General features: G+C 42.6%; 53 protein-coding genes and 1 pseudogene (2 of these 54 running past the window's edge). 30 read left to right on the plus strand and 24 right to left on the minus strand.

Annotated features, from left to right (window positions below; genetic code table 11):
- The 6 genes from ACF8FD_RS00825 to ACF8FD_RS00850 all read left to right on the plus strand — a co-directional run.
- On the plus strand, positions 1–442 hold the final stretch of the coding sequence (locus ACF8FD_RS00825) for a PLP-dependent transferase (RefSeq protein ID WP_392452955.1). The gene continues 779 nt to the left of window position 1, outside the view; only the last 442 of its 1,221 coding nucleotides appear in the window; its start codon lies off the left edge, out of view; its stop codon occupies positions 440–442.
- Between the two features lie 8 nt (positions 443–450).
- Complete coding sequence (locus tag ACF8FD_RS00830; protein ID WP_279678743.1) at positions 451–2,034, plus strand: helicase HerA-like domain-containing protein; 1,584 nt, start codon at positions 451–453, stop codon at positions 2,032–2,034.
- Between the two features lie 150 nt (positions 2,035–2,184).
- Positions 2,185–3,393, plus strand: coding sequence for an NO-inducible flavohemoprotein (hmpA, locus tag ACF8FD_RS00835; RefSeq protein ID WP_234304460.1), 1,209 nt, complete (start codon positions 2,185–2,187; stop codon positions 3,391–3,393).
- An 89-nt stretch (positions 3,394–3,482) separates the two neighbouring features.
- Positions 3,483–3,932, plus strand: a complete 450-nt coding sequence (locus tag ACF8FD_RS00840) for an Rrf2 family transcriptional regulator (RefSeq protein WP_151836017.1) — start codon at positions 3,483–3,485, stop codon at positions 3,930–3,932.
- Between the two features lie 103 nt (positions 3,933–4,035).
- Complete coding sequence (gene yihA, locus ACF8FD_RS00845) at positions 4,036–4,896, plus strand: ribosome biogenesis GTP-binding protein YihA/YsxC (protein WP_234304459.1); 861 nt, start codon at positions 4,036–4,038, stop codon at positions 4,894–4,896.
- 140 nt (positions 4,897–5,036) lie between these two features.
- Positions 5,037–5,981: a metal-dependent hydrolase gene (locus ACF8FD_RS00850; protein WP_279678741.1), complete on the plus strand. Its 945-nt coding sequence runs from the start codon at positions 5,037–5,039 to the stop codon at positions 5,979–5,981.
- 54 nt (positions 5,982–6,035) lie between these two features.
- Here the strand turns inward: ACF8FD_RS00850 and ACF8FD_RS00855 are convergent, their stop codons facing one another.
- Both ACF8FD_RS00855 and ACF8FD_RS00860 read right to left on the minus strand, forming a co-directional pair.
- A complete protein-coding gene (locus ACF8FD_RS00855) occupies positions 6,036–7,295 on the minus strand; it encodes a dicarboxylate/amino acid:cation symporter (protein WP_234304457.1) in 1,260 nt (419 codons plus the stop codon).
- 230 nt (positions 7,296–7,525) lie between these two features.
- A complete protein-coding gene (locus ACF8FD_RS00860) occupies positions 7,526–8,398 on the minus strand; it encodes an acyl-CoA thioesterase II (RefSeq protein ID WP_126035184.1) in 873 nt (290 codons plus the stop codon).
- A 291-nt stretch (positions 8,399–8,689) separates the two neighbouring features.
- Here ACF8FD_RS00860 and plsB point away from each other — a divergent pair, with 291 nt between their 5' ends.
- From plsB to ACF8FD_RS00875, 3 genes are all read left to right on the plus strand, one after another.
- The gene (plsB, locus tag ACF8FD_RS00865; protein WP_234304456.1) at positions 8,690–11,263 is read left to right on the plus strand and encodes a glycerol-3-phosphate 1-O-acyltransferase PlsB; all 2,574 of its coding nucleotides are present in this window, start codon (positions 8,690–8,692) and stop codon (positions 11,261–11,263) included.
- 188 nt (positions 11,264–11,451) lie between these two features.
- A complete protein-coding gene (locus ACF8FD_RS00870; RefSeq protein WP_234304455.1) occupies positions 11,452–12,780 on the plus strand; it encodes an AAA family ATPase in 1,329 nt (442 codons plus the stop codon).
- Positions 12,764–13,471, plus strand: a complete 708-nt coding sequence (locus ACF8FD_RS00875) for a hypothetical protein (protein ID WP_234304454.1) — start codon at positions 12,764–12,766, stop codon at positions 13,469–13,471. The genes ACF8FD_RS00870 and ACF8FD_RS00875 overlap by 17 nt, the downstream gene beginning before the upstream one ends.
- 180 nt (positions 13,472–13,651) lie before the next feature.
- Here ACF8FD_RS00875 and ACF8FD_RS00880 read toward each other — a convergent pair whose 3' ends face one another.
- Positions 13,652–14,467, minus strand: coding sequence for an NAD-dependent epimerase/dehydratase family protein (locus ACF8FD_RS00880; RefSeq protein ID WP_392452861.1), 816 nt, complete (start codon positions 14,465–14,467; stop codon positions 13,652–13,654).
- 33 nt (positions 14,468–14,500) lie between these two features.
- Between ACF8FD_RS00880 and recG the strand changes: the two genes are divergently transcribed.
- Entirely contained in the window at positions 14,501–16,546 is a 2,046-nt protein-coding gene (gene recG, locus ACF8FD_RS00885; RefSeq protein ID WP_317454956.1) for an ATP-dependent DNA helicase RecG, read from the plus strand.
- The gene (locus ACF8FD_RS00890) at positions 16,533–17,180 is read left to right on the plus strand and encodes a phosphoribosyltransferase family protein (protein WP_317454957.1); all 648 of its coding nucleotides are present in this window, start codon (positions 16,533–16,535) and stop codon (positions 17,178–17,180) included. Before recG ends, ACF8FD_RS00890 begins: the two co-directional genes overlap by 14 nt.
- On the opposite strand, the gene ACF8FD_RS00895 is transcribed toward ACF8FD_RS00890, so the two are convergent.
- Together ACF8FD_RS00895 and ACF8FD_RS00900 are read right to left on the minus strand one after the other, a co-directional pair.
- Positions 17,181–17,585, minus strand: a complete 405-nt coding sequence (locus ACF8FD_RS00895; protein ID WP_178895964.1) for an NUDIX domain-containing protein — start codon at positions 17,583–17,585, stop codon at positions 17,181–17,183.
- Entirely contained in the window at positions 17,582–18,181 is a 600-nt protein-coding gene (locus ACF8FD_RS00900) for a TIGR00730 family Rossman fold protein (RefSeq protein WP_004691359.1), read from the minus strand. Before ACF8FD_RS00900 ends, ACF8FD_RS00895 begins: the two co-directional genes overlap by 4 nt.
- Positions 18,182–18,333: 152 nt before the next feature.
- Here ACF8FD_RS00900 and ACF8FD_RS00905 point away from each other — a divergent pair, with 152 nt between their 5' ends.
- Entirely contained in the window at positions 18,334–19,347 is a 1,014-nt protein-coding gene (locus tag ACF8FD_RS00905) for a CorA family divalent cation transporter (RefSeq protein ID WP_004691361.1), read from the plus strand.
- 81 nt (positions 19,348–19,428) lie between these two features.
- Here the strand turns inward: ACF8FD_RS00905 and ACF8FD_RS00910 are convergent, their stop codons facing one another.
- From ACF8FD_RS00910 to dxs, 8 genes are all read right to left on the minus strand, one after another.
- Positions 19,429–19,716, minus strand: coding sequence for a lipid asymmetry maintenance protein MlaB (locus ACF8FD_RS00910; RefSeq protein WP_004691363.1), 288 nt, complete (start codon positions 19,714–19,716; stop codon positions 19,429–19,431).
- Positions 19,717–19,727: 11 nt separating this feature from the next.
- Positions 19,728–20,363, minus strand: a complete 636-nt coding sequence (locus ACF8FD_RS00915; RefSeq protein WP_004691364.1) for a phospholipid-binding protein MlaC — start codon at positions 20,361–20,363, stop codon at positions 19,728–19,730.
- A gap of 20 nt (positions 20,364–20,383) precedes the next feature.
- Positions 20,384–21,058 carry an outer membrane lipid asymmetry maintenance protein MlaD gene (locus tag ACF8FD_RS00920; RefSeq protein WP_234304448.1) on the minus strand — a complete coding sequence of 225 codons (675 nt, stop codon included), beginning with the start codon at positions 21,056–21,058 and terminating at the stop codon, positions 20,384–20,386.
- The gene (gene mlaE / locus ACF8FD_RS00925; RefSeq protein WP_004691368.1) at positions 21,058–21,837 is read right to left on the minus strand and encodes a lipid asymmetry maintenance ABC transporter permease subunit MlaE; all 780 of its coding nucleotides are present in this window, start codon (positions 21,835–21,837) and stop codon (positions 21,058–21,060) included. The genes ACF8FD_RS00920 and mlaE overlap by 1 nt, the downstream gene beginning before the upstream one ends.
- Complete coding sequence (locus tag ACF8FD_RS00930; RefSeq protein ID WP_234304447.1) at positions 21,834–22,652, minus strand: ABC transporter ATP-binding protein; 819 nt, start codon at positions 22,650–22,652, stop codon at positions 21,834–21,836. Before ACF8FD_RS00930 ends, mlaE begins: the two co-directional genes overlap by 4 nt.
- A gap of 402 nt (positions 22,653–23,054) precedes the next feature.
- Positions 23,055–24,977, minus strand: coding sequence for a DEAD/DEAH box helicase (locus ACF8FD_RS00935; protein WP_234304446.1), 1,923 nt, complete (start codon positions 24,975–24,977; stop codon positions 23,055–23,057).
- Positions 24,978–25,723: 746 nt separating this feature from the next.
- Positions 25,724–26,554, minus strand: a complete 831-nt coding sequence (locus tag ACF8FD_RS00940; RefSeq protein ID WP_004691373.1) for an inositol monophosphatase family protein — start codon at positions 26,552–26,554, stop codon at positions 25,724–25,726.
- 116 nt (positions 26,555–26,670) lie between these two features.
- A complete protein-coding gene (gene dxs / locus ACF8FD_RS00945; protein WP_234304445.1) occupies positions 26,671–28,572 on the minus strand; it encodes a 1-deoxy-D-xylulose-5-phosphate synthase in 1,902 nt (633 codons plus the stop codon).
- Positions 28,573–28,877: 305 nt separating this feature from the next.
- Between dxs and ribA the strand changes: the two genes are divergently transcribed.
- On the plus strand, positions 28,878–29,480 hold the full coding sequence (gene ribA, locus ACF8FD_RS00950) for a GTP cyclohydrolase II (protein WP_058870370.1): 603 nt from the start codon (positions 28,878–28,880) through the stop codon (positions 29,478–29,480).
- A gap of 60 nt (positions 29,481–29,540) precedes the next feature.
- On the opposite strand, the gene hemN is transcribed toward ribA, so the two are convergent.
- On the minus strand, positions 29,541–30,905 hold the full coding sequence (gene hemN / locus ACF8FD_RS00955; RefSeq protein ID WP_234305132.1) for an oxygen-independent coproporphyrinogen III oxidase: 1,365 nt from the start codon (positions 30,903–30,905) through the stop codon (positions 29,541–29,543).
- A 266-nt stretch (positions 30,906–31,171) separates the two neighbouring features.
- On the opposite strand from hemN, the gene hemF reads away from it, so the two are divergent.
- The 3 genes from hemF (at position 31,172) to aroE (ending at position 33,497) form a co-directional block, all read left to right on the plus strand.
- Entirely contained in the window at positions 31,172–32,113 is a 942-nt protein-coding gene (gene hemF, locus ACF8FD_RS00960; RefSeq protein WP_279678738.1) for an oxygen-dependent coproporphyrinogen oxidase, read from the plus strand.
- A 288-nt stretch (positions 32,114–32,401) separates the two neighbouring features.
- Entirely contained in the window at positions 32,402–32,608 is a 207-nt protein-coding gene (locus tag ACF8FD_RS00965; protein WP_010327619.1) for a hypothetical protein, read from the plus strand.
- A 100-nt stretch (positions 32,609–32,708) separates the two neighbouring features.
- Positions 32,709–33,497 (plus strand): shikimate dehydrogenase, encoded by a 789-nt coding sequence (gene aroE / locus ACF8FD_RS00970; protein ID WP_058870372.1) that lies wholly within the window; start codon positions 32,709–32,711, stop codon positions 33,495–33,497.
- Positions 33,498–33,540: 43 nt separating this feature from the next.
- Here the strand turns inward: aroE and ACF8FD_RS00975 are convergent, their stop codons facing one another.
- Positions 33,541–35,958: a hypothetical protein gene (locus ACF8FD_RS00975; RefSeq protein WP_279678736.1), complete on the minus strand. Its 2,418-nt coding sequence runs from the start codon at positions 35,956–35,958 to the stop codon at positions 33,541–33,543.
- A 231-nt stretch (positions 35,959–36,189) separates the two neighbouring features.
- Here ACF8FD_RS00975 and ACF8FD_RS00980 point away from each other — a divergent pair, with 231 nt between their 5' ends.
- Together ACF8FD_RS00980 and ACF8FD_RS00985 are read left to right on the plus strand one after the other, a co-directional pair.
- Entirely contained in the window at positions 36,190–38,013 is a 1,824-nt protein-coding gene (locus ACF8FD_RS00980; RefSeq protein ID WP_010327622.1) for an acyl-CoA dehydrogenase C-terminal domain-containing protein, read from the plus strand.
- A gap of 165 nt (positions 38,014–38,178) precedes the next feature.
- Positions 38,179–38,381 (plus strand): annotated as a pseudogene (locus ACF8FD_RS00985) (IS3 family transposase); the annotation flags it as partial.
- Positions 38,382–38,584: 203 nt separating this feature from the next.
- Here the strand turns inward: ACF8FD_RS00985 and hemW are convergent.
- Positions 38,585–39,739: a radical SAM family heme chaperone HemW gene (gene hemW, locus ACF8FD_RS00990; RefSeq protein WP_279678735.1), complete on the minus strand. Its 1,155-nt coding sequence runs from the start codon at positions 39,737–39,739 to the stop codon at positions 38,585–38,587.
- Between the two features lie 124 nt (positions 39,740–39,863).
- Between hemW and ACF8FD_RS00995 the strand changes: the two genes are divergently transcribed.
- Together ACF8FD_RS00995 and ACF8FD_RS01000 are read left to right on the plus strand one after the other, a co-directional pair.
- Positions 39,864–40,325 (plus strand): DMT family transporter, encoded by a 462-nt coding sequence (locus ACF8FD_RS00995; protein WP_058870375.1) that lies wholly within the window; start codon positions 39,864–39,866, stop codon positions 40,323–40,325.
- Between the two features lie 101 nt (positions 40,326–40,426).
- Positions 40,427–41,728 carry an MATE family efflux transporter gene (locus ACF8FD_RS01000; protein ID WP_080632284.1) on the plus strand — a complete coding sequence of 434 codons (1,302 nt, stop codon included), beginning with the start codon at positions 40,427–40,429 and terminating at the stop codon, positions 41,726–41,728.
- A 55-nt stretch (positions 41,729–41,783) separates the two neighbouring features.
- Here the strand turns inward: ACF8FD_RS01000 and ACF8FD_RS01005 are convergent, their stop codons facing one another.
- Positions 41,784–41,993 (minus strand): DUF1737 domain-containing protein, encoded by a 210-nt coding sequence (locus ACF8FD_RS01005; RefSeq protein WP_004691402.1) that lies wholly within the window; start codon positions 41,991–41,993, stop codon positions 41,784–41,786.
- A 193-nt stretch (positions 41,994–42,186) separates the two neighbouring features.
- Between ACF8FD_RS01005 and ACF8FD_RS01010 the strand changes: the two genes are divergently transcribed.
- Together ACF8FD_RS01010 and ACF8FD_RS01015 are read left to right on the plus strand one after the other, a co-directional pair.
- Complete coding sequence (locus ACF8FD_RS01010) at positions 42,187–43,485, plus strand: AarF/ABC1/UbiB kinase family protein (RefSeq protein ID WP_279678734.1); 1,299 nt, start codon at positions 42,187–42,189, stop codon at positions 43,483–43,485.
- Positions 43,486–43,614: 129 nt separating this feature from the next.
- Entirely contained in the window at positions 43,615–43,869 is a 255-nt protein-coding gene (locus tag ACF8FD_RS01015; protein WP_279678733.1) for a type B 50S ribosomal protein L31, read from the plus strand.
- A 121-nt stretch (positions 43,870–43,990) separates the two neighbouring features.
- Here ACF8FD_RS01015 and crcB read toward each other — a convergent pair whose 3' ends face one another.
- Positions 43,991–44,368 (minus strand): fluoride efflux transporter CrcB, encoded by a 378-nt coding sequence (gene crcB, locus ACF8FD_RS01020; RefSeq protein ID WP_279678732.1) that lies wholly within the window; start codon positions 44,366–44,368, stop codon positions 43,991–43,993.
- Between the two features lie 386 nt (positions 44,369–44,754).
- Between crcB and ACF8FD_RS01025 the strand changes: the two genes are divergently transcribed.
- Positions 44,755–45,087, plus strand: a complete 333-nt coding sequence (locus tag ACF8FD_RS01025) for a HopJ type III effector protein (protein WP_279678731.1) — start codon at positions 44,755–44,757, stop codon at positions 45,085–45,087.
- Positions 45,088–45,305: 218 nt separating this feature from the next.
- Here the strand turns inward: ACF8FD_RS01025 and ACF8FD_RS01030 are convergent, their stop codons facing one another.
- Entirely contained in the window at positions 45,306–45,866 is a 561-nt protein-coding gene (locus tag ACF8FD_RS01030) for a hypothetical protein (RefSeq protein ID WP_279678730.1), read from the minus strand.
- Between the two features lie 175 nt (positions 45,867–46,041).
- Here ACF8FD_RS01030 and ACF8FD_RS01035 point away from each other — a divergent pair, with 175 nt between their 5' ends.
- Positions 46,042–46,686, plus strand: coding sequence for a class I SAM-dependent methyltransferase (locus ACF8FD_RS01035; protein WP_279678729.1), 645 nt, complete (start codon positions 46,042–46,044; stop codon positions 46,684–46,686).
- A 60-nt stretch (positions 46,687–46,746) separates the two neighbouring features.
- Here ACF8FD_RS01035 and ACF8FD_RS01040 read toward each other — a convergent pair whose 3' ends face one another.
- Positions 46,747–47,220 carry a Holliday junction resolvase-like protein gene (locus tag ACF8FD_RS01040; protein WP_238893333.1) on the minus strand — a complete coding sequence of 158 codons (474 nt, stop codon included), beginning with the start codon at positions 47,218–47,220 and terminating at the stop codon, positions 46,747–46,749.
- A 123-nt stretch (positions 47,221–47,343) separates the two neighbouring features.
- Between ACF8FD_RS01040 and ACF8FD_RS01045 the strand changes: the two genes are divergently transcribed.
- The 5 genes from ACF8FD_RS01045 (at position 47,344) to ACF8FD_RS01065 (ending at position 52,725) form a co-directional block, all read left to right on the plus strand.
- Positions 47,344–47,988, plus strand: coding sequence for a ParA family protein (locus tag ACF8FD_RS01045; protein ID WP_279678728.1), 645 nt, complete (start codon positions 47,344–47,346; stop codon positions 47,986–47,988).
- 137 nt (positions 47,989–48,125) lie between these two features.
- The gene (locus tag ACF8FD_RS01050) at positions 48,126–49,247 is read left to right on the plus strand and encodes an AI-2E family transporter (RefSeq protein WP_279678748.1); all 1,122 of its coding nucleotides are present in this window, start codon (positions 48,126–48,128) and stop codon (positions 49,245–49,247) included.
- 145 nt (positions 49,248–49,392) lie between these two features.
- Positions 49,393–49,944, plus strand: coding sequence for a superoxide dismutase family protein (gene sodC, locus ACF8FD_RS01055; RefSeq protein WP_005401320.1), 552 nt, complete (start codon positions 49,393–49,395; stop codon positions 49,942–49,944).
- Positions 49,945–50,160: 216 nt separating this feature from the next.
- Positions 50,161–52,311, plus strand: a complete 2,151-nt coding sequence (gene yccS / locus ACF8FD_RS01060) for a YccS family putative transporter (RefSeq protein ID WP_279678727.1) — start codon at positions 50,161–50,163, stop codon at positions 52,309–52,311.
- 114 nt (positions 52,312–52,425) lie between these two features.
- Positions 52,426–52,725 (plus strand): DUF3817 domain-containing protein, encoded by a 300-nt coding sequence (locus ACF8FD_RS01065; protein WP_004977999.1) that lies wholly within the window; start codon positions 52,426–52,428, stop codon positions 52,723–52,725.
- A gap of 117 nt (positions 52,726–52,842) precedes the next feature.
- On the opposite strand, the gene ACF8FD_RS01070 is transcribed toward ACF8FD_RS01065, so the two are convergent.
- The 4 genes from ACF8FD_RS01070 to ACF8FD_RS01085 all read right to left on the minus strand — a co-directional run bounded on the left by ACF8FD_RS01070 (position 52,843) and on the right by ACF8FD_RS01085 (position 57,269).
- A complete protein-coding gene (locus ACF8FD_RS01070; RefSeq protein WP_078389983.1) occupies positions 52,843–54,072 on the minus strand; it encodes an MFS transporter in 1,230 nt (409 codons plus the stop codon).
- Positions 54,073–54,320: 248 nt separating this feature from the next.
- The gene (locus tag ACF8FD_RS01075) at positions 54,321–55,160 is read right to left on the minus strand and encodes a pirin family protein (RefSeq protein ID WP_392452872.1); all 840 of its coding nucleotides are present in this window, start codon (positions 55,158–55,160) and stop codon (positions 54,321–54,323) included.
- Between the two features lie 181 nt (positions 55,161–55,341).
- Positions 55,342–55,719, minus strand: coding sequence for a hypothetical protein (locus ACF8FD_RS01080; protein WP_062032320.1), 378 nt, complete (start codon positions 55,717–55,719; stop codon positions 55,342–55,344).
- 140 nt (positions 55,720–55,859) lie between these two features.
- Complete coding sequence (locus tag ACF8FD_RS01085) at positions 55,860–57,269, minus strand: FAD-binding oxidoreductase (RefSeq protein WP_168158642.1); 1,410 nt, start codon at positions 57,267–57,269, stop codon at positions 55,860–55,862.
- A 364-nt stretch (positions 57,270–57,633) separates the two neighbouring features.
- Here ACF8FD_RS01085 and serA point away from each other — a divergent pair, with 364 nt between their 5' ends.
- Positions 57,634–57,671, plus strand: the beginning of a protein-coding gene (gene serA, locus ACF8FD_RS01090; RefSeq protein ID WP_004691438.1) for a phosphoglycerate dehydrogenase. Its footprint extends 1,195 nt past the window's final position; the window shows 38 of its 1,233 coding nt (coding positions 1–38); the start codon lies at positions 57,634–57,636; its stop codon lies beyond the right edge, outside the window.

The following is a 57,671-nucleotide window of genomic DNA, read 5'->3' on the forward strand; positions in this document are numbered from 1 at the left end:
AGCTTCAATGCGCGTTCGATATGCCGCACAGTCTGAAAGTGCACTACAGCTAATGGCATGGCTAGAACAACAATCTGAACTTGTGCAGGTCTTACACCCTGCCAATCCGAATGCTGCGGGTCATTCATATTGGAAAGACATTTGTGTCGATCAACACAGTGCAGGTTTAGTCAGTGTCATTTTCAAACCCGAATTTGATCTGCAGGATATTCGTCAGTTTTGTGATGCCCTGTCGCTCTTCAAACTCGGCTTTAGTTGGGGCGGTCCTGTAAGTTTAGTGATGCTGTATGACCTCAAAGACATGCGTGCACTTGAGCATACACATTTACAACAAGGTTTATTGGTTCGCTTTTGTATAGGACTAGAACATCCTGCCGATTTAATTCAAGATATAGAAAACGCACTAAAACAACTGAATAACCATCACAAAAAAATTGAATAGGAAGAAGTATGAGCACCCCGATCATCATTGCTAAGAAAACCACGAATACCCAACAAGATGTTGTTCTACACTCGAAGTTTGCCAACCGTCATGGCTTAATTGCAGGGGCAACAGGGACAGGTAAAACCGTAACCCTGAAGGTGTTGGCTGAAAGTTTTTCCAGACTCGGGGTGCCCGTATTTTTAGCCGATGCCAAAGGTGATGTTTCCAGCTTAGCGCAGGCCGGTGCATCCAATCCCAAATTTGATGAACGCATTAAAAGTTTAGGCATCGACAGCATTCCCTTTGCTGCATCCCCCGTGGTGTTTTGGGATTTATTTGCTGAACAAGGTCATCCTATTCGTACCACGATTACCGAAATTGGCCCGCTGTTGCTAGCACGTATGCTGAATTTAAATGACACCCAAGAAGGGGTACTTTCTGCGGTATTTCGTATTGCAGATGATCAAGGAATGTTACTGATCGACTTTAAAGACTTAAAAGCCATGATTGGTTATGTCAGTGAACATGCCTCAGAGTTTAAAGCCGAATATGGCAACCTATCTCCTGCCAGCCTTGGCGCAATTCAACGGAATTTATTGGCACTGGCCGATCAAGGCGGTGATCAATTTTTCGGAGAGCCCAGCTTAAATATTCTCGACTTTATTCAGACCGACAGTAATGGTCATGGCTATATCAATATTCTAGCCGCAGACAAGCTCATGAATACCCCAAAGCTCTATGCCACTTTTCTGCTCTGGATGCTTTCAGAGTTATTTGAACAGCTGCCTGAGGTTGGTGATATGGACAAGCCCAAGCTGGTGTTCTTCTTTGATGAAGCACATTTGCTGTTTGATAATGCCAGTGCAGCACTGCAAGAAAAAATTGAACAAGTGGTGCGCCTAATCCGCTCCAAAGGGGTGGGTATTTACTTTGTCACGCAAAACCCACTGGATTTGCCTGAAAGCGTCCTAGGACAGCTCGGCAATCGCGTACAACATGCCTTACGTGCTTTTACCCCGAAAGATCAAAAAGCGGTTAAAACGGCTGCAGACACCTTCCGTGCCAACCCTGAATTTAAAGTTGAGCAAGCCATCACCGAGCTAGCTGTGGGTGAAGCTTTGATTAGTTGCCTCGATGAACAAGGCACACCACAAGTCGTGGAGCGCGCATGGGTAATGCCACCCTACTCGTCTTTCAGTCCCATTAGCCCAGAACAACGTCAAGCCTTGATTTCACAAAGTATCGTGGCAGGTATTTATGAAAAAAGTCTAGACCGTGAAAGTGCTTTTGAACTTCTACAAAATAAAGTGGTTGAACGCCAACAACAAGCCGTACAGATAGAGCAAGAGAAACAACAAGCCAAAGAACAAGAGCTGCTCGCAAAACAGCAAGCCAAAGAAGCTGAAACACTGGCTAAGCAACAAACACGTGAGCAAGAGCGTATCGCAAAAGAACAGCAGAAAGAAGCTGAACGTGAAGCGAAACAGCGTGAGAAGCTAATTCAAGACACGCTCGGAACCTTTGCTAAAAGTGCCGCACGTAGCCTTGGGGGCAGTACAGGACAAAAAATCGTCCGTGGTTTACTCGGCTCTTTGTTTGGGCGTAAGTGATCTACTTTTTAAATCTAAAAATCAAAATTTATGGGATATTATTATATTCCATAAAAAAATTAAGCTTTTCTTTAAAAGATGTATTTACATTGCATCTTTAAAGGTATATTTTAAATACATCTTATAAATGATAGCCAAGAGAGATCAAACATGACTCCGCAGCAAATTGACCTTGTAAAAGCAACTGTTCCTGTCCTTCGTGAAAATGGTGTCGCACTCACGGGTTATTTTTATAACCGCATGTTAGGTAACAATCCTAATTTAAAAGAAACCTTTAATATGGGGCATCAGCGTAGTGGTGCTCAAGCCCAAGCTTTGGCGGGTGCAGTGTTGGCCTATGCAGAAAACATTGAAGATCCTTCTGTATTGCTTCCTGTGGTTGAGCTGATTGCCCACAAACATGTCAGCTTGAATATTCAAGCACCCGACTACAATATTGTTGGGGAAAACCTCCTCCATTCGATTAGTGAAGTTTTAAGTATTCCAATGGAAGACCCGTTGATTGATGCTTGGGCTGCGGCGTATGGTCAATTGGCTGATTTATTCATTAGCACTGAAAAAGCGATTTATGAGCAACATCAACAAACTAAAGGGAGCTGGTTAGGCTGGCGCAACTTTAAAATCGCGAAAAAAGTAGTGGAAAGCGATGAAATCACCTCTTTCTATCTTGCCCCTGTGGACGGTGGTGATTTACCAAAATATGAAGCAGGTCAATACATTTCAGTACGTGTATTTGTTGAGGAACTTGGTCTAAAACAACCTCGCCAATACACCCTTTCAACTAGCCCTCAAGCTGACTATTTACGTATCTCGGTCAAACGCGAAGATGAAAAAGGTGATTTGGCAGGAGGCTGGGTGTCAAATACTCTGCATGGTTTAGCCGAAGGTGCTGAAATTGAAGTGTCTGCACCAACAGGTAACTTCTACCTGATTGACCCAAATAAACGCAATGTCTTTATTAGTGGTGGTGTAGGTCTCACGCCAATGGTGGCGATGCTAAATCAGTTGGTGACTTTAGATATGCCAGAACCTGTGACTTTTGTACACGCCTGCCGCAGCAAACAAGTGCATGCCATGAAACAGCACATTCATGACTTAAAAGCCAAATACCCACGCTTAAGTACCTTTACTGCATATGAGTTCCCACATCAAAGCGATGTTTTGGGTCAAGATTATGATGCGCAGGGTCGCCTTGATTTGAGTACCATTGATAGCGCGATTCTACCTGTTCAAGCAGACTACTACTTATGCGGCCCAATGCCATTTATGGCTGAACAACAAAAAGCCCTGATTGCTCGTGGTGTGCCTGCCGAAAATATTCACAGTGAAGCTTTTGGCACAGGTGGTGTTCATCACTAACTCATGCCATCGGCATAAAATAGAGAGGGTTAGTCAGGTTATGCTAGACTAACCCTTTGTTTTTTTGCTTATCAACGATCAGTACCCTCATGCAGCTCAATAAATTTACCGATTATGCTTTGCGAATTCTGATGTATGTTTCCCAGCCGAAAGCACTGCCGCATACCATCGCAGAACTGGCGCAAGCTCTACAAGTGTCTGAAAACCACTTGATGAAAATCGTACACTTTATGGCGAAACAGCAGTGGATTATTACTGCACGTGGTCGTGGCGGTGGGATTCGACTCAATCCAGAAACCCTCCATTTAAGACTGGGCGAAATTGTACGGGTCTTACAAGCGGATCAGAACATTGTGGAATGTAACACCCCACCTTGTGTACTCCGTTCAAATTGCGGACTGAAAGGGATCTTAGATCAAGCGTTGGATCAGTTCTATCACAGCTTAGACCAATATACATTAGCTGATGTACTGGGCACTGAGGCTCAGAATAAATTCACGACCCACTCACCGATTAACCTGATCAATCTTGCAAATTAAGGTCTTTTATAGACAAGATTACGGACTTTACGCTGCAAAGGTCGATTGCCTGCTCGACTTCCATTATAATGGCTGATTGTAGATCATAAATTGAAGTTGAGTTATGCACCACAGCCGAGGAAAATCCAAAAACAGTAAAATTGCTGCTGCCCCAAAGCAAAAAATTAGCTATGAAAAAAAGGTAGATTCTGCAGTTACTGAATATGCTGTGCGCGCTCTCAACTGGCTGCGTAAAGCAGAGTTTTTAATGAGTGCTCCGAAGCTCAACCTGTGTGTAGAAGATACAGGTTATGAAATTGCCTTTGCCGGTCGTTCAAATGCAGGTAAGTCTAGTGCGATCAACGCCTTAACCAACCAAAAGCAATTGGCTCGTGCCTCGAAAAGACCGGGTCGTACGCAGATGATTAACTTTTTCAGTCTGGGTAATCCTGACCAACGTCTCGTCGACTTACCCGGTTATGGTTATGCAGCCGTGCCTGAAGCGATGAAAATCGTGTGGCAAAAAGAGTTAGAAAATTACCTGATTCAGCGTAAAAGCTTACAAGGTTTAGTGTTGTTGATGGATATTCGTCATCCGCTACAGCACTTTGACGTGATGATGTTGGAATGGGCGTATTCACGTAAATTGTTTGTGCATGTGCTACTGACCAAGTCCGATAAACTCAACCGTGGCCCTGCTTCTAAAGCATTGCAAGAAGTGAAAGCCCAATTGAAAAAGATGAAACTGGATTTCTCAATTCAATTGTTCTCTTCTCTCAATAAACAAGGTCTAGAAGAACTGGCGAGTGTGATGGGCGGACGACTGAATTTTACTTTAGATCAAGCTCAACACTTTGACTTAAACAGCATTCCAGATGCGACAGCCGATGAGCTGGATGCAGACGAATTCGATGAAGATCCTGAAGCCGCTATGGATCTTGACGATGAAGACGATGTGGAAACCAAACCACAGTCTGAGGCTTAAGTTTTAAACGCCAACCTATAAAAGCATCATCTATTGCTGTATCTGTGTCCCCTATTGCTAATCGCAATCGGGGACTTTTTTTTATACTGACTTTATTCAGCTCGTGAAAAAGTTCAACACATATAAAAATAGGTCAGCATATGAAATTATGGTCTCGATTGAAAAAAAACAAAACTCGTTCCTCTATTGCCTACACCATTAAGCCTCGCAAAGTTAAATTTGAGTGGCAAGACAGTCCGATTGATTGGATTCCCAACCACCCTTTTGCCAGCTATTTCATCAATGAAATTAATATGATCCTGCCCGCAGGTGAGTTCTGGTTCTGCCGCCTCTATAACAAAGTCTTACCGCAAATTAGCGATGAAAAGCTGAAGCAAGATGTACAAGCCTTTATCCGCCAAGAAGCCATGCATGCGCAGGCACACAACTCAGCCAATAAAGAGTATCTCAGCCAAAGAAATATTGATGTCTCCCGTAATCTAGCGTTGATGGATTTCTTATTTGGAAAATTACTGGCCGATAAACCACTTGATCTCACTGTGCCCAAAGCACTTGAGCACCAGTGGGATCTGTTTCGACTCGGTATTATTGCCACGGTGGAACACATGACCTGTGTCCTTGGAAAATATGCACTGGACAACACCGAATGGGAGAAAATGGGCGCTGACCCTGCGATGTTAGACTTGATCAAATGGCACGGTGCAGAAGAAATTGAACACCGTACCGTCGCATTTGATTTGTACCGACATTTAGGCGGTGGCTACATTGCGCGCTATTATTTGAGTCTGGTGGTGATTGCTGCCGTGCTGGGTTTATGGGTCGATGGTGCAGCCCATATTATGAAACAAGATGACCGTTTTAAGTCGATTCAACCCAGTCTGTTTAAACCTTGGATTTGGCGTGAGTGGCTGTCTATTTCTAAACGGAATCATCAAGTTTTACCAAGTCCACTCTGGTTAATCTCACAGCAATTTGGCTATTTGGTACCATGGTATGACCCTGTACACGAAGCCAAAACAGAAGATGCGATTGCCTACTTAGACCAATCCCCAGCGGCTAAACGTGCCATGCTCAAAGTCGCTTAAATCCTAAAATAAAAAAAGCAGCTATTAAGCTGCTTTTTTATTTTAGAGCAAAACTTAAGACGGATTCGATAAATTGGGCAAAGGTGCATCCAGATCCTTGGTATGTCGATCCACCACCACACTAATCATCATGTCACCTTGTACATTCACCACAGTACGCACGGTATCCAGTAAGCGATCAATAGGTAATAAAATCGCAATCGCTTCAGCAGGAAGCCCTACAGACTGCAATACCATAATCATGGTGACCATGCCTGCACTCGGAATCCCTGGAGCACCTAAAGAGGCAATCATCGCCGTCAGACACACCACCAACTGCTGACTCAAAGTCAAATCTAACCCCATCAAGTTGGCAATAAACAAAGCTGCCGCCGCCTCATACAGCGCAGTACCATCCATATTGAGCTGCGTCCCCAACGGAATCACAAAGCCCGCTGTTTGCGGACGTACACCAAGATTTTCTTGCGCACACTTGAGAGATAAAGGCATGGTCGCCGAGCTTGAACTGGTGGCAAAAGCCGTAATTAACGCCACACGTGTACCTTTAAAAAAGGTCATCGGATTCATCTTGCCAAAAATCCACAGCAATAGCGGTAAAACCACCAGACCATGAAAAATGGTGGTGCCCGTTACCACAGCCGCAAACTCAGCCAAACGGCTCAATACCGAAATGTCTTCAGTGGCAATCAACTTAGCAAGTAAGGCAAAAATTCCTAGCGGGGCTAGCTTCATCACCCAACCAATCATCAACATCATGATGTCAAAGAACTGTTGACTTAGCTTACGCACGGTACGGAATTTTTCGCCGCCTTTAACCAGTGCCACACCTATGAATAATGCAAAAACCACCACCGCTAAAACATTGCCTTCGGCAAAAGCTTTGAACGGGTTAATCAGCGTATTTTGAATAAAGTTGGTGAAGAACGAAGATGGCGTGAGCGTATCTGGAGTTTGATGAGCGGCCATGGCGTCTTGGAACATGGCGATATCGACACCTTTGCCAACTTCAAATAAATGCGCGCAGCTTAAACCCAATATCAAGGCCAAAGTCGTGGTGGTGACACAACATGCCAGCGTAATTTTCCAAACACAGGAGAGCTGTCCACCCGCTTGCAAGTTTGATACCCCCACCACAATTGAGCTAAAAATGAGGGGAATCAAGAGCATTTTTAACAGACCAATAAAAACACTGCTGACCACCCCGATTCCATACAAACTCATCTCTAAAAAAGCGGTACCCGGGAAAAGATTGAGAATAAATCCGAAGATGACCCCGAAGATCGCGGCAATTAGAATTTGCGTGTTTAAGCTCATAGCTTCATGCTTTTCAAAGATTTCTTTGGGAAACTATGCCATGTGAACAGGTGAGAATCGAGCATTTTTTTGTCACAAGTACTGCACATTTCCCCATATACCTTTCCCAAAAAGATGAGACCATTACAATTGAAGCTCAACGCCTAGCTCAGCTCTGACCACCTTTCAATCATAAAATCAGTCATAAAAAAAGCTGAGTGATATCACTCAGCTTTTTCTGTACTTAGGCTTTATTGGGCTTCGATTTCACGGAGCCGAATCAAACCTTCTTGCGTAGTACTACACACCAACTCACCGTTTTGCCACATTCGTCCAAAGTTTAAACCACGTGAACTGGCACTGACTGTAGCATCCATGTCATACAGCATCCAGTCATCCACGCGAAACGGCTTATGGAAATACATAGCATGGTCGATACTCGCACACTGCAAACTTGGCGAAAGATAACTTAAACCATGCGGGCGCAGTGCCGTGGTCATTAAAGTGAAATCTGAATAGAATGCCGCAATTGCTTGATGCAACGAAATATCATCCACCTCTGCTGCAATGCGGTCATGTGTGCGAATATAGTGCGCATACACAGGTGCTTCAGGCTGCGGTTGATACGGGTTCTGTGGATTGATGGGACGAATTTCCACATGACGATCCCGCATGAAACTTGCACGCACATTTTCAGGCACAAATTCCACCATCATTTTTTTCAGTTCAGCCTCAGACTTTAACGACTCGGGTGTTGGATACTCAGGCTCACCGATTTGATAATTCAGGCCTTCTTCATTGTCAGCAAAAGACACCATGCACATAAAGATGGTTTTACCGTGCTGAATAGCGCGCACTTGGCGACTGACAAAACTACGACCATCACGAATTCGATCAACTTCATAGATAATTGGTGCGTTCACATCGCCACCAAATAAAAAGTATGCATGTAAAGAATGAGCTGGACGATCCGTCGTATATGACGCCGCACGTAGGGCCTGACCTAAGACTTGTCCGCCAAAAACACGCTTCCCAACCAAATTACGGCTTTGTCCACGAAAGATATTTTCCTCAATTTTTTCGAGGCTCAGTAATTCAACCAACTCTTGGGTTAAGGCATTCATAAGCAACCTACTTAATGGTGAGAGACCAGATTTTTCTGTAAAGTGATGAGGTATGATATCGATATTAAAATCTATTTTGCCATAAATTCAGACTAAAACCCTATAGATTGCTTGACTGAGTTGTCATAAGTTTTTTTCGTTATTTCCGACTAAAAATACGATTTTTAACGATAAAATTCACCATATAAAACAAATTTGTCAGGAAATGACATACGGTTTATGTTTACAATTACGCAAAATAAATACCCCTTCAGACAAACTGCGGGATTGGTCATTTAAGCAGGAGTGTATATGTCCAAAAGTGGCTTTGGTCAAATGTATAGAAAGCTTTCAAGTAAGCTTCTTGACCTCATAGTAACCCCACATGTATTGGGTGAGGTTCCAACAGAACCGACAGCAACAGATGCTGACCCAGCAGCTTCAGGCCATCCCAAAAAAATTGTCTGTTATGTGCTTCAAAATCACTCACGCAGTAATGCGCTGTTGGTGGATGGCGAAACACGTCGTTTAAAGCTTGCTCCTGCACTAGATCCCTTGGTCGTGGGGACGCATCAAGAAAAAGCATCGATCGTGTTTTTACAGCATAACGATGAAAATAATTTACTTAACCCTTCACCACACACCTTTCCACCGCGCCTGTTACGCCTAGTTGAAGCTTTAGAACAACAACCCGATTTAGACGTAGAGCTGGTGCCTGTGACGGTACTATGGGGACGTTCACCAGACAAAGAAGACTCTTGGTTTAAATTGTTATTTACCGACACTTGGGCAACGCCAAGTACGGTGAAGCAGCTGATGAATATCGGTTTACATGGTCGTCAGTCATTTTTAGAGTTTCATGAAAGTCAGTCTTTACGTGCTTTGGTCGACTTTGCAAAAACCACCTATCCAAATTTATCGCCTGCAACCTACATTCTAAATACCTTAAATAATCAGCTTGATGCACACCGTGAAGCAGTACTCGGCCCTGACCTTTCAGATCGCCGCAACGTGATGCACTCACTGATTAAATCGAATGACGTACAAGAAGCCATTCGCCGCGAAAGTATTCGCGGCAAAATTAGCATGTTGGACGCAGAACGTCGTGCCATTGGTTATGTCAATGAAATCGTATCGGATTACTCACATTCAACCATCCGTTTTGCGGAAATGGCGCTGGCACGGTTATGGACCCAGCTCTATGACGGGGTTGAAGTCCATAACTTCAATACGGTTCGTGAGTTGGCTAAAGACTACGAAATTGTGTATACCCCATGCCACCGTAGCCATATCGACTACTTACTGCTGTCTTATGTGGTGTATAACCGTGGTTTGATGGTGCCTTATATTGCTGCGGGCGATAACCTGAATATGCCATTTGTTGGGCAAATTTTACGTGGTGGGGGTGCATTTTTTATTCGCCGTACTTTCCGCGGTAACGCGCTCTACACTTCGGTCTTTAAAGAATACCTATACAGCATTTTGTCGCGCAACACGCCTTTAGAATACTTTATCGAAGGTGGTCGTTCACGTACAGGTCGTCTACTACCACCAAAGACAGGTATGTTAGCCATGACCGTGCACAGTCACTTGCGTGGTCGTGCCAAACCGATTGTCTTTGTTCCGACCTATATTGGCTATGAACGCTTGATGGAAGGTGCAACCTACGTCGGTGAGATGAACGGTAAACCCAAAGAAGCCGAGTCTGTCTTTGGGATTCTGCAAACTTTACGCAAAATTGAACGTATTTTCGGGAAAGTCCATCTCAACTTTGGTGAGCCCGTTTTCCTCGATGACATGTTGAAAAAGCATGGCGCTGAGAATGTGCAAATTGCTAAAAATGATGATCCTATTCCGCAAGAAGTCTCTGATGCAGTTAACAGTTCTGCACATGCTATTTTAGAAAATATTAACCGTGCGGCTGTGGTGAATCCTGTTTCATTACTGTCTTTGGTTCTATTGGCCACTGAGAAACATACGCTGGATGAAGAAATTTGTATTAAACAGCTCGATACCTATCGTAAGTTGTTGACGACACTTCCTTATGATGAGCGCCTTTTGGTCACACCATTATCAGGTAAAGAAATCATTGCCTATGGTTTAAAGCTGAAACTAATCAAACGCGTCAATCACGTACTCGGTGACATTATTGCAATTGCGGACAATCAAGCGGTACTGCTGACCTACTTCCGTAATAATATTTTGCATGCCTTTGTCTTGCCATCTCTTGTTGCCGCTTTAGTTGAACACAATGGAACCATTGGCCGTGGTGATTTAATCAATGTAATTCGCACGCTATATCCATTCTTAAAAGCTGAATTGTTCTTAAAATGGGAAGATGCTGAGCTCAAAGATCAAATCTGCGCTTATGTAGATGGTTTGATTCAAGCCAAACTGATTTCTGAAGATGCCGAAGGCCACTTGATTTCTCCTGCTCCAAACAGTGAAGATCATAACCAATTGGTGGTATTGGCAGCGCCAGTAATGCAAAGTCTCGAACGTTACTATATGACGCTTGCGCTGATTACACAGCGTGGTTCTGGGAATATTTCAGCGCGTCAAGTTGAAGAACTCAGTCATTTGGTCGGTCAGCGTCTATCTGTCCTATATGAGTTCAATTCACCTGAATTCTTTGATAAAGCCCTGTTCCAAAGCTTTATTAAAGTGCTGACGCAACAGGGTTATATCAGCACCAACTCGGACAACGCGATTGTGTTTGATGAGAACTTCCAAAACGTTGCGCAATATGCAAACTTGGTACTAGATGATGTCACGCTACAAATGTTGCAACACATCACCACTTTCAGCGATGAAGAACTGAAAGACACGCTAGACAAAGTGGCTGCTGAACAAGCGAAGAAGCGTTTGAAACGTAAGAAGAAATAATTTCTTTTTTAGATGTATAGGTATCTACCAAATGTAGGTGCCTGTGCTGTAAAAAATTAAAATCTATTTCGCATAAGAGATTTTATGTTAAATGGTAGTTTTTAAAACAATTAGAAGTATCTTTTTAGGTTTTTAAATATAAACTAATATCAATGTTATCCATCAGATTCAAAGGTTCTCAAGAATTTATGAAATTTATTATTCGAAATATAGGAACTATTGGTAGTGCTGAAATTGAATTAAACAATTTAACAGTAATTTCTGGTGAAAATAATTCAGGAAAAACAACAATATCCAAGATAGCATATGCTGTTGGGCAGGCTTCGTCATCCTTCCCTATAGATTATAAAAGGCATCAATATAATGAGTTTAGAAAACTATATGATGAAATCGCATTTAATTTAACTAGGCTATTAAGGAATTCTGAAGAAGTTAAACAATACGATTCTTATCAAAAACTTATGTCAGTATTACTAGATATTAGACGTAGTTCTGAAGTTACAGAGTTTGACCTATCAATAACAAAAGAATTAGTTATCGAAATAGAAAGCTATCTTGAAGGAAAAGATGAGGTAAGCCCTAATTATTTTAAAAGAATATATTCGATTTTAGATAAATTGCATAATCTTTATGATGAGTATAATTATAATGACCCAATAGATAAATTTATATTTAGAGCTCTAAAAAATGAGTTTATAAATGAACTTTTAAATAAAAGAAATGGGGCAAAAGAGGCTTATTTATCTCTTGAAATGGATGATTTCAAAGTATTTGAAATTACATTTAATAATAAGGAAATTTTGAGTTTTAATTCAGAACAAAATAAATTACCAATTAAAGATTCAACTTTGATTGAAGGACCATATATATTTCAATTAGCTTCTATTATTCATGATATCTCTATTAGGGATTCTATCTCTAGAAGATCCACAAAAATAAATCCTAAAATTCCATATCATGTTTTGGATTTATGCTCAAAGTTAGATGGAAGTAGAGGAATTGATAATATAAATGATAAATCAGATTGGCGTATAGAGACCAAAGATTTTTATGATGGTTCTATTGATTATAAACTAGAGACAAATAATTTTGAGTTAAATGAAAATGAATTAATTTTTAATGTAAATAACGTTTCATCAGGTATGAAATCTATCGCAATATTAGATTTACTATGCAAAGGATACTTTATTAATAGTGAGTCAATACTGATCGTGGATGAACCTGAAACCAACTTACACCCACAATGGCAAAATCTTTACGCTAAGTTTTTGATAAAACTAGCAAATCAAGGGACTCGCATACTTGTTAACACACATAGCCCATATATGCTTGAATCATTAAAAATTTATAGTGACAAAAGTGACAAATCATTAGGTGCTAAATTTTACTTTTCACATAAATGCGAAAATATCATAAAAATTGAAGATACAAACGGCAATATTGTACCTATTATTGATGCTTTATCAGCTCCACTTTACTCATTAATGGAAGAGTTAGAAGATGTCGATAACTTCTAATGAATTAAATTTGCTTTCTGAATTAGAGAAAAAATATATATCATCTATTTCTGATATCACTGATATTTCTACAAATACTACAGGTAATAAAAAGTTTATTGAAATGAATTTCAATTCACTTCATTTCGATAAGGTTCCAGCTTTTTATTCAGATAGTTATGAAAATAAAGAATGTAGTTCTGCTGATACATTGATATATAGTTATCATAATGATTCTTTATATTTAATTGAATTTAAAGAGGGGTGGCCAAGACATAAAGATAAAACAGATTCAAATAGTGATATCCGTTTGAAATGTTATGATTCGATTTCAAAATTGTGCTTATTTTGGGTAAATATATTAGGAAAATCTAGGAGAGATTTTTTTGATTTAAAAATTAATTATTGTTTGATTACTAGACCTAAAAATGGAAATCTTCATCATAGTGCTGTAAATGCTTTAAATAGTACAAGACAAGCCTTTCAGCTAAAGATGTTAGAAAATACTCTTGTGGATCAAACAAGAATTCTAGTAACACCAAATGCAATATATAAGCTGTTATCGAGAGTAACTGGTGTTAATAATATGGCTTATGTTAAGAGCGATGGTTCAAAGTTAATATCGATTAAACTCCCTTTGAGTAAATATGCATTTAACCCAAGCTTGATGGAAATTAGCAATAAAAAATTATTTTATATGCTTAATAATTAAGTGTAACTTAAATTAACATAATGCAAGTTATACGCAATAAACTTATTTTTGTGTTATAAATCAAATTGATAGATTCTGCATCAGCCCAATATTTCCACATTGGGCTTTTTCATCATTTTCCACATTCAACAGCTATTATCTCAGCTATGTTTCACATTTTTCATTAGTGCAATTAGAAAATTATTTTGACTCACGCTCTGCTAACAACGCCAAATAATCATCAAAACAATGTGGATGCTGTAATTCAAAATTCATCTGCTGCATCCGCGTAGCATGAATTTGTTTGCCTGATGACACAGCACTTTCCAAAATCAAAACTGGCAGTCCTAACTGCTGTTGAAACCATTGAATAATTTCATGTAAAGGCAATGGTTGGCTATTGCTGCAAATGTAAGACTTTTCGGTATGTTCCACGTGAAGCAAGTGCGCTAGAAAAGCAACCAAATCATCAATATGAATTCGGTTCGACCATTGCAGTTTTGGATAAGACTTTGTAGTTTCTGCAAGTTTAATCATCCGACTAACTGAGGTTCCATAAATGCCTGTTGGACGAACAATCACACATTCAGAGGGATAAGCCTGTTGCCACAAAGTTTCCATGTTCAATAGCACCCGCCCTTGCGCATCGCTCGGCTGGGGACAAGTATCATCATCAACTCGCTCCCCTGCACTTTCACCATAAACACGTGTGGAAGAAACCACGATCACTTTTTTTAAAGGATGACTTTCTAAGGCATGTAGCATGGGTGCAATCGAGTCTACAAAAGTTCGCTGATACGCCTCCACCGTACTGCTCTCAGGCGAGAGTAAGACATATACCGCATCAATCGGTGCGACTTGAGACAAATCCAGCTGATGAATATCTTGAATCAAATGCTCAGCCCAATCATCTGATTTCGGACTTCGGCTAATTGTGGTAATTTGGTGGCCTTGCTGAAATAACTGTTTAGCAACACGCTGAGATGTTTTACCATAACCTATAAATAAAATATGCATTTAGCACCAAATCACAGACAAAGTTGAGGGGACATGGCTGCAGTCCATCAGTTGCAGGGGGTCGGAGCTGCCTCTGCTGCACTACTTGAAAAGTTGAATCTCTTCACTACAGATGATCTATTGTTTCATCTGCCACGAGACTATGAAGATCGTAGCACGATCATACCGATGAACCAATTAACGGTTGGGCGTAGCTACCTACTCGAAGGAACGATTCAAGGCGTGGACTTTCCGCCGGGTAAACGTAAATCGATGGCGATTGGACTGCAAGATGACTTTGGCAAAGTGACTTTGCGCTTTTACCATATTTATAAAGGCTTAACGGACCGTGCAAAGATCGGTAATCGTCTACGCATTTTTGGTGAAGTCCGTGTGGGTGCGCGTGGCTTGGAAATGTATCATCCCGAAATTCAACTTATTACAGAACATACGCCGCTTCCACAAACCCAACTGACTGCGATTTACCCCAGCACAGAAGGTCTGACTCAGCCTAAATTTCGTGAATACATCAAACAGGCTTTAGCCAAGCACAGTGATGATTTACCTGAACTGCTACCTGCAAAATTTACCAATAGCTATGCACTTAAACAGGCGTTGGATTACATCCATCATCCTCCTGTAGATGCCAATATGCTGCAACTGAGCCAAGGCTCACACCCTGCCCAGCAACGTTTGATTTTTGAAGAGTTGGTTGCGCATCAGGTCAGTCTATTAAGCCGTCGCGCCTATATCCAACAGATTGAAGCACCACGTATTTCTGCCAGTCGTCAGTTTGCCAAACAACTGCTCAGCAGCCTACCTTTTGAAATGACCAATGCACAAAAGCGTGTCTCCAAAGAAATAGTACAAGACTTAAAACTCAATAAACCAATGTTACGTTTGGTTCAAGGCGATGTCGGCGCAGGCAAAACCTTGGTCGCTGGAGTCGCAGCCTGCCATGCTTTAGAAGAAGGTTGGCAAGTGGCGTTAATGGCACCGACTGAAATATTGGCGGAACAACACTATCTCAATTTTAAAAAATGGTTTGAGCCTTTGGGACTCAGTGTGTCTTGGCTTTCAGGCAAACAAAAAGGCAAAGCCCGTGCCGCAGCCGAACAAGCCATAGTTGATGGCACAGCGCATCTGGTGGTGGGTACACACGCCCTGTTTCAAGACAATGTCCGCTTTGCCAAACTTGGATTAGTAATTATTGATGAGCAGCACCGCTTCGGGGTCGATCAGCGTTTAGCCCTCCGCAATAAAGGCGCGCAGGATATGACCCCACATCAATTGGTGATGACCGCAACCCCTATTCCACGAACTTTAGCCATGTCCGCCTATGGAGACTTGGACACGTCCGTAATCGATGAACTTCCACCCGGACGAACGCCAATTCAAACCGTGACCATTCCACTCGACCGCCGTGAAGAAGTCTTACAGCGTATTGCCAGCAACTGTCTAGAAGGTAAACAAGCTTACTGGGTCTGTACCTTGGTTGAAGAGTCTGAAACCTTAGATGCGCAAGCTGCTGAAGCGACCTATTTAGAAATTAAAGACCGTTTCCCCGAGCTCAACATTGGTCTTGTACATGGCAAAATGAAAGCCGACGAAAAACAAGCAGTGATGCAACAGTTTAAAGCCAATGAATTACAACTCTTGATTGCGACCACAGTGATTGAAGTGGGAGTCGATGTACCAAATGCCTCGATCATGGTGATTGAAAATGCGGAACGTTTAGGACTATCTCAATTACACCAATTACGTGGCCGTGTTGGTAGAGGCGCCAAGGCCAGCTTTTGCGCCCTGCTATATAAAAGCCCGCTGTCTCAAAATGGACAAGAACGCCTACGCATCATGCGTGAAACCAATGATGGCTTTTTAATTGCCGAAAAAGATTTGGAAATCCGCGGTCCCGGTGAATTGCTCGGTACCAAACAAACGGGTGATATGGGCTTTCGCGTAGCCAAACTGGAGCGTGATGATCATTTGCTCAATCAAGCACATTATGTCGCAGCGCAGATTTTAAAAGACTATCCTAGAAATGCTGAAGCCTTACTGAAACGCTGGCTACCTGAAGCACCACGCTATGCCTATGTTTAGTCATCTTCTGCACGCCGCCAAACAGTTGCTACACAAAGCACAGCCTTGTCAGTTGTGTGGCATTGTACGCGCAGATCTGCATTCGGTCTGTCTGGACTGCTGGCAACAACTCCCACTGCATCCACAGACCGTTGAAAAACAAGAGCTGAGTATTCATGTCGCAGGACAGTATCAATATCCTTTAGATCATCTGATTCAGCAGTTCAAATATGAACAGCAACTGCATTGGCAGCCTCTACTGTCAGGCATTCTTCAGCAAATTCGCTTACCTAAAGTACAAGCAATTGTTCCGATGCCGATTTCGACTCAGCGTTTAGCGGAACGTGGCTATAACCAATCAATGATTCTCGCCAAAGACTTAGCCAAGCAGTTCAATGTTCCCATTTGGCAGCCTGTGATACGACTGCATCAACATTCGCAAAAAGGACTCAGTCGACTGGAACGCTTAGATCAAATTCATCAACAGTTTAAAATCGATCCACAGCAACGTCAGTACGCAAAACGCTACCGACGTGTTTTGATTTTGGATGATGTCGTGACCACAGGCAGCTCGATTCAGGCACTGACTTTACAGCTTGAACAATTGGGTTGTCATAAAGTCAGCGCCGCGTGTATTGCCTATGCACTTGAATAATTAGACTACGTCAATCAGCAAATGTTCACGTACCCATGGCATGACCACCTCAGTGGTTAGCGGTGCAAGTGCAGTCTGCTGGTCATTCAAACTGACCCATTTCATTTCTGCGATTTCAGCCGCAATTTGTGGCGCTTGCTGAAGCTGAACATGGTAAACATAGCTCACCAATTTAAAATCAGGTTCATTGGCGGTGGCTGTTTCAAAACGACCAACAAACTGTTCAATCGTCGCATCACTTCCAATTTCCTCCCGAATCTCACGCAGCATGGTTTGCTCAGGTGTTTCATTGGGCTCAAGCTTGCCGCCCACTTGCATAAAACACGCAGTGTTCTGCTTACGCACCAATAAAAGCTGCTGCTGTTCATTCACAATAATAGCCGCAGCGACCGTAATCACCTTCATGCTTTGACATCCAACAACTCAGGATCAACCATGCCCCACTTCGGTTCAGGTGCTTGGAACTGATCCATCTGCTTTAAAATGGCTTTCACCGAATCCGATACAATCAGGCTGTCGGTAAAGCGCGCATGGGTAAAGCCTTTGTCGGTGGTCATCTTTAGGAATTTAAGTAAATCATCATAAAAGCCATTTACATTTAAAAAGGCATTCGGCTTGAGGTGAATGCCGAGCTGCGCCCACGTCCATTGTTCAAAAATTTCTTCTAAAGTCCCTGCGCCGCCAGGCATTGCAATAAATCCATCCGACAAGGCTGACATTTTCAGTTTACGCTCTTGCATGTCTTTGACGACATGTAACTCGGTCAGGCCTTGATGTGCCAACTCACGATCCACCAGCACGTGTGGAATCACGCCAATCACTTGACCACCTGCCTCTAAAGCACTGTCAGCCACAATACCCATTAAGCCCGAACGGCCACCACCATAGACCAAGGTTTTGCCTTGTTCTGCAATGGCATGTCCAACCTGACGTGCTGTTTCGGAAAAAATTTGATCTGAACCTAATGCAGAACCACAAAAGATCGCAATTGAATTTGTCATTTTTTACTCTGATATTTAATTGTCATGCAACTTCACTAAAATGAATGGATATTTTTTAGCAATTTAACCATTCGATCAGTGTTTTTATTGCAATCCTTGTCTAAAATACACCCATCCACTTCAACCATTACTGCGCAAAGGAGAAAGACGGCATGCTTGAAGCCTTTTACGCCACAGAGCGCGGTAGCTTAGAAGACATCACCATTAATGGCGATTTCGATCTTCAGCCCGATTTGGTCTGGCTTGACCTCATTGCTCCCTCCCAAGAAGAACAACAGTGGATTTTAGATGCATATGAACAAAATTTACCTACGCTAAAATCACTCGAAGACATTTCATCTTCAGCTCGATTCTACCGTGATGACGACGGTATTTTGCATATCAGTACGTATTTTTTAACGAAAAATAAAAACTATCAAGTCGATGGTGAGCCTGAAGAAAGCAGCGGTGCCCTTGCCACGGTACAAACTGTCGCTTTCATTTTACATAAAGAACGTCTCTTTACCCTTCGCGGGGAAAAACTGGTAGCGTTCCGTGCCTTTCGTGCGCGTGCGCGCCGCAATGACTATGAAATCGACTATAAAGATCCAACGTGGATCTTACTCGGTTTACTCGAGGCTAAGCTGGACGAGCTTGCGGATATCTTAGAAGATATCCACAAGGACTTGGAAAAGTATTCCACAGAAGTACTGAATAACCGTCACCGCGAGATGATTCTCGACTTAGATGACATGATTACCCGTCTGGCACACTTGGAAGATATGCTTGGAAAAGCACAGCTGTGTTTGATTGACTTACGCCGTGTACTGACCTTTTTATCACGCCCGCGTGCTTTAGGTAGTCATATTTATGATGCGGATATTCGAGAGCTCAGTGAAGACGTTCGCTCACTGGTTGAGCATGATGCCTTCTTGTTCCAAAAAGTGCGATTCTTACTGGACACGACCTCAGGCTTCATTAACACCGAGCAGAATGACACGATTCGTCGCTTCTCTATCTTACCCAGTATGCTCGCGCCGCCAATGCTGATTGCCAGTATTTACGGTATGAACACCGATGTATTGCCTTTTGCCAAAGGTGGCACCAGTTTTATTGTCGTGAGCCTAATCTTAATGGCCTTCCTGATTGGCCCGCTCATTTACTTCCGCTGGAAAAAATGGATTTGAATACACGTTAAAACACTGCTTTTCCTCATAGATTTAAGAAATGCAACATATAAAAAAAGCACCTTAGGGTGCTTTTTTTATTTAAGGGATTAACTTGAGGTCATCCTGTAAATGACAGGCTTGAATCACCTTCATCATTTTTTCAGGTACAGCTTTAAAATGTAAACTATGTGCATCGGGTGTTTGACGTAACCAACGCACCAATACTGCCAGTGCTAATGTACTACCATGCTCAAGCTGGGCCAGATTCACCACCACAGGATAAGACTGTGACTGAATCACCTTCAGACCTTGTTGATAGTAGCTTTCAGCATTGTCATATGTAATCTGACCTGAAAGCTGCATTTCCTGATTGCTAAAGTTAATCACCTTTCACCTACTTATTTTTTCTTTTCAACCGCTGCTTCTGCATCAGGTTGGAAATTTGCAATCGCTTTATCTAGGTCACCGCCATTACGTTTAACCGTTGCCGCGAACTGATTACGGAACTGTAAACCAAGGTCGATACCCGACACATTGATATTACGGATTTTCCATTGGTTGCCTTTATCCGCCAACTGGAAAGACACTGGGATTTTTTCGCCTTTGTTATTAAAGTCGATCGTCACCACAGGGTTTTTGCTATTGGTTTCTTTATACGGACGGATGGTATATGTCTGATTGCTGAACTTGGCAAATGCAGTACCGTAGTTTTCAATCAGTGTTTCACGGAAATTATTTTCAAACTTCGCGCGTTGTGCAGCTGTACTGTACTGATTGGTTGCATAAGTCCCCATCACAATACGAGAAAACGCTTGTGAATCCACATAGGGGTCTAAGTTTTGACGAACAATCGTTTTCACAGCAGCTGGGTTGTTTTGTAGCTTGGCATGATCCGCTTTTAAACGCGCAATCAAACCATCTGCCACTTTTTTAACAAAAGCAGGTGGTGCTTCACTTGGTGCTGCAAAAGCAGTACCTGCAAACATTGTAGTTAAAATGCTAGCTGTCAGTGTTTGTTTCAATAAAGTATTCACTACAATTGGTCCTCTTCAAATCATTCAACAAATGACACGTTGGCATCTGCTGTTTCAGCGGTTTCAGGTTGCTCAGTTGTTGCTGAAGCATCTTTCGATTTACCTGCACCACCGGTAATAAATTTAGTAATTAAGTCTTCTAGGTCCATTGTGCCTTGGGTATTGCCAATGCTTTCACCACGTTTTACGTAGTTCAAACCGCCCCCTGGAACAATTTTCAAGTACTTCTCACCTAGCAGACCATTGGTTGCCACCATAATATAAGCATCTTCATCAATGCTGGTGATGGACTTCATGTTCGCAATAAGTTGCTTTTCCATTTCTTTTTGTTGCGCAGCATCCGCAGCGGTATAGTCGCTACTGTAACGAAGCTCTTCAAGTGCATTCCTTTCAACTTCTTTGAGTTGTGCTGCATTAAAGGTCGTTAATTTACCATCCAAAGAAAAAGAAACCGTCGCTAAACGTGTCACAGGGTCTAAACTAATTTGATCAACTTGACCAATTTTTACCCCACTCATCGTCACTTTCGCACGTGGTTTTAAACCATTTACGTTATCGAAGGTTGCACTCATTTCATAGCGATCACTGAGATTTGATCCCACCAAGCCACTTACTCGCATCGCAATAAAAAACAAAGCGATACCGAATAAAATGACAAATATGCCGACTGCCAGCTCACTTGCACGTGATTTCATTAAACACCTCCAAACATGACCGCAGTCAACACAAAATCAAAACCTAAAACACAGAGCGATGAATACACCACAGTGCGTGTGGTTGATGTCGCAATACCTTCAGATGTCGGTTCACAGGCATAGCCTTGATACACCGCAATCCATGTACAAATTAAAGCAAAAACAAAACTTTTAATGATGGTGCCATTCAGGACATCTTTATAGAACTCTACGCTACTTTGAATGCCACTCCAGTAAGAGCCTTCATCTGCACCTAAGAAGTCCACACCCACCATTTTACCGCCCATAATCCCCACCGCAGCGAAGATGACAGACAACATCGGCAAACTAAAAATACCCGCCCAAAGTCGCGGTGAGATTACTCGTTTAAGTGGATCAACCCCGATCATTTCCATACTGGACAGCTGCTCTGTGGCTTTCATTAAGCCAATCTCAGCCGTCAATGCAGAACCCGCACGACCTGCAAACAGCAATGCTGCAACCACAGGTGCTAACTCACGAAGTAAGGTCAAAGCAACCGCTGTACCCAGCATCGCTTCACTACCAAAGGTCACCAAGATGCTATACATCTGTAAGCCCAGTACAGCACCAATAAATAGCCCTGACACCACAATAATGAGCAGCGATAACACCCCAACACGGTACATTTGGTAAACAAATAACCGAACACCTAAAGCTGTTGGCATCGAAAATAAAATTTGTAATAACATCAGGCTGGCAACACCAATGCCGCGAACCCGTTCAATCACGCGTCGACCTAAGAGTGCTATCGCATTCATGCTTGCACCTCAGTATTTAGATATGCCTTATGGCTAAATTGATAATCGACAGGCCCTTCAACTGCACCTGTTAAAAACTGTTTAACAAACGGAGAGGCATTCGCCTGTAACTGTTCAGGCGTGCCTTCACCTTGCACCTTACCTTCAGCAACAACATATATATAGTCTGCAATCGATAAGGTTTCAGCCACGTCATGTGAGACAATAATTGTTGTTAAATCAAGAGCTTCTCTCAATGATCGAATTAGACGTGTGAGTACACCCTTCACAATTGGATCCTGTCCTGCAAATGGCTCATCGTACATGATCAGCTCAGGATCCAGTGCAATTGCACGTGCCAAAGCCACACGACGGTTCATCCCGCCTGAGAGCTCAGAAGGCATCATCTGTTCTGCACCACGTAAGCCGACAGACTCTAGTTTTAAAGATATGATTTCTGACAGTAAATGCTCAGGCAGCTTGGTATGTGCTCTTATCGGAAAGGCCACATTTTCATATACCGACATATCGGTAAACAATGCGCCACTTTGAAAAAGCATGCCCATACGCGCACGCGCAGCGAATAAATCTTTGCGTGACATTTTCGCAATATTTTGCCTATCAAAAAGCACTTCACCTTGGTCAGGGGTCAATTGACCGCCAATTAAACGCAGTAAAGTGGTTTTACCTGTACCCGATGGTCCCATAATGCCCGTAATTTGACCCTGTCGAATTTTTAAATTGACCTGATCATAAATGACACGTTCCCCTCGCTTAAAACTCAGATCTTTGACCTCAATGAGGGCTTGAGCAGTCAGAGGCGCTTGATTATTCATAGCTGTGCGTTTTCCTGCATTTTTTCAGCATGCATACTATAAAGGATTAAAAAACGATATGTTAGCGTATTCCGTGTCTAATTTTGTGCACGAATTGATTTCAGTTGGTTGTATTTATATTTATTTGAACGGCGAAAACAAGCTACATAAGATGAATTGCTTCATCCATAACGACTATAGACAAAGAAAAGAATGTTGCAAATCAGCAAAAAGAGTCCGAGATAATGTGCCATATTGACCTCTTTCACGTCAGAGAGTGTGGCGATTGATTCAACCTCATTATTGTGCATCATTATTATCAATACAATTAAAATATGACTCAGTATACATTTTAATTTATTTTTTTACAGCCGTAGACAAAAAAAAACCAGTGTTTCCACTGGTTTTTTTATTCATTCAGACTTAGTCGTTAAACTTACGACGTGGGCGGTCAAAACCACCTTCAGTACGTGGACGATCTGAATTAAATTCACGCTTCGGACGGTCTTCGCCACCAAAAGTACGCTTAGGACGGTCTTCACCACCGAAAGTACGTTTTGGACGGTCATCACCAAAAGAACGTTGTGGACGGTCGCCAAAACCACCTTCACGACGTGGCGCTGGACGATCACCAAAATCACGTTTTGGACGGTCACCAAAAGAACCTTCACGACGTGGTTTGTAGTCTACACGGTTACCGCGGTTGTCATCATTCGAGTCAAAACGTGGCTTATCGTTGAAACCGCCTTCGCGACGTGGACGATCAGAGTTGAATTCACGCTTTGGACGATCATCAAAAGAACGTTGCGGACGATCACCGAAACCGCCTTCACGACGTGGCGCTGGACGATCACCAAAATCACGTTTTGGACGGTCATCAAAAGAACGTTGTGGACGATCACCAAAACCGCCTTCACGACGTGGACGATCATTATTAAACTCACGACGTGGACGATCTTCACCACCAAATGATGGACGATCACCACGAGGTTTGTCATCGTAGCTACGACGTGGACGGTCATCACCACCTTCACGACGTTTAAAGTTAGACTCACCTTCGAAACGAGCACGACCGCCGCCATCGCGACCACCGAAACCACCGCGACCACGACCGCCGCCATCACGACCACGACCATCACGACCACGACCGCTGCCATCACGACTACCGCGTGCAGGAGGTGGAGATGGCTCAAGGCCTTCAATTTCAGATACATTCAAACGCGCATCTAAGAAATCTTCTAAAGCACGGATTTTACCGCGTTCACGGTAAGTTGCTAAAGTGATTGCTTTACCAGTACGACCCGCACGACCTGTACGACCAATACGGTGTACATAGTCTTCGTTCTTCATTGGAAGACCGAAGTTGATTACGTGTGAAATGGTTGGTACGTCAAGACCACGTGCAGCAACGTCGGTTGCAACTAAAATTTTTGCACGACCTTCACGGATGCTACGTAAACGACGGTTACGCACAGTTTGTGGCATAGCACCATGAAGTGCTACAACTGATAAACCTGCTTCAGCAAGTTCTTCAGCCAACATATCGGTGTCTTCTTGAGTAGAAGCGAATACAACAGCTTGATCAAGATCTTCAGCACTTAACCAATGCGTTAGTAATTTTTTCTTGTGCTCAAAGCCATCAGTCCAGTGTAAAGTCTGAGTGATGTCAGTATTCGTAGAGTGACCAGTTTCGATTGCAATACGTTGTGGATCATTCATCATGCGTTCAGCAAGTGTAATGATACGACCAGCAAATGTTGCAGAGAACATTAAAGTCTGTTTACGGTTTGCAGCAAGATCACTGATTGCTTCTAAGTCTTCAGAGAAACCTAGATCAAGCATACGGTCTGCTTCGTCAACAATAAGCGCATCAACTTGGTCTAATTTAATTTGACGACGGTTTACAAGGTCAAGTAAACGACCTGGAGTCGCAACAACAACTTGCGCACCTTTTAACTGTTGGATTTGCTTACCAAACGGCATACCACCCATGATCGCTGCAATACGTGCACCTTTCATGTGACGGACAAACCCAATCGCGTCTTGGCTTACTTGCTGCGCCAACTCACGAGTTGGGCAAAGAACCAAAATATTTGGTTGAGTAATTGCTTTCATACGTTCTTTGAACGGAACGAAAGTCTCTTGGGCTGCAAGTGCGTTTAACGTTGGAAGTAAGAACGCTGCAGTTTTACCTGAACCTGTTTGGCTAGATACTAAAAGGTCTTTACCTTCTAAAGCTGCAGGAATCGATTGTTCCTGTACAGGCGTAGGAGAAGTAAAACCTAAGCTTTGTAAAGCTTGTTGTAACGATTCATGTAAAGGAAAATCAGCAAAAGTTTTGCTCATAGAGTATTTCACCCGAAAAATGGGTGCTCCATTAAATATATGGTCTGATGGACATCGGCAAAAAGCGGCACAGCAATAATCGCTGAAAATATAGAATCAGCGGCGATCCGAGAACGACGATGCGTATAACGCACATTTGATTACAGCCGCAACCTGAAGGAATCGCTTAAGCGATTGGGTGGGGCGCGAAATAATGTCCTCTCTTTGGACCGGACGCGCATACACAATGATAGAAGAGAATGTTCAGGTAATGAACGAAATTTAGTGCGTGGGCGGAGTATAGCAGGATATTTTTAAAAGTCACCTCTTTTCGTGAAATTGATACAATATTTTCCTCAAAGATTGAATAAATGCAGGTTTTCACTTTAATTTTTTTGACCATCTAGAAAAATATTGAATAGCGTTCTACGTTCTATCTCTCAACTATCAGCCATAAAACGCAATTAATTGTACTAGCTCTCTAATGTTGCCGTGATTTGATGGTATCTGACCTGTAATAAACATTACACACAGCAAGCTTAAATAGGTGTCTATACGCTGGCTAATTTTAACCCTCTTTATTTCTGAGATAGAGTGATCTTCATTAAGAGGTGATCAGAATCTGGCACAGCCTATGTTTTACAATTGAATAGAAGTCAAAGCCATAAAATAAATCACTACAAAGCTTTTACTTTTTTCATGTCTCATCAAAGAAAAAGCCCTCTTATGAGGGCTTTTTCAATGTCTTAAACACGATCTGCATACTATTACTTAGCAGCTTCACCCCAAGCAGGTACAACTGCTTTCATCAGAGGTTTCAACATTTTCATAGAACATGCCAGTACTTGACCATTTTCCATAGATTCGCTACCACCACGTGCATCAACCACTGTGCCGCCCGCTTCTTTCACGATCAACTCACCAGCTGCGATATCCCAAGGCTTTAAACCGAGTTCGAAGTACGCGTCGAAACGACCTGCTGCAACATACGCCAAATCTAATGCTGCAGAACCTGTACGACGGTATTGCGCGCCAGCTTCAGTCACATTTAACAATGAATCAAAATGATTTTTTGCATAAGAAATCACTTCACCATTACGTTTTGCACGGTAAGCATGACCCACAGACATGAATGTATTTTCAAGGCTGTCTTTCACATTTACACGAATACGGCGTTGGTTCATCATGGCACCACGACCACGACTTGCAGAGAACAACTCATCTTTCACAGGGTCGTAAATTACGCCGTGTTGAGTAATGCCTTTATGTTGAACTGCAATAGAGATACAGAAGTGAGGAACACCGTTAATGAAGTTTAGAGTGCCATCAAGTGGGTCGATGATCCAACACCAATCTGCGTCGTGACCTTTACCTTCTTGAAAACCAAACTCTTCACCAAGGAAGCTGTGATTTTTATAGCTTTTACGTAGGGTATCGATAGCCAATTGTTCCAAATAACGGTCTACACGCGTTACAGGACCATCAATTCCTTTTTCTTCGACTTGTAGATCGAGCTTATGACGATTTTGATGCGCTTTTAAAAGCTCTTGACCGACTAATTGAGCCGCACGCGCAGCCATCACCACCATAGGTTCCATTGAACACCCACTACAATTTGAAGATATTGATAAAGAATAATGCATAAAAGCCCGCGCATCTTATCAAAGATCGGGGCTTTTAGGGAAAAAATGTTTCTAAAATTTAAAAACGACGCTTAAACCATATGTACAAGTTTCGACCATGCCTGGCGCACCGAACTTTCAATGCCTTCTGCATCTAGTCCTGCCTGATTCAACATTTGCGCATGAGTCGCTTGATGCATGAATGTATCCGCTAATCCGAGATTTAACATCGGTTTCACGATTTGAGCTTGTGCCAAATACTCATTGACCGCACTGCCCGCACCCGCCATCACCGCATGTTCTTCAACCGTAACAAATAAAGCCGTTGATGGTGCTAAAGTCGCTATCATCTTTTCATCAAGCGGTTTAACAAAGCGCATATTCACCACACGAACTGCTAAATCTTGCTCAGCCAATTTCTGTGCTGCCTCTACTGCGGCCTGAACACGACTACCAAAGGCAAGAATGCTAATAACGTCGTCTTGGGCATCATTAAAGCTCGCTACAATTTCAGCCTGACCAATTTCCATCAGGATCATCTGTTGTTGAATTTCAACACCCAAACCATTGCCACGCGGGTAACGCACTGCGGCAGGACCATTGTATAAATAAGCCGTATGCAACATTTGACGACATTCATTTTCGTCTTTAGGCGCCATAATCACCAAATTCGGTACGGTGCGCATAAAGGCATAGTCATAGGCCCCAGCATGAGTCGGCCCATCTTCACCCACTAAACCTGCACGGTCGATACCAAAGGTAACATCTAGATTTTGCAGGGCCACATCATGAATCAATTGATCATAGCCGCGCTGCAAGAAGGTCGAGTAAATGGCCACCACAGGTTTTAAGCCTTCACATGCCATACCCGCCGCCAAAGTTACAGCATGCTGTTCTGCAATCGCAACATCAAAAAAGCGCTGTGGATACTGTTTAGCAAAACCTACCATACCTGAGCCTTCGCACATGGCAGGGGTAATCGCCAGTAAGCGCTCATCTTGCGCGGCTTCATCACATAACCATTGACCAAAGACATCTGAATATTTAGGCGCTGTTTGTGGAGCAGACTTTGCATTTATTTTTGTAATCGCGTGATATTTAATTTGGTCAGCTTCAGCAGGTGCAAAGCCTTTGCCTTTTTTGGTATAAACATGAATTAAACGTGGCCCTTTACGTTTTTTCAATGCGGTAAAGACTTGTGTCAACTGCTCAACATCGTGCCCATCAAAAGGCCCAAAGTAATCAAAACCAATCGCTTTAAAAACGTTATCGGCCGCATCTGTCGCTGCGCTATGTAAGCGTGAGTTATAGGTCCATTCAGGATGTGGCTGCACATAAGCTTCACCATCTGCTGAAATATTAATGGACTGACCACTTTCCCAAATCGAAGCCAAATGTTTAGCAAAACCACCTGTGCTGCATGAAATCGACATATCATTGTCATTCAACACCACCATCAGGTCCGCATCATGCGCGACTGCATCGTTCATAGCTTCAAAGGCCATACCTGCTGTCATCGCCCCATCGCCAATAATCGCGACCACTTCACATGGATTGTTTTGATAACGACGTGCCAGCGCCATACCTAGACCTGCTGAAATCGCAGTCGAAGAATGTCCGACTCCAAAGGTATCAAATACCGATTCATCACGCGCAGGAAAGGCAGCTAAACCATCTTTGGCACGAATCGTGGTGAGCTGTTCACGACGCCCAGTCAAAGCTTTATGCGGATAGGCTTGATGACCAACATCCCAAATTAAGCGGTCATTCGGCGTGTTAAAGCAATAATGTAATGCCACGGTGAGCTCGACTACACCGAGGTTTGCACCAAAGTGTCCCCCACTTTGTCCTGCGGCATACAGAATAAATTGACGTAGCTCGTCTGCCACTTGTGCTAATTGACTTTGCTCAAGCGAGCGAAGTTGTTGAGGATGATCAATCGTATCCAACAACGGTGTTACAGGGCGATGAGCTGGTATTTCTGTATACAACATAATATGGCAAAGCCTTCTAAAGCCTGGCAAATCTAGCTAGGTCAAATGGGTAATTCGATCATATCGTCGAATGCTATCACCTTCAATCAGCCATATTTCTAGCGATGCAGTTTTGAGCAGTGCTCTCACTGGGTGTTCGTTTAGTGCAGGTGATTATCCTGAATAATCTTACTATTTATCAACTATTATCGTTCGCTTTATACAAAAAAGAAAATCTTCTGCATAAATTCATGGATGCAATTCTACCAATGTCGATGCATTACGCTATACTTTAGCCAATTTCTGAACTATTTACAGGTTTAGCTGTGCCTATTGAATTTGTTGCTACATCCCGTTTACCGACTGCTTTTGGTGAGTTTAACATCACCGTATTTCAAGATCCTAAGACCGGTGAAGAACATGTTGCACTCTCAAAAGGTTTGGATCAGCCAATCACAGAACCCGTTTTAGTCCGTGTTCATTCCGAATGTCTCACGGGCGATGCCTTTGCGTCACTGAAGTGTGACTGTGGCCCACAATTGCAAGCCACGCAAAAACTGATTAATGAAGCTGGGCAAGGCGTGATTCTGTATTTGCGCCAAGAAGGTCGTGGCATTGGACTGACCAATAAAATTCGTGCTTATGCGCTACAAGACCAAGGGCATGACACAGTCGATGCCAACCTAATGCTCAACCTCCCTGCCGATGCGCGCCGTTATGACATGGTCAGCATTATGTTGGATCATCTCAATATTCAACAAGTCCGTTTGATTACTAACAATCCATTGAAGATTGCAGCACTGCAAGAACAAGGGATCAATGTGGTGGATCGTGTGCCATTGACGGTCGGTTTAAATCCCTTCAATGAAGAATATTTAAAAACCAAACATGAACGCATGGCACATTTGTACAAAAAAGATGATTTTTAAAATTTGAAAACATACTCTAAGCCTGCTTGAAAAAGGCCGGCTTAGAGCACTTCAATCCCATTAGATGGTCATGGAGAAAATACGACTCTCGGGTCGTCGACGTTTTAAATGCAAATCAAATGCCATACAAATATTGCGCACAAAGGCTTTCCCCTGCTCAGTTACTCGTAAGCTCTGTGGCTTAATCTCTAACAAACCATCTTCCTGCATTTCTTCCAGTTGTCCCAAGACCTCAGCCAATTCAGGAAACTGCATATCTTGCTCTGCCCACGACGTCTGAAAGCTACACATCAAATTTAAAATGTGACGACGAATCATCAAATCTTCAGCACTCAAAATATGCCCACGATAGACAGGAAGTTCATTGTTTTCGAGTCGCGCATAATAATCTTCGAGTTTTTTTTCATTTTGCGCAAAGCTATACCAGCTGTCGCTGATGGATGAAATACCTAAACCTATCATCACTTGGGTTTTTGATGCGGTGTAGCCCATAAAATTGCGATGCAAAGTGCCTGCCTGAAATGATTGATACATCGCATCACTTTCTAAAGAAAAATGATCCATACCAATTTCATGATACCCCTGCGCAAGCAGCTTCTTTTTCCCTTCCTCATAACACTGGCGTTTTATTTCATCTTTCGGCACATCATGGTCTTTAAAACCACGTTGCCCATTGCCTTTGATCCATGGCACATGCGCATAACTATAAAATGCCAAACGGTCTGGACGTAAACGATTGGTTTGATCAATGGTGTTGAGCACATCATCTAGGTTTTGAAAAGGCAGACCAAAGACCAAATCATGTGAAATTGAGCTATAGCCTATTTCACGCGCCCACTGCGTCACTTGCTCGACATGTTCAAAAGGCTGTATCCGATGAATGGCTTTTTGTACGGTTTCATTATAATCCTGCACCCCATAACTGACACGGCGAAAGCCCAAGTCATACAAGGCTTGCAAATGCTCCCGTGTGGTATTGTTCGGATGCCCTTCAAAGCTAAACTCATACTGCTCGGCAATCTCTGCTTGCTCAAGGATGCCTTCAATTAACTGAGTTAAATGCGCTGGAGCAAAGAAAGTGGGCGTTCCTCCACCCAAATGAATTTCTTTAATGCGCGGTTTGTCTTCAAGCCATTCACAATAAAGAGACCATTCCTTTAAAACCGCCTGAATATAGGGCTGCTCCATCTCATGCTTTTTGGTCACGCGTTTGTGGCAGCCACAAAAAGTACAGAGACTTTCGCAAAAAGGCAGATGAATATACAGACTTATGCCTTCAGTCGAATTCGATTCAGCAAACGATGTTTTCAGCGTCTGTTTCCATTGCTCTAAAGAAAACTGCGCCTCTTCCCAATACGGCACCGTTGGATAACTGGTATAACGTGGACCAGGAACATTATATTTTTGAATCAATGAATCGCGCATATTTACCATCAGCTCTTCCGCACTCAGAAGATGCAGACTATTCTGCATCGCCAAACTCAGGTCTGTACTGTGGTTATTCTGCTGAGCTTAGAATCAGAATTCAACCTAGCGAATTGGTCAGGTTATTTTCGAATGGCAGCATTTCATTTTTGAATTGCTTCACAACATCGAATGCTGCAGTAGGACTCTTCGGAAAATATTCTTAATCTTTTTGCTGTTTTATGTTTTGATGTAGGCAGTTTTCATCTTTTCCCATGAGGCTTTTCATGCAGCACCCAACGTCTGCGGATATCCAACGTGTTCGCGAATTTCTCCTCGACTTACAAGCTCGTATTTGTGCCGCACTTGAACAACAAGAACGTGCAGGTGGCGGGACTGCGCAGTTTGAAATAGATGATTGGGAGCGTCCTGAAGGCGGTGGTGGTCGTTCACGCGTGCTGCAAAATGGCACAGTGATTGAAAAAGGCGGAGTGATGTTCTCACACATCAACATTTCTAAACTCCCCGCTTCAGCGACTGAGCGCCATCCGCAAATTGCAGGCGCCAAAGCACAGGCCATGGGTGTTTCTTTGGTGATCCATCCGAAAAACCCGAATGTTCCGACGTCACATGCCAATGTGCGCTTATTCGTGGCTGAAAAAGAAGGTCAAGATCCGATTTGGTGGTTTGGGGGGGGCTTCGATCTCACTCCATTTTATCCCAACGATGAAGATGTGCTGTCATGGCATCAGACAGCGCATGACTTATGTGCGCCCTTTGGCGCTGAAGTCTATGCCGAACATAAACAATGGTGTGATGACTACTTCTATTTAAAACACCGTGACGAACAACGTGGTGTCGGTGGATTATTCTTTGATGATCTCAATCAATGGGACTTTGAAACCTGTTTTCAATATATTCAAGCAGTCGGCAATGGCTACCTAGAAGCTATTCTTCCAATCTTCCAGCGTAACCAAGACAAGCCATTTAGCGAGGCGCAACGCGACTTTCAAATCTATCGTCGTGGTCGTTATGTCGAATATAACTTAGTTTATGACCGCGGCACGCTCTTTGGTTTACAAACAGGTGGGCGGATTGAGTCGATTTTAGTGAGCTTGCCGAATTTGGCGGGTTGGTCATATCGACCTGAATGGGAGGCCGATTCTGCTGAGAAAAAATTGACCGACTTTTACCTGAAACCCCAAGATTGGCTCAACCTGCTCAAATAGACACACAGTCTTACAATTCTATATCCCCCACGCATGCCCTTTTCACTAGATGAGGGCAGCTTATATATTAAATTTTATATATTTCCCGATCAATTCCTCGTAGAATGGCCACTACACAAAGCGTCATTTCTTTGCATTTATTAAAGCATTGTCACAGGTTTAAAACAGCAATTGGGTTCTTTTAAGTTCGCAAAAACCGTAAGCTAAATTAAGTCATTTTCAATGTATTCATTTTAATGACATCAACATTTAGTATCCTCCTTTGCTGTTCTCTCTGAGGTCCCAAACATGTTCGCAAAAAGAGTTAGCTCGACCACCATGGTTCTTTTCTGCTTTGCTATTGTGTTGCTAAGCTCGATCAGTACCACTATTTTTTCTGAAAGTGCGTTTAATGACAATGCATCCATCAGCATCACCGTATTTGCAGGTATCGGCTTAACCCTGACCGCAGCAAAATTATTGTTTGATGCGATTCACAGCATCTGTAACCCATAAGTCGCCTTTCTTTTTTCTGTTGATAAAAAACCACTGAACGCTTTAGCCTGTGTGTAATTTGCCGTATATTGAACGGCATTTCTCACATGGATTTGGTGCGATGAACAAACAATTCGCTGTCATTGGCAACCCGATTGAGCAGTCTCGCTCACCTGAACTTCACCATGCGTTTGCACAAAAAATGGGGCTCGACCTCAACTATAGTAAACGTCTTGCGCCACTCGATGGCTTCCTCGCCAACATCCAAGAATTCTTCTCACAGGGTGGCATGGGTCTTAATGTCACTGTGCCGTTTAAAGAACAAGCCTTTGCCGCCTGCGCAGTCCTCACTGAACGCGCTAAAATCGCAAAAGCAGTCAATACGCTGTGGATGGTCGATGGTCAATTACATGGTGACAACACCGATGGACAAGGCTTAGTCGATGCCATTCATGCGTTGGACTGGAACTTAGACCAGACAGATGTACTGATCATCGGTGCAGGTGGTGCAACTCGTGGCGTCATTTATCCACTGGTACAAGCAGGGGTGAAAAAAATTGTGATTGCCAATCGTACCCTTGCCCGTGCTGAGCAACTGGTTGCCGATTTGAAAACAGCTGTACCGCAAGCCGAATTACAAGCCATCGGCTTAGATGCACTCGAAGGTCAGTTTGACTTGGTGATTAACGCAACTTCTGCCAGCCTAAGTGGCGATGCCCTCATTCTGCCTGAAGCTTTGCACTTTCAACATGCTTATGAAATGGCCTATGGCAAACCCTCAACCTTTTTAGATCAAGCCAAAGCTCGCGGCGTACCCACCTCAGAAGGCTATGGCATGCTGGTTGGTCAGGCGATTGAATCTTTTTCGATTTGGAATGGCATCAAACCGAACCTGAAAGATTTTTTATAAGCACAAATAAAAAAGAACCTCCGCAGAGGTTCTTTTTTTCAGATTAGTTCATGTGTTTCTGTACGGCTTTATAGGTCTCGTAATAGGTCGAATCGCTAAAGAAGTCGTCATGTTCAAGTTTCAAACCTTGCAACGATTTTTCTGTCAATTGACCCTTTAAGTCATCTGCAAATGCTTTAGCAAAGACTTGTGCAGACTGAGCTAACTTTACAGTTTGCTCTGAATCTACGCTATACATGTCCTTAAATTCATCTTGGTAAACCTGTGCAAATACCGCTTGTTTGGTCTTGTATTTCTTCACCAAATTTTTCCAGTGCTGGTTTTCTTTTGCATCTTCCAACGCATCATCAACTATATTCGCTACAGATTTGCCCAGCGCATCAAAATCTTGCACCTGCTCTAAGGCATGTTTTTGACGTAGTTTCTGCAAACGTTTAAGTGCTGCACCCTTTGGTTCCTCAATATCGAGGAACTCATAAGCATAGACTTCTGAAATTTCATTGATGGTCGCTGAGCTATAGTAACGAATATACTCTGGACGTTGTGCGGCAAACATCAAAGCAAATACCGCTTGATACGCTTTAACTTCAGAATGCTGACGTGCATAGCTTTGCTGCGCTGCCTGCTGGTAATAATCTGAAATAGCCTTAGGTAATTCTGTTGTGCTTGATGATGCGCTCTCTACACTTGATGAATCTGCACCTAACGGGCCCAGCATGCCTTTCACTACATTTTCCAGCAGTGAACCTTTAGATACTTCCTCAATCGATTTGGCATTTCTTAAAGCTTGACGGTCAATGGCGGTCGCACTGCCATAATTAAACACCTGATTGGTGCTCTTAATTTGTAGCTTACCAATTTGCTCATCGCTAATCACAATGTTGTAATCCATGTTTTGCGCACGACCTTTTTGGTCCAGTCCAACATCCATCACAAACGGTGAACGCTCACTACCCAGCTGTGCCATGATTGGTGTAATTTCAGCCTGATGTTTTTGCCAAAGTTGTTTAAAGCTTTGTGCGTCTACCAGTTGCTCTGTTTGATACGCACTAAAGAGTGGTTTCAGCTCTTCCAAAACATTGGTCGCTGCTTGTCCAAAAGTCTCTTCATCTACAGATTCATTGGTTACTTTAGGTGCAAGTACATCAATATCTTGATAATCACGGCATGTGGTCACTTTACCAATAGGAATGTTCTTGCTGTTGATGAGCGCATCGCAAGCTTCTTCAGATAGCGTATTTGGTGCTGCAGAAGCAGACACTTCAGTTACTGTCTCATCAGCATCTTCTGTCGCGGCCTGCGCATAAGCCACATCTGCTGCTGCATCAACCGTAGCATCGGCAGCGGCATCTACAACAATCTCTTGTTCATCGCTCTGCCCATAACCACTCAGGTTCTGCATTTTTTGGTTTACCAAATGACTGACACGTTCGAGTGAATCATAGGCTGGATCTTCACTTGTGCTAGTCGCAGCACCCTCTGCTTCTTTCGCCGCCTGCATTGCATCTTCCGCTGCGTTTGGTGTTTTTGCAGCATCCTCAATCAGACTCTCAGCATCAAAAGCTTGAATTTGCTGGGTATAGTGTAGTTTATTGACGTGTTCAAATAAGCCCAATTGTACTTGAGCTGTTTCTAAGTCACCCATATAGCGAATTTTTTTGCTTAGCCCCGCTTCTTTTTCTGACTTGCTTAAATCAACACTATGCACCTGATTTGGCTCTGCCAAAGCATATGGCAGTGCATTCATCTGCTTTAAGTATTCAGCAAACTTTTTAAAATCAATATTACCGAATGCGTCTTTATGCTTAGAAAAGTCGATATAGGCAAAGCGATCCTGACTTTCACGATTCACCATAAACGGCATAAAGGCAAAGTAGTTGGTGTAAAATTTATAATCATTAAAATCAACCACCATCGGCAACTGTGCTTGCACTTGTAGGGTTGGTTTTTGATAACTTAACTGCAAAGTCAATGCTGCCAATTTTTGACGGAAATGCACAGAGCCCTGATAACTAAACTGTAAGTCATTGAGTAAATTTACCAAAGATTCTGCGATTTGAACCTTAGCAGAACGTGATTCTCCACTGCTATACAACGATGCATACGGATTTTGTTCACGCGCAAGTGCATCATATAAGGCTTGTTTTTCTTTGGTGGTAAAGGAAATCTTTTGATTTTTTAATAGTTGATCTAATTGTTTTTTCAGCTCTGGATCTAAATTCGTCCCATTTGAGTGGGCATTGGACTTGGAATTTGGCTTGGACTCATTAAAATTAAAGTCAGATTGAATAGAGAACTGACCTTTAAAATCATAGCTGGCATTTTCAAACATGGCATTAAGACCATGCGTGGCTTGTTGCCCGAGCTGCTGATCTGAAGAGGCATTGGATTTAATGACATGCTGAGTACACCCACTGATACTCAAACCCAATAAACAAAGTGTTATATATTTTAAGCGCATAATACTTGCTGAAAACCTGAGTTAATTATAGTTTATTAAAAAAGTACATGATCAAAAGACCACCGAGTCAGTGTAACAGAACTGTCTTTTTTGATTGATGATTTTATCTACCAATTCGCCTTTCTGACATTTTCTCAAGTCGGATCTATCAATGTATTTTGATACGATGTATGAATAATGAAATGATCGATTTAAATAATCCAATACTATTTCTAAATTAGGATTACACACATGCCTGCATATAAAGCTCCCTTACATGATATTCGCTTCTTAATGAATGAAGTGCTGGACTATCCTGCACATTATCAAACCCTATCGAATGGTGAAGCTGCCGACGCTGATACGGTAGATATGATCTTAGAAGGCGCAGCAGATTTTTGTGAAAATATTTTATCTCCTTTAAACCAATCGGGCGATGAAGAAGGTTGTACCTTCGACAATGGTGAAGTAAAAACACCAAAAGGCTTCAAAGAAGCTTACGACCAGTTTGTCCAAGGTGGCTGGCAAGGTTTGTCTTTCCCTGAAGAGTTTGGCGGTCAGAACCTGCCACAATCATTAAACCTAATTAAATCGGAAATGATGGGCACAGCAAACTGGTCTTTCCAAATGTACCCAGGTTTAAGCATCGGCTGTATGAACACCATTTTACAGTTTGGTACAGACGAACAGAAAAATCTGTATATGCCGAACTTAGTGGCAGGTACATGGTCTGGTACCATGTGTTTAACTGAACCTCAGTGTGGCACCGACTTAGGTCAAGTAAAGACCAAAGCAGAATTAAATGCCGATGGCACTTATAACATCTCAGGCACCAAAATCTTCATCTCTGCAGGTGAGCAAGATTTAACTGAAAACATCATTCACATCGTACTTGCTCGTCTTCCAGATGCACCTGCAGGTACCAAAGGAATTTCACTGTTCATTGTGCCTAAATTCTTGGTCAATGCGGACAGCAGCCTTGGTGAACGCAACCCTGTGACCTGTGGTTCAATTGAACATAAGATGGGGATTCGTGCTTCTGCAACCGCAGTGCTGAACTTTGACAATGCTATCGGTTACTTGATTGGTGAGCCAAACAAAGGCTTACATGCCATGTTTACCTTTATGAACACCGCACGTATCGGTACGGCAATTCAGGGTATTGCACATGCTGAGCTTTCTTTCCAAGGTGCACTTCCATATGCCAAAGAACGTATGTCGATGCGTGCACTTTCTGGCAAAAAAGACCCTGAAAAAGTGGCGGATGCCATTATTCATCACGCTGACGTTCGCCGTATGTTGCTAACACAAAAAGCGATTGCTGAAGGCGGTCGTTCAATGATTTATTATGCAGCGCAAATTGCCGACAAAATGGCCGATGCGCTTGAACGTGGCGATACTGCTGCATTTGAAGCACATGATGATCACTTAGGTTTCTATACTCCAATTTTAAAAGGCTTCTTAACTGAATTAGGCTTGGAAGCTGCAAACCACGGTATGCAAGTCTATGGCGGTCATGGCTACATTAAAGAATGGGGCATGGAGCAAATTGCACGTGACGCACGTATTGCGACACTATATGAAGGTACAACAGGTGTTCAAGCACTGGACTTGATTGGTCGTAAAGTACTTCTGACCTCTAAAGGTAAAGTAATTCGTGACTACACTGCTGAAATTCTGAAATTCTGTGGTCAACATGCTCGCAACAAATACATGCGCCGTTTTGCTTGGGACTTAACTAAGCTTTGCGCGCAATGGAATGCTTTAACTGTTCGTATCATGCTGGCGGCTCGTAAAGACCGTGACATCGTGTCATCTGCATCTGTCGATTTCTTGATGTTCTCGGGCTATGTAATGATGGCTTACTTCTGGGCTCAACAAGCGGCTGTAGCTTCTGCTAAATTGGCATCTGGTGAAGGTCAAGAAACACCTGAATTCTACAAAGCAAAAATTAAAGTTGCAGACTTCTATTTCGAACGTTTATTACCACGTACCCAAGGACATGCTGAAGCAATGGTCAATCCTTCAAAAACCATGACTTCTTTAGCACCTGAACACTTTAGCTTTGACTACTAACTAACAGTATTAGACCCATAAAAAGAGCGCCTAGGCGCTCTTTTTATTTCCTGTCTGACCTTAAAATTCAACTCCCCCTGTAATTTCCCCTTCGCTCCAATTTTCTGGCCTCATACTTAACCTGAGTTCGATCAGTAAGCGTGGCCTTGCGGAATATATTCCTCATTTGATAATGCACCGAGCGAAGGCTTCTGGGGCATACTCAAAATGAATGAGTTCATGATCATAGTTATAAAACGAGGGAACAAGCTTAAGCAGAGATTACAAAATATATAGAGTTATTTTATAATCAGCGAAAAATTCAAAAACGTTTGGATTTTAAGACACCAAATCAAATGGCAGAGGACTTTTGCAAGTTGGCTGCCTAAAATCTCCCAAGTGAAATTCTCCTGCTAATTCAGCACACATCACCCACTGGTGATGTTGAAATATATCGGCTTTGATGATGGTTATACTAATTGGAGTTCTTGGCTTGATCGAATGCCATTTAAGTAATCATGCAAGTTAAAAAATTGGCTTGAGATCTTCACTCAAACTCTGATGTTAATTCATACAATCATGGCTTTAAAACTTAGATAAACTCTTCCAACACTGAGTTTAAGAATACATGCCCTTGCTCGGTACAGGCTAAACGCGTGGCATCATCCACCATTAATTTTCGACTGCGTAGTGAGTCCAACGTTTCAGCCAAACTATCCAAATTCAAACCTGTACGCTGTGCATAATATTCAGCTGCAACCCCATCATTTAAACGCAAAGCATTCATCATAAATTCAAATGGAAGTTCGTCGGCTTCAATCCGCTTAAACTGCACATGTTCCGCAGGGACTTTAGCCAAATAGTCTTTGGGTAAACGAGTTTTCTGGAACCGATAGACCCCATCTGGCTGGGTAACTTTGGCATGTGCACCTGCCCCTATCGCTAAATAGTCGCCAAACTGCCAATAATTCAAATTATGCGCGGAAGGCTGCTCTTTACGCCATGCCGAAACTTCATAATTAATAAATCCCTGCGCTTTTAAATAAGCTTCACCTTGGGCTTGAATCTCTTCAAGCACATCGTCCACAGGTAAGATAGGCTTGGTTCTAAAGAACACGGTATTCGGTTCAATCGTGAGTTGATACCATGAAATATGGGTTGCACCATTGTCCACGGCAAGCTTCAAATCAAGTAGAGCTTGTTCTAAAGTCTGTTCAGGTAAACCATGCATCAGGTCGACATTAATGCGTTTAAAGCCTGTATCACGAGCTAAACCAATGGCTGAAATAGCATCACTATTGCTATGAATACGCCCCAATTTTTTTAAATGTCCCGTGTTAAAACTTTGCACCCCTATCGACAAGCGATTGATACCTGCTGCCAAATAATCGGCAAAAGGGTCATGTTCGACTGTGCCTGGATTGGCTTCTAAGGTAATTTCACAATCCGCCTCAAAAGGCAGTAATGCTTTTAACTGGGCAAATAACCATTGATACCCTTGTGCTGAAATCAAAGACGGCGTTCCGCCGCCAATAAACACACTATGAATATGACGCCCTTGAACAAATTCGAGTTGAGTTTTAAAGTCTTCCACCAAAGCATGTAAATATTCTTGCTCTAGATCTAAAGACAGTTTGCCATCTGGCACCTCATGCGAGTTGAAGTCGCAATAGGGACACTTACGCACACACCACGGCATGTGAATATATAAAGACAACGGAATATTTGCAGGATGTAAATCAGTCAAGGAAGAGACTCTAAAGCACAGCGGTAATCTTGCATATTTTAACATGACTGCATCAAGACACTTATGAAATCTGTGTATATTTGGATTAGACTGATAAAAAGACAAGAAGAATGAATGGTTTAAAATGATGAAAATATCGAGCCACTTGCTGTTTATGCTACCACTGGCCTTTGGTATTGGCATTGCTATGACTTTTCAAACGGCACTAAATACACAACTCAGAGAATATTTTTACTCTCCACTACAAGCCGCATTGTTATCCTTCTTCATTGGAACCTGCGTTTTAGCACTTTTGGTTGTAGTCCAGCCCGTCGACAAACCACAGTTACATGATTTTTCCAATATTCCATGGTACTTATGGCTCGGTGGTTGCTTAGGAGTTTATGCCATCAGTATAAGCATCTATACTGCGCCTAAATTAGGCTTTCTCACGTTTTCAGGTTTGGTTATTTTTGGACAAATCCTGACCTCCGTGATTTTTGACCACTATGGTCTACTTGGTACCGAAAAAACGCCTGTCAATTGGCAGCGTTTACTTGGTGGCGTCGTAATTTTTATTGGTGTGCTTCTCACTTTACAACGCTGAATTTATTTAGACCAAGCACATGATGAATATGAGTAATTTTTGTGTCGACTACAAATAAAATCACGTCCCATCGTTTCGAATTAAAAAAGTTATTGGTGTTAATGCTGCCCATCCTGATAACGCAGTTTTCTCAAGCGGGTCTCGGGTTAATTGATACCATCATGGCCGGGCATTTATCCCCTACTGATTTAGCCTCGATTGCCGTCGGTGTCGGTTTATGGATACCAGTAATGTTGCTGTTCAGCGGCATTATGATTGCGACAACACCGTTGGTGGCAGAAGCCAATGGTGCACGCACCCCTGAAAAAATCGCCACCATTGCCCGTCAGTCCCTTTGGGTGGCCTTTATTTTGGGGAGCATTGCGGGTTTAATTTTACAAAGCATGCCACTATTACTGCCACTCATGGGTGTACCTGCAAACTTACTGCCGAAAGCCAGCCTATTTTTACATGCCATTGGTTTTGGCATGCCTGCTGTGACTATGTATGCAGCACTGCGTGGATATTCTGAAGCACTTGGTCACCCACGTCCTGTGACCGTCATTAGCTTAGCGGCCTTGGTCCTTTTGGTTCCACTGAACTTTGTCTTTATGTATGGTTTCGGCCCGATTCCAGCACTCGGTTCAGCAGGCTGCGGATTTGCCACTGCGATTTTACAGTGGATCATGTTTTTCACCTTAGCCACTTATATTTTTAAAGCCTCGGCGTATCAAAAAACTCAAGTGTTTAGCACTTGGGAGAAGATGGATCGCTATTGGATCGAACGTATTTTAAAACTTGGTCTACCCATTGGCTTAGCTATTTTCTTCGAAGTCAGTATTTTTAGTACCGCTGCAATTATTCTCAGTCCATTGGGTGAAACCATTGTGGCGGCGCATCAAATTGCGATGTCGGTCACCTCTCAGTTGTTTATGATTCCGATGTCCCTTGCCATCGCCTTAACCATTCGTGTTGGGACTTACTATGGCGAAAAAAACTGGGAGGCTATGCGAAAGGTTCAAAAACTCGGACTGGCGACAGGTACAGTTTTGGCGCTGATGACCATGCTGCTGATTGCACTGTTTCGTCCTGAAATTGTGGCGATTTATACCTCGGATCATGAAGTATCAGAAGTTGCGATGTATTTACTGCTGTTCGCACTCGCCTACCAGCTGATGGATGCTTGGCAAATTAGTGCCGCAGGCTGTTTACGCGGCATGCAAGATACCAAAGGCCCGATGTGGATCACAATGGTCGCCTATTGGATCGTGGCTTTCCCAGTCAGTATCTATTTGGCACGCTACACCAACATAGGTGCAGCAGGTGTTTGGATTGGACTGATTGTCGGTTTAAGCGTGGCGTGTGCCCTGCTCTTGCTCAGACTTTATAACAACAATAAACGCCTCAGTCAGGACTATCCATAAGTCATGCATGGCACTGAATAGGAAGGAGGCCGTTTCTTCTCCTATTCCAGCTATTTTACTGCTGTGCCAAAGCGTCTTTCAGACCTTGTGGCACTTCACTTTCATCCTCAACGTCTTTAACCACAACCTGCCCCACGATCACCTCACTACCATTAAAGGTCATGGTAGGTGAACCATACAGACTATAGCCTTCATTCAGTGCTTTGGTGACGCGCGCACAAAAATGCACATCATCCTTGCCTGTAAAATAACGATAAACTTTCATTTATTTCATACTCAAAATTTTTTGCACAGTGTAACGCGATTTTTAAATGCAGAGACATCTTGTGTGCAATTCACTCAACTGACCACTATTATTTAAATAGAAACATCAGCTTAACAATTTAAAGTAGGCAGTTTTGCATTTGTCGCCTATGATCAAATCTGAGATGTAATGAAGATGCCCCGAGGAATATCGCATGGCAAATACGACTCGTACGCCCGGTCGTCGCTTTATGAAACTTGCCAGCATGACGGCAAGTATCGCAACCAAGACTGTGACCAATTCAATTAAAAACTTCAATGCCGATGAAGATAAAAAAAATGCGGCGCGCAGTCAGCTTTTTCAGGACATTGGACTTCAAATTGCAGACACCTTAGGTGAAATGAAAGGTGCCGTGATGAAAGTCGGGCAAATTGCATCTCAATACAAAGACATTTTCCCACCTGAAGTGGCACGTGCAATTAGTAAATTACAACGCCAAGCACCTGCGATGCCTTTTCAAGAGATCAAAGCTCAAGTTGAAAAAGAACTCGGCAAGCCGCTCAATCAAATTTTTACAGCCTTTGATGAACAACCCTTTGCCGCAGCCTCCATTGGCCAAGTGCATAAAGCTACTTTACCGAGTGGTGAGCAAGTTGTAGTTAAAGTTCAATATCCGGGTGTAGAAGAAGCCTGTGAAAGTGACTTAAAACAGGTCCGTTTAGCACTACGCTTGATGGGTGTCCTTAAAATTGACCGTAAGCTGCAAGATCAACTCTTTAAAGAAATTCAGGACAGTTTAGACAACGAGCTAAACTATCAAATAGAAGCGCAAAACTTAGAGGTCGCAAGAACCTTTCATCAAGCTTTAGACTCTAAAATTATTATTCCTCAAGTCTACAAAGACTATTCAAGCCGCCATATTTTAACCTTAAGCTTAGAGCACGGCGAAAGCATTGAAACTGCTAGTACATGGTCACAAGAGACGCGCAATGAACTGGGCCGTCGTTTATTTCGTGCCATTGGGCGTGAGATTTTCTTCTTAAAGCGCTTCCACTGTGACCCCCATCCGGGCAACTTTGCTTTCCGAGAAGATGGTAGCGTGATCGTATATGACTACGGCGGTGTAAAAACCCTATCGACTGAAATCGTGATGCATTTTAAGCAGCTGATTCAAGCGGCGCGCGACAGTGATATCTTGGCCATGGAACAGCAACTGACTGCTTTGCACTCTATGTCTGAGCAAGGCAAGTTCCCTGCCGAACTGTATGAAGCATGGTTAGAGGTGCTCATGCGTCCACTGACCACTTTGTATGACTTTGCTGAGAACTCAGCGCATCATGATGGTATTGAACTGGTCAAACCATCGCTAAAATACTGGGATGTATTTAAACCCTCACCCGATACACTCATGGTCAATCGCACAGTCTCAGGACATTATTGGAACCTGATTCATCTCAAAGTACACGACAACCTCAATGATCTATTTGAAGAGTTGGTCCCGCCTTCTGCCTAAATAAGAACTGCGGGCACGATAAAATCGCTACAACTCTATAAATCCAGTTACATAAAGTCACTGGGTTTATTTTGACTTCCTTATTGTTATATTATAACATTTCAAAATAATACATTTAAGGAGAAGTCTATGCGTGCCAATATTCATCCAGAGTATCGTGAAGTCCTGTTCCACGACACCAATGCCGACGCATTTTTCGTGATCGGCAGTACCTTACAAGGTCATCAAACTCGTGAGCATGAAGGCAAGACCTATCCTTACGTCAGTTTAGATATCTCAAGTGCTTCACATCCGTTTTATACCGGTGAACAACGTCAAACCAGTAATGAAGGGCGTGTTGCAAGCTTCAATAAACGTTTCGCGCGTTTCAAACGCTCACAATAATTTCATTTTTCTTTAAGCTATACGCGTTATAGTAAAGATATCAAGAAGCCTAAGACCTCCTCCAGCTTAGGCTTCTTTTTTATGCGTTCTTTTCTGGTTCTGATTTTGACCAGCGTTTTTCTTAATGTTTAAGCACACTATCTAACAGATAAAATCCGATCCCAAGCACGATGACGCCCACCACTAAACTTGACAATGCATAGCTCAACGCTAGGACAGTTTGTCCCTGTCTAAAAAGCTGAAAAGTTTCGAGACCAAAACTCGAAAATGTCGTGAAACCGCCCAATATGCCCACCATCAAAAATAAACGTGCTTCTTGTTGTAGTACTGGAAACTTCTGGCTAAATGCAAAGAAAACACCCGCAGCAAAACAACCGACGATGTTGATCCACCATGTCGGCCATGGAAAACTCATACTCGGTTTAAACAACCATAATCCTGCACCGTAGCGTAAACAGGCACCTATTCCGCCCCCCATTGCCACCAAGATCCAATTCATTGACCTATCCTATTCTTTACAAAATGCGGTATGGATAAGTCCAAAGTTATCCACAGTTCATCAACTATAACGCTATTAAACCTGAATCAATCCTCGCACTTCAATGTTTTTCAACATCGGTTGTTGATCCTTATATCTTCTTGTATCACTCTCAAAAGTGAACTTCAGCATTCAAACTCACACATGCTTTACATTGGATATTGAACTCAGGATCGCCAAATATCTTTACTTCACCCTAGTGCGCTCTATGACCAATACAACATAGATTCACAAAATCACTAGCACAGGTTCTTCATGCAAAACAAAAGGTTTTCTCTCAGGCAAAAACTCCCAAACATACAATTTTTGGGTATGATGTGGACATAAATTTAGTCGGGAATAGACGCATGGCACAAGTACTATTGGCTCAGCTTGCAGCGGGCGAAGCAACATTTTCAGATGTATTGGCTTTTATTGAAGCAGCCTATACACATACACCAACTGCATTTAAAAATGGTTTACAGCACAATGCAGCAACTGAAAACCAAGGTAGTGCAAAAGTGTTTTCGTTTGCACAACTTCAAGGTCTCGATCAAGCGCAAACTTTAAGCCTATTTGCAGAACACTATGCTTCTGTTTTAGCGACACCTGATGCAACAGATCATCAAAATATTCGTCAGTTCATGTTGAATGGATGGGATGGTATTGAATTTGATGGTACGGCATTAACTGCAAAATAAAGATAAAAAACCGCGTTCAAGCAACTTGAACGTGGTTTACTAACACTACAAGATTAATTTTATTATCAGATATTTATAAACACTATTAACATTGATACACCTATAAGCATCCACAGATTTGACAATTAGGTTTCACGTGGAGCAAGACTTCATATGGGTGTTAATCGCCTAGAAAATATTAAAACAGTACGATGAAGTAACTACGCGCTACTTCCAATTTACCCCTTTACCCGTTCGATCCATTGGATTGAGCTGACCCGAAATACTTCACACGCACCATCGCCCGTATCAGTCGGGGTTAAAGACGATGTCCAGACCATATCTTTGTCTTTAATTTCAACCAACTCACCTTTTAAACGAACCAAATCACCGCGTTTCACGTGTTTAATTTGTTTAGCAATTTCTGGGTTGGCTGGAATAATGTGCATATTTGACACCATTTGCATGGCTTGCTCGGCAGGTACAGGTAAACGATCGATTTTCCAGTTGAGATAACGGTCGTATTGATTCACGGTAATGTGTCGTGCAATTTCAGGTTCAGCAAACAAGCCCCAACTCACGGCGTAGTCAATCGGAGAGAATTTGGCTTGTGCATCATACGAATACATTTTAGAACCTAAAATTCGAAAATCACCTTTAAACGGTTTCAACACCGAAATCGATTGATCTTTAGAGGTCGGCGCTAAACCTTTGGCAATGTTGTAATCCACAGTGGCACTTGCACTGATGGGCAACAGCAAACTGCTGAGTAAACTGAGCAGGATAAATTTAGATTTCATTGCAAACCTCATTCCCATCGACCTAGGAAAATATGAACCAATTTCATCTTAGTCCAGTTTCCTGAAAAGAAGCTTATGAACTTAGTAACATTGTGAACGAATTATGCAGTCTACTTTTAGCCACAGCACTTTTCAGTTAGGCTAGAGCTGAAGAACAGAGCCCCAAAAAACAATCATGCTTTATAAATACTATCAACAACACATCTTTCCACATGTCCTGAATCAGGTCATGCAAGTACCCAGCTTAATGGACAAGCGCCGCGAACTGCTTTTGCCGATTCAGGGAGAGGTATTGGAAATTGGTTTTGGTACAGGACTGAATCTACCCTTTTATCAAAATGTCGATACTGTCTTTGCCCTTGAACCCAGTCCTGAAATTTATCATTTGGCTTTAGATCGGGTACAAGCAGCAGCATTTGAAGTGCATCATGTACAAGCCCGTGCGGAAAAGCTGCCTTTTGCTGACCAGAGCCTTGAGCACGTAGTCAGTACATGGACACTGTGTAGTATTGCTGAGTTAGAACAGGCTTTGGCGGAAATATTACGCGTGCTCAAACCGGGTGGCACCTTACATGTGGTGGAGCACGTATTAAATACAAAAAACCTTTATATTCAGCGCCTACAACACTTACTCACGCCTGTGCAAAAGCGTTTAGCCGATGGCTGCCATCTCAATCGAAATATTGAACAGGCCTTAAAAGCAGCAGGTTTTAATTTGATAGAACAACACTACTTTTATGCCGAAGGTATTCCGAAACTCGGACAACTGATGTTTTTTGCACGCGCTCAAAAGCCATACTCAAGTGACGGGCAATCATAGTCATGTAGAAAGTACCTGCTCTATATAAAGAAATGCCTTCATGGGTAGACATTATCAAGCTTATTCAATCGTATCAAAGTCGATGCGGACCGTTTCAAAACGAACTCGCCCAGCTTGAATCGCTTGTGCAATAGCAACTTGTCCTTTGGTTAACCTCGCCCCACCGCTTTTAATATCAATGAGAACAATTTCAATATCTTCTGCTCTTCCCTCACCATCACGCAGGTCGGTATAACCATCAAAGACCACATAGTCGACAGGATCACCCAAAAACTTGGCATCACTAGGTAAGTATTCAAACTGGGGCATAATCGGTGCCAGTTGCTCCGCCATTTTGCCTTTGAGCACTGCACGACTGGTATTGACACTGCGCTTTTGTGCATGGGTTAAAGCCTGCTGATGCTCTAGTTCTAATTCGGCAATGTAGCGCTCATATTCTGCTTTGATGCGTCCATTTCGGCTGTGACTTAAAATAAGGGTGGTCAAGACCACACCAATTGCTGCACCAATCAACATTGCCATCCATATGGACATGGTTCTTTCCTAATTTTGTGCTACAGGTAGCAAGATTTAAACTTACAACTTTGGTTTGGTGTCATATGCGACACACAAAAGAATGATATGCTAGGGGTGAGCAGAATAAAATCATTTAAGGTCATGAAAACGATATTAATCGCCAACCAAAAAGGTGGCTGTGGCAAAACGATAACCGCAATCAATTTAGCTTCGGCACTTGCACAAAAAGGTTATAAAGTGGCTTTGGCCGATGCCGATAATCAAAAATCTGCTCGTCAGTGGTTAAAACAGCGTCCAGAACAAGTGGCGCATATTCAAAGTCTAGATTGGCGCCATGAGAAATCGATAGGTGAAGTGCCTAAAAACATTGAATATTTAATTATCGATGCGCCGGGTGCGCTGTCTGGTGAGCATGCCGAACAGCTGGTCAGTGAAGCGCATGCGATTGTGACGCCACTGCAACCCTCGTTTTTTGATATTGACAGTACCCGTCGTTTTTTAAAGCATTTACAAGACATTAAACGCATTCGTAAAGGCAAAGTGCAAATTTTGCTTTTGGCCAATCGGGTCAAAGCCAACAGCGCCAGTGCCAAAGACATCCAAGATTTTTTTGCGAAAATTGAACAACAACCTGTAGCATGGATTTCAGAACGTACCGCGTATGGCCAATTGGCAATGCAGGGTTTAAGCATATTTGATAAAACACAAAAGAATTACCTCTCCATTCAAAGCCAATGGCAACCGCTGCTCAACGCCATTATCGATGACCCAAGTGCTTGGTTCTAAAATATTTTGCTATAGATAAAACGGGGTTATTCCCTATTTATAGTCGGTTATTCACGAGAACTTACCAAGGGTACGTTCTCGTGCGCATTTTTTTCAGTTAATATGACTTTGACCTTAGAGATATAGCAGTGAATACCGTGCAACGATACGCACCAGCCTTACAAAAAGTATTGTTATTTGGACTGATTTTTATTCTGTTCTATTTGAGCTTTCAAGTCCTGAAATACTTTATTGTACCTGTGCTTTGGGCTGCGATTATTGCCTACATCACATGGCCTTTATATCACTCAGTGCACAAACTCTGTGGACCACGTCCAACCTTAAGCGCCACCATCATGATCAGTATGGTGGTTTTAGTTGTCGGTATCCCGCTGACCTTTGCCATTTTTATGCTGCAGCATGAAGGCCGTAATCTGTTTTATGAACTACAAAGACAAGTGTTCTCAGGTCATTTAGATGTTCCGCAATTTATTCGGGATTTGCCGATTATTGGTAAAGAAGTCACTCGTACTTTAAAAGAAATCAACACCGATCCGAACAGTATTGTACAAAATGTCTCAGGCTGGTTTCAAAGCCATTTAAATTATGGTCGTTTGGTACTGAGTGAAATTAGTAAGAATATTTTTAAACTCTGTTTTGCGGTGATGTCGTTATTCTTCTTCTATCGTGACGGACAAACCATTTTAAATCAGGTCAGTAAAGCGCTGGAGATGGTGATTGGCCCACGTATCCACCACTATTTAGACACCATTTCAGAAACCACGCGTGCTGTGGTCTATGGGGTTGGTCTGACTGCAATTGCGCAAGCACTCTTGGCAGGCCTGAGCTATTTTGTTGCTGGTGTCCCAAACCCAATGGTACTGACCATTGTGACTTTTATCTTTGCACTCATTCCTTTTGGCCCTCCTGTGGCATATAGTGCCGTGTCTTTATGGTTATTCTCTCAAGGGCAGACTATTGAAGCGATTGGAGTGATGGTATGGGGGGTTTGCGTGGTCAGCACGGCAGACAATGTGATCCGCCCATTGGTGATCTCAGGTGCAACGCAAATTCCGTTCTTACTGATCATGTTTGGTGTATTGGGTGGTTTAGCCAGCTTTGGTATGGTCGGCTTATTTGTCGGCCCCGTGATTCTAGCAGTACTGTTAGCCATTTGGCGCGAATGGCTACATGAACAAGTCCATGAACCCCTAATGATGCCGAAAGCAACTTTGGCTTATGATCCACCTGAAGAGCCTTTAGATACGCCCAAAAAATAAGTTCTGTGAAATGACTTGAGCGCATGCTTTCAATGAAACCATGCGCTTTTTTATGTCAGATACAAAAACGCTGTACGGACAACATTGAACCGAAGCCTTGGCTTTGTTTGAATGGTTCTGAATTTTAAGGAAAAAAGGATCCAACATGTTGTCTTCTGCTTTCAAATTAAGTGCACTTGTGACTTTAATCGGTTTAGGGACTGTGGCATGTACCACTACACCCACTGAAACCAATACGATGGTCAAAGACGTCGATGTACACGCTGTTTCAACTGCAGGTGTAGGACAAAAAATTGGCACCATTCGTTTTATTGATAGCCCTGTTGGTTTAGCGATTCAAACCAATTTGACTCAACTTCCACCCGGCCCACACGGTTTTCATATCCATGAAAAAGGTTCGTGTGATGTGGCTGAAAAAGAAGGAAAACCTGTGGCTGCATTAGCGGCTGGGGGACACTTTAACCCAGAAAAAGCACCAAACCACGGCACACCACTGAATGGCCATATGGGTGATTTACCGATCTTGAATGTCGACTCGGCAGGTAATGCAAAAGTCAATTTACTCGCTCCTCGCTTAAGTTTAGCTGACGTTGAGGGCTTAGCGGTGATGGTACATGCAGGTGGTGATAACTATTCAGACACCCCTAAACCACTTGGCGGTGGCGGTGACCGTATCGCCTGTGGCGTGATTAAATAAGGCTATCGCCTTTGCACTGTGAATAAAACAGTGTTCTGACCTCGTATCTGTGGATAAGTTTCAACTTATACACACAATGCAGCGGAGCCATGCTCTGCTGCATTTTTATTGTCATAGGTGAATTTTTCATGCAATGGAGCACAGCATTAAATTGACAGTGCCCTGAAAAAAGTTCAGGCTAAAACCAAAATAAAACTAAGCCTAGACTATTACATCGTGAACAATTTTCGTCAGTGGTTTCAGTCCTTTCAGTCCAATGCAATTTTTATGTATTGCTTGCAAATTTTGATTGTGCTGAGTGGTACAACCTTAGGTTTATATTTCTTAGGACTGCAACAGCTCATCGTTCCGACCACATTAGGTGCAATTGCAACAGCCCTGACCGACTTCGACGATAGGCTCAGTATTCGTCTCAGAAACCTTGCCTATGTCTGTGTCTTGTTCTTTAGCGTCAGTAGCATTTTAGATTTTTTACATCCTTATAAATTCTTTTTCATCTTATATTTATCATTGTCTAGTGCTTGTTTTATTTTACTGGGGGCACTGGGGCAACGCTATGCAGCAATGAGCTTTGGCACCATTCTACTTTCCCTATACAGTATGTTTGGCCTAGGTGAATATTCGGTTTGGTACTTTCAACCCAGCTGTTTTGTCTTGGGAGCGTTGTGGTATGGCTGTACCGCCATTGTGTTTTATATTCTTAAACCCACCTTGGCTGTTCAGGACAACTTAGCCCGCTGTTTTAACCAAGTTGCCGATTTGCTCAACGCGAAAGCACGTCTATTCGACCCAGACAATCGAGACAATGTAGAAGCGCTGCTCTACGATTTATCCTTACAAAACAGTACTGTGGTGCAAAGTTTTAACCACACCAAAAGCTCACTACTGACACGACTAAAAGCATCTCGCGCCAACCAAAATACAATTTATTGGCTCAATCTCTACTTTCTCGTTCAAGACATTCATGAACAAGCCAGCTCTAATTATTTACACTATGAGCAGTTACATCAAAACTTTAGCCGTACTGATCTCATTTTTCGTATTCAAAAAAATATTCGGCTGCAAGCCCTTGCCTGTCAGGCTTTGGCACGGTGTATCTTAGCCAATCAAACCTATGTATCAGATCCAACGACTACTCAAGCGTTGCTGAATTTACACAGTTCCATGCAGGACTGGATTCGAGATCATCCACACAATATTGAAGTCAAAAATCTACAACTGATTTTAAATAATTTGGACAGTGTGCATGAACGTTTTCAGCACCTCAACGAACTACAATCGCGCCAAGAACAGCGTTATCAACAGCATATTGATAACCTCAACTTATATGATGATGATATTCATGATTGGCATGATCTGTGGCTCAAACTCAGTCAACATCTCACCCCCCAATCCGCACTGTTTCGACATGCGGTACGCATCGCCTTTGTCTTTACTGTCGGTTATGGCATCTCACTTCTGCCCTTTGCGCAACATGGCTATTGGATTTTGCTCACCAGTTTATTTGTTTGCCAAATGCGTTATTTTGCCACCAAAAGCCGCTTAAAAATGCGAACCTTGGGCACTATTTTGGGCGTTGTTTTAGGGATTCCGCTACTGTATTTCGTGCCGAGTATTGAAGGACAGCTACTACTGACTATTATTTTTGGCGTGTGCTTTTTCTATCTCAGTTCCAAGAAATATGCCATGGCGACCCTGATGGCAACACTCATGGTGCTGCTGATTTTTAATTTAAAAGGTGCAGGCTATGCCATTATTTTACCACGAATTATAGACACCCTCATTGGCTGTGCCATTGCTTGGTTCGCAGTGAGTTTTATTTGGCCCGATTGGGACTTCCGCAATATTTCCAACACCATAAAAAAAGCATCCGATGCAACCCTCAACTATTTCAATGCCATTTGTGAACAATATCAACACGGCAAAAATAATAGTCTCGCTTACCGCAGTGCGCGACGTACTGCGCATAATGCCCAAACTGAACTGGCGAACATGATCTCCAGTCTTAGTACTGAACCCAATCCAAACCCAGAACTGGTACATCATGCTTTTCGCTACTTGGTATATAGCCACAGTCAACTCAGTTATATTTCTGCTTTGGGAAGTCACCGAGAATTGGTGCAGGATACACAAGTGCTGGAACTCATGCTGTGGTGTCAAAATACGCTAAATCATGTACTGCTCCATCAGCAGGCATTAGCTGAACTCGACATCCAGCAAAAACTGGCAGAGATTAAACGCCTAAATGCGCAAGAAACCATGAGTCCGAATTTACACTTGGTCCTCAAACAAATCAGTCTACTACTGGAAACTCTGCCCGAATTGCTGAAGTTAAAAACTGAACTGCTGGCCCGAGACATTAAATAAAACGGACGATACAACGAAGATCTTTAAAAGCGTCATGATGTACGGGTGTATTGTGGTTCATTTTTATCTGGTTCTTGCGTACACTCGAGCTTCATTCTCATAGATTTTTTGACCATGAACATTCAGACATTACGTGTTGTAGGATTTTTAGAAGGGATTTCTTTTTTACTGTTGTTATTCGTTGCGATGCCAATGAAATACATCTTTGATAACCCGATCCTAGTCAAATACGTGGGTATGGGGCATGGCGTATTATTTATCTTGTTTCTCATCGTGCTGTTTGTGGTCTGTGAAAAGCAAAAATGGTCTTTGAAGATGTTTATTTTAGGTTTGATCGCTTCAATCTTACCTTTTGGGCCTTTTGTGTTTGATGCCAAAATTAAAAAATTGGAACCAGAGCAAGCTGAAGCCTAAGTTTAAAAAAACTGGCTTTAAAAAGGATTTTTTAAAGCAGTAATAAAAAAGCGCCCATTCAAATGAATGCGCGCTTTTTTTATAATGTGAACTTAGCTGAATTCAGCGAATAAAATCTTAGTAAACACCACTCTCAAGACGTTTTTGCATCACTTTTTTCACGGTCGCACGTGGAAAGCTAAACCACAACGCAATCAAAATGAGGCAGACCAAACTGTAGGCCCAAAGACCAAATGCCACATAAGCCATACGCACCAGTTCAATCACGAAGAAGAACGTAAACATCATCAGTACGGAAACAGCTGCGGCAACCGTCCCTTTGGACACTTCCGATGACATCAAAGCAAAGCGATATAACACAGAAAAACTGATACCTTCGCCGAAGCTCACCAAAGTCATCCCCACAATCAGTAACGGCAAGAAATAACTTTGGAAAATGGTGCCGAGCACCACCAACAGCGTACCAACGAACATCAAAGGCAAACCGAGTAACACGGTTTTACCCAGTGCCATTTTGTCGATGACTTTAATCAGTACTATGTTGCCCAGAATGAGACCGCCCAAGACGGGGAACTGTGCCAAGCCGTATTGCATACTGCTCAAGCCAAGTTCTTCCACCAGGATCACAGGTGACAGTGCGATCCACAACATCAAAGGCATCGCTACCATAGGCAAACCAAAGGTGAGCGCCAAAAAGGTCTTATTTTTATAGACCGTTTTATAGTCATCCCAAATATAGCGCAGCGGTTTTTTCGGATGACGCTGCTGTGTCGCAGGCATTTTGGCTTTTAAACCAAACCAACTTAAAAAAGCCAAAAAGGCGATGCCAATAAAGCCCCAATGCCATGACACATGGTCAATCATAAACGCCCCAACCACAGGACCAAGTAACGGTGCTAGCAAAGAAATATTGGCCATGAGTGCCATGACTTTAATGGCATCACGCTCTTCAAAACTTTCCTGTACTGCGGCATAACCCACCGCAGAAATCATCGATAGCCCCACACCTTGTAAAAAGCGGAGCGCCAAAAAAGACTCAATATTTTGAGTGAGTAAAATCGCGAGGCAGGTCAGCACGAAAAATGCCACACCTGCGAGCAACACTTTTTTACGACCTAAACGGTCTGAGAGTGGTCCAAGTAGCCACGCGACACAAGCACCGCCCAGTAAATAAAAGGACATAGACGACGGCGCCCACGCACTACTTACCCCAAAGTCTTGGGTAATCGCGAGCATGGCAGGCTGGACTAAATCGTTACCGATATAGACCGAAAATTCGAATAAAACCAATGCCAAAGGAAACATCAATGTGGCACGGCTTAACTTTAAAGTTTGTACGTTTTGCATTGTTATCTACATATAAAATGCGTACAAGCCTGAGCAAAGTCAGTTAGAGGGAGAGACGACTAAGCCCAATGGCAAGCACTGTAAAATTGAATAAAAAATGTATGGGTGCGAGAAATGCACACTGGTTTTACGCTGTATTCACAAAGCGTTTTTAGAAAAGGTGTTATTAAAATAGACTGAGCGGTGACACTGACAAAGCTCAGTTAAGCTATTTTAGCAGTGTTGCATCTGTTTGTATTGTTACTTTTTTAAGTTTCATCTGTCGCATTTGGTTTTGTATTAGGCGCAATAAAATGCCCTTGTTTTAAGTCCTCATACGCCTGTAAAACTTCGTTGAAGGTGTTCATGACAAAATAACCGCGTCCATAAATCGGTTCATTTAAAGGCTGCCCACTGAGTAATAAAAAAGCGCTGTCTTGTACCGCTTGTATTTCGAGATGCTCACCATGATTAGACATGACTGCCATCTGCTGTGCTTCTATCATTTCTCCGCTATTGAGCTGAAGACGACCACTACGGATATACAGCAGTGTCGTCTCACCTTCCGATACAGGTAAAACTGTTTTCGTACCCGCTGTAAGCTGAACATCCAACACGGTCATAGGGCTATGCGTTTGAGCAGGCCCTATCTGGTTTTCATAAGTCCCTGCAATCACCCTGACCGTTCCTTGAGCTTGCGCCAACTCAAGCTTTGGAAAGGCTTCATGACTTAAGTGCTGATAACGTGCAGAATTCATTTTATCTTTAGCAGGTAGGTTGACCCACAGTTGGATCATTTCAAATGCCCCACCTGTTTTGGAAAATGCCTCACTAAACACTTCTTCGTGCAGTACTCCTGCCCCTGCCGTCATCCACTGTACATCCCCTGCCCCAATCACACCGCCACTGCCTGTAGAGTCCTGATGGGCAAGTTCACCTTGATAAACAATGGTTACGGTTTCAAAGCCACGATGCGGATGTTCACTCACGCCCTTTTTTAAGCGAGTTGGCCGTAAATAACTCGGGCCGATATGATCGAGCAATAGAAAAGGTGAAACCGAATTCCCCAGTTCATAGTGTGAAAAGGCTTTGTTGCACAAAGATTTCATAACTATATGATTTTAAAAGTTTTGATTATTTTTTGATCCAAAATTAAATTTATTTAAATCAGATGCTTACATATTTATGCAACAAAGCCTTATAAAACCCCAAAAAGCAAAAAAACGCATCAACCGATACGCTTTTTATGAGGCAAAATTGTCTAAAGTTCAACCATAAATCAAAGATTTATTATGAACACTTCGCTGTTTGGAAGTTCTTGGTATTTTTACCGCGCGCACATTGGTAAGAGGTTTTCGTCGCAGTTTTTTCCCAGTCGCCATCAACCAACTTAAAGTTATACACGGTACGCACCGACTTTACTGAATCATCTAACAAACCTGTTTCAGTCACTTTGACTTCTGCCGCAGTCGGGGACTCCACTGTATTAAAGTACTGACGGATTTCAACCGTAGCTAACTCATTACGCAAATCTGGGCGCTCTTTAAGTACCTGAGTCAAAGGCGTATCAGATGTACCTACGCCTACTTTATTGACCAAATTCTTTGTCGTCGCACAACCAGACAATAATCCCACACATACAGCTGAAGCTAAAATAAGACGCAACATAAATCCCACCCAAAATTCATTATTTATCAGTCCATCATGCCTTTTTTAGGCCTATTACACTATTTAGTAAATGTAATTCAGTCCCTTCAGCCATAAAAAAGCGCATCACAATGGATGCGCTTTTAAAACTCGATTCGAACTTAAAGGTCGAATAATTTACCTGGGTTCATAATTCCGTTTGGATCGAAAACTTGCTTCAATGCCTTCATATATTCAATCTCTTCCGCCGAACGCGTGTAGTCAAGGTATGGCTTTTTGGTCATACCAACACCGTGCTCAGCAGAAATTGAACCGTCGTATTTTTTCACAGTTTCGAAGACATATTTATTCACTACCTGACATTTGGCAAAGAATTCGTCTTTGCTTAATTCAGCCGGTTTTAAAATATTTAAGTGTAAATTACCGTCACCAATATGACCGAACCAGCAGATTTCAAAGTCTGGGTAGTTACTTGCCACAATCGCATCAATTTCTTTAATAAATGCAGGAACGTGGGTAATCAAAACTGAAATGTCGTTTTTGTATGGTGTAAATGGAGCAATCGACTCAGAAATGTCTTCACGTAAACGCCATAAGCTTTCCACTTGATCGAGGCTTTGGCTCAACACGCCATCCAGTACCCAACCTTGTTCCATGCAGTGCTCAAAAATTTCCATCGCCTTGTCCATAATTGGCTCAAATGGCGCTTCAAATTCTAACAATACATAGAATGGACATTCGGTTTCGAATGGACGTTGTACATGACCATGTGCCAACACTTTTTGCATTGCCAGTTCACCAAAGAACTCAAATGCAGTCAGGTCAATTTTTGCTTGGAAAGCATGAAGTACAGGCATTACAGCATCAAAGTCAGGCACGCCCAATACCATTACTTGAAGGTCTTGCGGTTGGCGTTCCAATTTGATTTCAGCTTCAGTCACTAAGCCTAGTGTCCCTTCACCACCAATGAATAAATGTTGTAGTGCATAACCGGTTGCGTTTTTGATCATGCCTTTGTTCAAACGCAGCACATCACCCTTACCCGTGACTACAGTTAAACCGAGTACCCAGTTACGCGTCATGCCATATTTAATGACTTTAATACCGCCTGCATTGGTGCCAATGTTTCCACCAATTTGACTCGAGCCCGCAGAAGCAAAATCGACTGGGTAATACATGCCTTGCTCTTCAGCATAGTTTTGCAGCTGTTCAGTCACCACACCTGCTTGGACGCGAACCATACGGTCTGCTGGGAAGAATTCCAAGATTTGGTTCATCTTGTCCATGCTTACCACAATTTCACCATTGGCAGCGACTGCACCGGCAGATAAGCCAGTACGACCACCTGATGGTGTAATGGCAACATTGAACTCATTTGCAAGTTTCACAACCGCTTGCACTTGTTCCGTGCTCGATGGAAAAACGATGACTGACGGGTTTGGATCAAAATGTTTGGTATGATCGCGTCCCCAATTTTCAAGGCTATCCGCATCGGTTTTAATGCGGTTTTCACCTACAATTGCTGTCAATTGGGTCAATAACTCTGGGGTTAAAGCGACTGGAGCATTCATCGTTTTCAGACCTTGCAAGAAGTAAACAAGTTGTTTGTGGCGCTAGGGTTCTCTGCATGAAAAGCGCTTCATTTCAGTCTTTCCATGCCCTAAGGCTCAGGCAGTTCGTGAGGATTTAAGCAGCAGTGTGCAACTGGCTTATTTTCACGGAGTCATATTATAAGGCATTTTTTCTGTTTCCCGCAGAAAAAGCTGTTTTATTCAGGATACCTTTGAAATGATTAGTTTAATTAGACCAAAAAGACTTTTTTACGCACTATAGAGGCTAAAAATACCCAGCAGAGTCCGCATAAAGGAAATGTATATCGGGCGCGGTACGTGCTATTATATCGCCACTAAATTTGGCCTTTGTAGCGGAGCCGTAATGAGCCAACATCTTTCACTTCCTAAAGATAAAATTCG

This window comes from Acinetobacter sp. TYF_19 (assembly GCF_043105125.1).
Taxonomy (GTDB): Bacteria; Pseudomonadota; Gammaproteobacteria; order Pseudomonadales; family Moraxellaceae; genus Acinetobacter; species Acinetobacter johnsonii.

Excerpts from the sequence above, each read along its gene's own strand:
- ACF8FD_RS00830 (WP_279678743.1), top strand. The coding sequence starts at position 451 with ATGAGCACCCCGATCATCATTGCTAAGAAAACCACGAATACCCAACAA.
- hmpA (WP_234304460.1), top strand. The coding sequence starts at position 2,185 with ATGACTCCGCAGCAAATTGACCTTGTAAAAGCAACTGTTCCTGTCCTT.
- ACF8FD_RS00840 (WP_151836017.1), top strand. The coding sequence starts at position 3,483 with ATGCAGCTCAATAAATTTACCGATTATGCTTTGCGAATTCTGATGTAT.
- yihA (WP_234304459.1), top strand. The coding sequence starts at position 4,036 with ATGCACCACAGCCGAGGAAAATCCAAAAACAGTAAAATTGCTGCTGCC.
- ACF8FD_RS00850 (WP_279678741.1), top strand. The coding sequence starts at position 5,037 with ATGAAATTATGGTCTCGATTGAAAAAAAACAAAACTCGTTCCTCTATT.
- ACF8FD_RS00855 (WP_234304457.1), bottom strand. The coding sequence starts at position 7,295 with ATGAGCTTAAACACGCAAATTCTAATTGCCGCGATCTTCGGGGTCATC.
- ACF8FD_RS00860 (WP_126035184.1), bottom strand. The coding sequence starts at position 8,398 with ATGAATGCCTTAACCCAAGAGTTGGTTGAATTACTGAGCCTCGAAAAA.
- plsB (WP_234304456.1), top strand. The coding sequence starts at position 8,690 with ATGTCCAAAAGTGGCTTTGGTCAAATGTATAGAAAGCTTTCAAGTAAG.
- ACF8FD_RS00870 (WP_234304455.1), top strand. The coding sequence starts at position 11,452 with ATGAAATTTATTATTCGAAATATAGGAACTATTGGTAGTGCTGAAATT.
- ACF8FD_RS00875 (WP_234304454.1), top strand. The coding sequence starts at position 12,764 with ATGTCGATAACTTCTAATGAATTAAATTTGCTTTCTGAATTAGAGAAA.
- ACF8FD_RS00880 (WP_392452861.1), bottom strand. The coding sequence starts at position 14,467 with ATGCATATTTTATTTATAGGTTATGGTAAAACATCTCAGCGTGTTGCT.
- recG (WP_317454956.1), top strand. The coding sequence starts at position 14,501 with ATGGCTGCAGTCCATCAGTTGCAGGGGGTCGGAGCTGCCTCTGCTGCA.
- ACF8FD_RS00890 (WP_317454957.1), top strand. The coding sequence starts at position 16,533 with ATGCCTATGTTTAGTCATCTTCTGCACGCCGCCAAACAGTTGCTACAC.
- ACF8FD_RS00895 (WP_178895964.1), bottom strand. The coding sequence starts at position 17,585 with ATGAAGGTGATTACGGTCGCTGCGGCTATTATTGTGAATGAACAGCAG.
- ACF8FD_RS00900 (WP_004691359.1), bottom strand. The coding sequence starts at position 18,181 with ATGACAAATTCAATTGCGATCTTTTGTGGTTCTGCATTAGGTTCAGAT.
- ACF8FD_RS00905 (WP_004691361.1), top strand. The coding sequence starts at position 18,334 with ATGCTTGAAGCCTTTTACGCCACAGAGCGCGGTAGCTTAGAAGACATC.
- ACF8FD_RS00920 (WP_234304448.1), bottom strand. The coding sequence starts at position 21,058 with ATGAAATCACGTGCAAGTGAGCTGGCAGTCGGCATATTTGTCATTTTA.
- mlaE (WP_004691368.1), bottom strand. The coding sequence starts at position 21,837 with ATGAATGCGATAGCACTCTTAGGTCGACGCGTGATTGAACGGGTTCGC.
- ACF8FD_RS00930 (WP_234304447.1), bottom strand. The coding sequence starts at position 22,652 with ATGAATAATCAAGCGCCTCTGACTGCTCAAGCCCTCATTGAGGTCAAA.
- ACF8FD_RS00935 (WP_234304446.1), bottom strand. The coding sequence starts at position 24,977 with ATGAGCAAAACTTTTGCTGATTTTCCTTTACATGAATCGTTACAACAA.
- ACF8FD_RS00940 (WP_004691373.1), bottom strand. The coding sequence starts at position 26,554 with ATGGAACCTATGGTGGTGATGGCTGCGCGTGCGGCTCAATTAGTCGGT.
- dxs (WP_234304445.1), bottom strand. The coding sequence starts at position 28,572 with ATGTTGTATACAGAAATACCAGCTCATCGCCCTGTAACACCGTTGTTG.
- hemN (WP_234305132.1), bottom strand. The coding sequence starts at position 30,905 with ATGCGCGATTCATTGATTCAAAAATATAATGTTCCTGGTCCACGTTAT.
- hemF (WP_279678738.1), top strand. The coding sequence starts at position 31,172 with ATGCAGCACCCAACGTCTGCGGATATCCAACGTGTTCGCGAATTTCTC.
- ACF8FD_RS00965 (WP_010327619.1), top strand. The coding sequence starts at position 32,402 with ATGTTCGCAAAAAGAGTTAGCTCGACCACCATGGTTCTTTTCTGCTTT.
- aroE (WP_058870372.1), top strand. The coding sequence starts at position 32,709 with ATGAACAAACAATTCGCTGTCATTGGCAACCCGATTGAGCAGTCTCGC.
- ACF8FD_RS00975 (WP_279678736.1), bottom strand. The coding sequence starts at position 35,958 with ATGCGCTTAAAATATATAACACTTTGTTTATTGGGTTTGAGTATCAGT.
- ACF8FD_RS00980 (WP_010327622.1), top strand. The coding sequence starts at position 36,190 with ATGCCTGCATATAAAGCTCCCTTACATGATATTCGCTTCTTAATGAAT.
- ACF8FD_RS00995 (WP_058870375.1), top strand. The coding sequence starts at position 39,864 with ATGATGAAAATATCGAGCCACTTGCTGTTTATGCTACCACTGGCCTTT.
- ACF8FD_RS01000 (WP_080632284.1), top strand. The coding sequence starts at position 40,427 with ATGCTGCCCATCCTGATAACGCAGTTTTCTCAAGCGGGTCTCGGGTTA.
- ACF8FD_RS01005 (WP_004691402.1), bottom strand. The coding sequence starts at position 41,993 with ATGAAAGTTTATCGTTATTTTACAGGCAAGGATGATGTGCATTTTTGT.
- ACF8FD_RS01010 (WP_279678734.1), top strand. The coding sequence starts at position 42,187 with ATGGCAAATACGACTCGTACGCCCGGTCGTCGCTTTATGAAACTTGCC.
- ACF8FD_RS01015 (WP_279678733.1), top strand. The coding sequence starts at position 43,615 with ATGCGTGCCAATATTCATCCAGAGTATCGTGAAGTCCTGTTCCACGAC.
- crcB (WP_279678732.1), bottom strand. The coding sequence starts at position 44,368 with ATGAATTGGATCTTGGTGGCAATGGGGGGCGGAATAGGTGCCTGTTTA.
- ACF8FD_RS01025 (WP_279678731.1), top strand. The coding sequence starts at position 44,755 with ATGGCACAAGTACTATTGGCTCAGCTTGCAGCGGGCGAAGCAACATTT.
- ACF8FD_RS01030 (WP_279678730.1), bottom strand. The coding sequence starts at position 45,866 with ATGAAATCTAAATTTATCCTGCTCAGTTTACTCAGCAGTTTGCTGTTG.
- ACF8FD_RS01035 (WP_279678729.1), top strand. The coding sequence starts at position 46,042 with ATGCTTTATAAATACTATCAACAACACATCTTTCCACATGTCCTGAAT.
- ACF8FD_RS01040 (WP_238893333.1), bottom strand. The coding sequence starts at position 47,220 with ATGTCCATATGGATGGCAATGTTGATTGGTGCAGCAATTGGTGTGGTC.
- ACF8FD_RS01045 (WP_279678728.1), top strand. The coding sequence starts at position 47,344 with ATGAAAACGATATTAATCGCCAACCAAAAAGGTGGCTGTGGCAAAACG.
- sodC (WP_005401320.1), top strand. The coding sequence starts at position 49,393 with ATGTTGTCTTCTGCTTTCAAATTAAGTGCACTTGTGACTTTAATCGGT.
- ACF8FD_RS01065 (WP_004977999.1), top strand. The coding sequence starts at position 52,426 with ATGAACATTCAGACATTACGTGTTGTAGGATTTTTAGAAGGGATTTCT.
- ACF8FD_RS01070 (WP_078389983.1), bottom strand. The coding sequence starts at position 54,072 with ATGCAAAACGTACAAACTTTAAAGTTAAGCCGTGCCACATTGATGTTT.
- ACF8FD_RS01075 (WP_392452872.1), bottom strand. The coding sequence starts at position 55,160 with ATGAAATCTTTGTGCAACAAAGCCTTTTCACACTATGAACTGGGGAAT.
- ACF8FD_RS01080 (WP_062032320.1), bottom strand. The coding sequence starts at position 55,719 with ATGTTGCGTCTTATTTTAGCTTCAGCTGTATGTGTGGGATTATTGTCT.
- ACF8FD_RS01085 (WP_168158642.1), bottom strand. The coding sequence starts at position 57,269 with ATGAATGCTCCAGTCGCTTTAACCCCAGAGTTATTGACCCAATTGACA.